General features: G+C 73.4%; 54 protein-coding genes and 1 riboswitch (2 of these 55 cut by a window edge). Of the genes, 18 read left to right on the top strand and 36 right to left on the bottom strand.

Annotation, left to right across the window (positions count from 1 at the left end):
* Nucleotides 1–231, top strand: the 3' portion of a protein-coding gene (locus tag AB0F89_RS14870) for a hypothetical protein (RefSeq protein ID WP_367136512.1). It extends 69 nt beyond the left edge of the window; 231 of the gene's 300 nt are visible here — the last part of the coding sequence; its start codon lies beyond the left edge, outside the window; the stop codon is at nt 229–231.
* Complete coding sequence (locus tag AB0F89_RS14865; RefSeq protein ID WP_367136510.1) at nt 231–500, top strand: hypothetical protein; 270 nt, start codon at nt 231–233, stop codon at nt 498–500. Before AB0F89_RS14870 ends, AB0F89_RS14865 begins: the two co-directional genes overlap by 1 nt.
* Here AB0F89_RS14865 and cobA read toward each other — a convergent pair.
* From cobA to AB0F89_RS14825, 8 genes are all read right to left on the bottom strand, one after another.
* Nucleotides 445–1662 carry a uroporphyrinogen-III C-methyltransferase gene (gene cobA, locus AB0F89_RS14860; RefSeq protein ID WP_367136509.1) on the bottom strand — a complete coding sequence of 406 codons (1218 nt, stop codon included), beginning with the start codon at nt 1660–1662 and terminating at the stop codon, nt 445–447. The two genes, AB0F89_RS14865 and cobA, sit on opposite strands and share 56 nt — an antisense overlap.
* A 105-nt stretch (nt 1663–1767) precedes the next feature.
* Nucleotides 1768–2556, bottom strand: coding sequence for a trypsin-like serine protease (locus AB0F89_RS14855; RefSeq protein WP_367136507.1), 789 nt, complete (start codon nt 2554–2556; stop codon nt 1768–1770).
* A 101-nt stretch (nt 2557–2657) separates the two neighbouring features.
* Complete coding sequence (locus tag AB0F89_RS14850; protein ID WP_367136505.1) at nt 2658–3920, bottom strand: cobalamin biosynthesis protein; 1263 nt, start codon at nt 3918–3920, stop codon at nt 2658–2660.
* The gene (locus AB0F89_RS14845; RefSeq protein WP_367136503.1) at nt 3917–4759 is read right to left on the bottom strand and encodes a precorrin-6Y C5,15-methyltransferase (decarboxylating) subunit CbiT; all 843 of its coding nucleotides are present in this window, start codon (nt 4757–4759) and stop codon (nt 3917–3919) included. Before AB0F89_RS14845 ends, AB0F89_RS14850 begins: the two co-directional genes overlap by 4 nt.
* Before the next feature lies 1 nt (nt 4760).
* Nucleotides 4761–5834, bottom strand: coding sequence for a cobalt-precorrin-4/precorrin-4 C(11)-methyltransferase (locus AB0F89_RS14840; protein WP_367136502.1), 1074 nt, complete (start codon nt 5832–5834; stop codon nt 4761–4763).
* 65 nt (nt 5835–5899) lie between these two features.
* Nucleotides 5900–7273, bottom strand: a complete 1374-nt coding sequence (locus AB0F89_RS14835; protein WP_367136500.1) for a cobyrinate a,c-diamide synthase — start codon at nt 7271–7273, stop codon at nt 5900–5902.
* Entirely contained in the window at nt 7270–7884 is a 615-nt protein-coding gene (gene cobO / locus AB0F89_RS14830; RefSeq protein WP_367136499.1) for a cob(I)yrinic acid a,c-diamide adenosyltransferase, read from the bottom strand. The genes AB0F89_RS14835 and cobO overlap by 4 nt, the downstream gene beginning before the upstream one ends.
* Nucleotides 7885–7936: 52 nt before the next feature.
* On the bottom strand, nt 7937–9922 hold the full coding sequence (locus AB0F89_RS14825) for a putative cobaltochelatase (RefSeq protein WP_367136498.1): 1986 nt from the start codon (nt 9920–9922) through the stop codon (nt 7937–7939).
* 56 nt (nt 9923–9978) lie between these two features.
* Nucleotides 9979–10075: riboswitch (cobalamin riboswitch) on the bottom strand.
* A gap of 292 nt (nt 10076–10367) precedes the next feature.
* On the opposite strand from AB0F89_RS14825, the gene AB0F89_RS14820 reads away from it, so the two are divergent.
* Nucleotides 10368–11267, top strand: coding sequence for a zinc-binding alcohol dehydrogenase family protein (locus AB0F89_RS14820; protein WP_367136496.1), 900 nt, complete (start codon nt 10368–10370; stop codon nt 11265–11267).
* On the opposite strand, the gene AB0F89_RS14815 is transcribed toward AB0F89_RS14820, so the two are convergent.
* Nucleotides 11187–12419, bottom strand: a complete 1233-nt coding sequence (locus tag AB0F89_RS14815) for a cytochrome P450 (RefSeq protein ID WP_367136494.1) — start codon at nt 12417–12419, stop codon at nt 11187–11189. The two genes, AB0F89_RS14820 and AB0F89_RS14815, sit on opposite strands and share 81 nt — an antisense overlap.
* A gap of 36 nt (nt 12420–12455) precedes the next feature.
* Here AB0F89_RS14815 and AB0F89_RS14810 point away from each other — a divergent pair, with 36 nt between their 5' ends.
* Nucleotides 12456–13634, top strand: coding sequence for an 8-amino-7-oxononanoate synthase (locus AB0F89_RS14810; RefSeq protein ID WP_367136492.1), 1179 nt, complete (start codon nt 12456–12458; stop codon nt 13632–13634).
* Here the strand turns inward: AB0F89_RS14810 and AB0F89_RS14805 are convergent.
* The gene (locus AB0F89_RS14805; RefSeq protein ID WP_367136490.1) at nt 13588–14046 is read right to left on the bottom strand and encodes a GNAT family N-acetyltransferase; all 459 of its coding nucleotides are present in this window, start codon (nt 14044–14046) and stop codon (nt 13588–13590) included. The genes AB0F89_RS14810 and AB0F89_RS14805 overlap by 47 nt on opposite strands.
* Nucleotides 14047–14066: 20 nt before the next feature.
* Nucleotides 14067–14789: a trypsin-like serine protease gene (locus AB0F89_RS14800; RefSeq protein WP_367136488.1), complete on the bottom strand. Its 723-nt coding sequence runs from the start codon at nt 14787–14789 to the stop codon at nt 14067–14069.
* Between the two features lie 176 nt (nt 14790–14965).
* Between AB0F89_RS14800 and AB0F89_RS14795 the strand changes: the two genes are divergently transcribed.
* Complete coding sequence (locus tag AB0F89_RS14795) at nt 14966–15571, top strand: LysE family translocator (RefSeq protein ID WP_367136486.1); 606 nt, start codon at nt 14966–14968, stop codon at nt 15569–15571.
* 57 nt (nt 15572–15628) lie between these two features.
* On the opposite strand, the gene AB0F89_RS14790 is transcribed toward AB0F89_RS14795, so the two are convergent.
* Nucleotides 15629–16390 (bottom strand): trypsin-like serine protease, encoded by a 762-nt coding sequence (locus tag AB0F89_RS14790; protein WP_367136485.1) that lies wholly within the window; start codon nt 16388–16390, stop codon nt 15629–15631.
* Nucleotides 16391–16462: 72 nt separating this feature from the next.
* Nucleotides 16463–17485, bottom strand: a complete 1023-nt coding sequence (locus tag AB0F89_RS14785) for a M48 family metallopeptidase (protein ID WP_367136483.1) — start codon at nt 17483–17485, stop codon at nt 16463–16465.
* 70 nt (nt 17486–17555) lie between these two features.
* Between AB0F89_RS14785 and AB0F89_RS14780 the strand changes: the two genes are divergently transcribed.
* Nucleotides 17556–18488, top strand: coding sequence for an alpha/beta hydrolase (locus AB0F89_RS14780; RefSeq protein WP_367136481.1), 933 nt, complete (start codon nt 17556–17558; stop codon nt 18486–18488).
* Between the two features lie 3 nt (nt 18489–18491).
* Here AB0F89_RS14780 and AB0F89_RS14775 read toward each other — a convergent pair whose 3' ends face one another.
* Nucleotides 18492–20405 (bottom strand): patatin, encoded by a 1914-nt coding sequence (locus AB0F89_RS14775; RefSeq protein WP_367136479.1) that lies wholly within the window; start codon nt 20403–20405, stop codon nt 18492–18494.
* Between the two features lie 339 nt (nt 20406–20744).
* On the opposite strand from AB0F89_RS14775, the gene AB0F89_RS14770 reads away from it, so the two are divergent.
* Nucleotides 20745–21380, top strand: coding sequence for a hypothetical protein (locus AB0F89_RS14770; protein ID WP_367136478.1), 636 nt, complete (start codon nt 20745–20747; stop codon nt 21378–21380).
* Here the strand turns inward: AB0F89_RS14770 and AB0F89_RS14765 are convergent.
* A complete protein-coding gene (locus tag AB0F89_RS14765; RefSeq protein WP_367136476.1) occupies nt 21367–22026 on the bottom strand; it encodes a CatB-related O-acetyltransferase in 660 nt (219 codons plus the stop codon). The two genes, AB0F89_RS14770 and AB0F89_RS14765, sit on opposite strands and share 14 nt — an antisense overlap.
* Before the next feature lie 74 nt (nt 22027–22100).
* Between AB0F89_RS14765 and AB0F89_RS14760 the strand changes: the two genes are divergently transcribed.
* Complete coding sequence (locus AB0F89_RS14760) at nt 22101–22682, top strand: TetR/AcrR family transcriptional regulator (RefSeq protein ID WP_367136474.1); 582 nt, start codon at nt 22101–22103, stop codon at nt 22680–22682.
* A gap of 25 nt (nt 22683–22707) precedes the next feature.
* Here AB0F89_RS14760 and AB0F89_RS14755 read toward each other — a convergent pair whose 3' ends face one another.
* On the bottom strand, nt 22708–23508 hold the full coding sequence (locus tag AB0F89_RS14755) for an SAM-dependent methyltransferase (protein ID WP_367136472.1): 801 nt from the start codon (nt 23506–23508) through the stop codon (nt 22708–22710).
* A 153-nt stretch (nt 23509–23661) separates the two neighbouring features.
* Here AB0F89_RS14755 and lon point away from each other — a divergent pair, with 153 nt between their 5' ends.
* Nucleotides 23662–26016, top strand: a complete 2355-nt coding sequence (lon, locus tag AB0F89_RS14750) for an endopeptidase La (RefSeq protein WP_367136470.1) — start codon at nt 23662–23664, stop codon at nt 26014–26016.
* 353 nt (nt 26017–26369) lie between these two features.
* On the opposite strand, the gene AB0F89_RS14745 is transcribed toward lon, so the two are convergent.
* Nucleotides 26370–28049, bottom strand: coding sequence for a PstS family phosphate ABC transporter substrate-binding protein (locus AB0F89_RS14745; protein ID WP_367136468.1), 1680 nt, complete (start codon nt 28047–28049; stop codon nt 26370–26372).
* Nucleotides 28050–28249: 200 nt separating this feature from the next.
* Here AB0F89_RS14745 and AB0F89_RS14740 point away from each other — a divergent pair, with 200 nt between their 5' ends.
* On the top strand, nt 28250–28777 hold the full coding sequence (locus tag AB0F89_RS14740; protein ID WP_367136466.1) for a YbhB/YbcL family Raf kinase inhibitor-like protein: 528 nt from the start codon (nt 28250–28252) through the stop codon (nt 28775–28777).
* Between the two features lie 38 nt (nt 28778–28815).
* Nucleotides 28816–30192 carry a mycothione reductase gene (locus AB0F89_RS14735; RefSeq protein WP_367136464.1) on the top strand — a complete coding sequence of 459 codons (1377 nt, stop codon included), beginning with the start codon at nt 28816–28818 and terminating at the stop codon, nt 30190–30192.
* 159 nt (nt 30193–30351) lie between these two features.
* Here the strand turns inward: AB0F89_RS14735 and AB0F89_RS14730 are convergent, their stop codons facing one another.
* The gene (locus tag AB0F89_RS14730) at nt 30352–31491 is read right to left on the bottom strand and encodes an MFS transporter (protein WP_367136462.1); all 1140 of its coding nucleotides are present in this window, start codon (nt 31489–31491) and stop codon (nt 30352–30354) included.
* Between the two features lie 203 nt (nt 31492–31694).
* On the opposite strand from AB0F89_RS14730, the gene AB0F89_RS14725 reads away from it, so the two are divergent.
* Nucleotides 31695–32366, top strand: a complete 672-nt coding sequence (locus tag AB0F89_RS14725) for a FadR/GntR family transcriptional regulator (protein ID WP_367136460.1) — start codon at nt 31695–31697, stop codon at nt 32364–32366.
* 216 nt (nt 32367–32582) lie between these two features.
* Here AB0F89_RS14725 and AB0F89_RS14720 read toward each other — a convergent pair whose 3' ends face one another.
* Nucleotides 32583–33539, bottom strand: a complete 957-nt coding sequence (locus AB0F89_RS14720; RefSeq protein ID WP_367136458.1) for a LysR family transcriptional regulator — start codon at nt 33537–33539, stop codon at nt 32583–32585.
* Between the two features lie 73 nt (nt 33540–33612).
* On the opposite strand from AB0F89_RS14720, the gene AB0F89_RS14715 reads away from it, so the two are divergent.
* A complete protein-coding gene (locus tag AB0F89_RS14715) occupies nt 33613–34518 on the top strand; it encodes an EamA family transporter (RefSeq protein WP_367136456.1) in 906 nt (301 codons plus the stop codon).
* On the top strand, nt 34519–35487 hold the full coding sequence (locus AB0F89_RS14710) for a pentapeptide repeat-containing protein (protein WP_367136454.1): 969 nt from the start codon (nt 34519–34521) through the stop codon (nt 35485–35487). It begins immediately after the preceding gene.
* 424 nt (nt 35488–35911) lie between these two features.
* Here AB0F89_RS14710 and AB0F89_RS14705 read toward each other — a convergent pair whose 3' ends face one another.
* Nucleotides 35912–37435 (bottom strand): cobyric acid synthase, encoded by a 1524-nt coding sequence (locus tag AB0F89_RS14705; RefSeq protein WP_367136452.1) that lies wholly within the window; start codon nt 37433–37435, stop codon nt 35912–35914.
* A 42-nt stretch (nt 37436–37477) separates the two neighbouring features.
* Here AB0F89_RS14705 and AB0F89_RS14700 point away from each other — a divergent pair, with 42 nt between their 5' ends.
* Nucleotides 37478–38176: an alpha/beta fold hydrolase gene (locus AB0F89_RS14700; protein ID WP_367136450.1), complete on the top strand. Its 699-nt coding sequence runs from the start codon at nt 37478–37480 to the stop codon at nt 38174–38176.
* On the opposite strand, the gene map is transcribed toward AB0F89_RS14700, so the two are convergent.
* The 8 genes from map to dxr form a co-directional block, all read right to left on the bottom strand.
* Nucleotides 38163–39020, bottom strand: a complete 858-nt coding sequence (gene map, locus AB0F89_RS14695; protein WP_367136448.1) for a type I methionyl aminopeptidase — start codon at nt 39018–39020, stop codon at nt 38163–38165. The two genes, AB0F89_RS14700 and map, sit on opposite strands and share 14 nt — an antisense overlap.
* A 48-nt stretch (nt 39021–39068) precedes the next feature.
* Entirely contained in the window at nt 39069–39476 is a 408-nt protein-coding gene (locus AB0F89_RS14690) for a type II toxin-antitoxin system VapC family toxin (RefSeq protein WP_367136446.1), read from the bottom strand.
* The gene (locus tag AB0F89_RS14685) at nt 39473–39748 is read right to left on the bottom strand and encodes a type II toxin-antitoxin system Phd/YefM family antitoxin (RefSeq protein WP_367136444.1); all 276 of its coding nucleotides are present in this window, start codon (nt 39746–39748) and stop codon (nt 39473–39475) included. The genes AB0F89_RS14690 and AB0F89_RS14685 overlap by 4 nt, the downstream gene beginning before the upstream one ends.
* Before the next feature lie 33 nt (nt 39749–39781).
* Nucleotides 39782–41593 (bottom strand): penicillin-binding transpeptidase domain-containing protein, encoded by a 1812-nt coding sequence (locus AB0F89_RS14680; protein WP_367136442.1) that lies wholly within the window; start codon nt 41591–41593, stop codon nt 39782–39784.
* A 68-nt stretch (nt 41594–41661) separates the two neighbouring features.
* Entirely contained in the window at nt 41662–42516 is an 855-nt protein-coding gene (locus tag AB0F89_RS14675) for a GNAT family N-acetyltransferase (protein WP_367136440.1), read from the bottom strand.
* A 50-nt stretch (nt 42517–42566) separates the two neighbouring features.
* Nucleotides 42567–43724, bottom strand: coding sequence for a flavodoxin-dependent (E)-4-hydroxy-3-methylbut-2-enyl-diphosphate synthase (ispG, locus tag AB0F89_RS14670; RefSeq protein ID WP_367136438.1), 1158 nt, complete (start codon nt 43722–43724; stop codon nt 42567–42569).
* A gap of 22 nt (nt 43725–43746) precedes the next feature.
* A complete protein-coding gene (locus AB0F89_RS14665) occupies nt 43747–44943 on the bottom strand; it encodes an RIP metalloprotease (RefSeq protein WP_367136437.1) in 1197 nt (398 codons plus the stop codon).
* Between the two features lies 1 nt (nt 44944).
* Entirely contained in the window at nt 44945–46165 is a 1221-nt protein-coding gene (dxr, locus tag AB0F89_RS14660) for a 1-deoxy-D-xylulose-5-phosphate reductoisomerase (RefSeq protein WP_367136435.1), read from the bottom strand.
* 155 nt (nt 46166–46320) lie between these two features.
* Here dxr and AB0F89_RS14655 point away from each other — a divergent pair, with 155 nt between their 5' ends.
* Entirely contained in the window at nt 46321–46596 is a 276-nt protein-coding gene (locus AB0F89_RS14655; protein WP_141981159.1) for a GlsB/YeaQ/YmgE family stress response membrane protein, read from the top strand.
* A gap of 112 nt (nt 46597–46708) precedes the next feature.
* Here AB0F89_RS14655 and AB0F89_RS14650 read toward each other — a convergent pair whose 3' ends face one another.
* Genes AB0F89_RS14650 through AB0F89_RS14625 form a run of 6 tightly spaced genes read right to left on the bottom strand, consistent with a single transcriptional unit; the run spans nt 46709 to nt 53011 of the window.
* Complete coding sequence (locus AB0F89_RS14650; RefSeq protein WP_367136433.1) at nt 46709–47359, bottom strand: response regulator; 651 nt, start codon at nt 47357–47359, stop codon at nt 46709–46711.
* A gap of 3 nt (nt 47360–47362) precedes the next feature.
* Nucleotides 47363–49012 carry a sensor histidine kinase gene (locus AB0F89_RS14645; RefSeq protein ID WP_367136431.1) on the bottom strand — a complete coding sequence of 550 codons (1650 nt, stop codon included), beginning with the start codon at nt 49010–49012 and terminating at the stop codon, nt 47363–47365.
* Between the two features lie 40 nt (nt 49013–49052).
* The gene (locus AB0F89_RS14640; protein ID WP_367136429.1) at nt 49053–49868 is read right to left on the bottom strand and encodes an ABC transporter permease; all 816 of its coding nucleotides are present in this window, start codon (nt 49866–49868) and stop codon (nt 49053–49055) included.
* Nucleotides 49865–50707 carry an ABC transporter permease gene (locus tag AB0F89_RS14635; protein ID WP_367136427.1) on the bottom strand — a complete coding sequence of 281 codons (843 nt, stop codon included), beginning with the start codon at nt 50705–50707 and terminating at the stop codon, nt 49865–49867. The genes AB0F89_RS14640 and AB0F89_RS14635 overlap by 4 nt, the downstream gene beginning before the upstream one ends.
* Nucleotides 50707–51858 carry a spermidine/putrescine ABC transporter substrate-binding protein gene (locus AB0F89_RS14630; protein WP_367136425.1) on the bottom strand — a complete coding sequence of 384 codons (1152 nt, stop codon included), beginning with the start codon at nt 51856–51858 and terminating at the stop codon, nt 50707–50709. Before AB0F89_RS14630 ends, AB0F89_RS14635 begins: the two co-directional genes overlap by 1 nt.
* Entirely contained in the window at nt 51851–53011 is a 1161-nt protein-coding gene (locus tag AB0F89_RS14625; RefSeq protein WP_367136423.1) for an ABC transporter ATP-binding protein, read from the bottom strand. The genes AB0F89_RS14630 and AB0F89_RS14625 overlap by 8 nt, the downstream gene beginning before the upstream one ends.
* Before the next feature lie 168 nt (nt 53012–53179).
* Between AB0F89_RS14625 and AB0F89_RS14620 the strand changes: the two genes are divergently transcribed.
* Nucleotides 53180–53437, top strand: coding sequence for a DUF2631 domain-containing protein (locus AB0F89_RS14620; protein ID WP_367136421.1), 258 nt, complete (start codon nt 53180–53182; stop codon nt 53435–53437).
* Between the two features lie 6 nt (nt 53438–53443).
* Here AB0F89_RS14620 and AB0F89_RS14615 read toward each other — a convergent pair whose 3' ends face one another.
* Nucleotides 53444–54796, bottom strand: coding sequence for a serine/threonine-protein kinase (locus AB0F89_RS14615; RefSeq protein ID WP_367136419.1), 1353 nt, complete (start codon nt 54794–54796; stop codon nt 53444–53446).
* 29 nt (nt 54797–54825) lie between these two features.
* Nucleotides 54826–55932 carry a 23S rRNA (adenine(2503)-C(2))-methyltransferase RlmN gene (gene rlmN / locus AB0F89_RS14610; RefSeq protein WP_367136417.1) on the bottom strand — a complete coding sequence of 369 codons (1107 nt, stop codon included), beginning with the start codon at nt 55930–55932 and terminating at the stop codon, nt 54826–54828.
* Between the two features lie 154 nt (nt 55933–56086).
* Between rlmN and AB0F89_RS14605 the strand changes: the two genes are divergently transcribed.
* On the top strand, nt 56087–56237 hold the start of the coding sequence (locus AB0F89_RS14605; RefSeq protein WP_367136415.1) for a PadR family transcriptional regulator. Its footprint extends 497 nt past the window's final position; the window shows 151 of its 648 coding nt (coding positions 1–151); its start codon is at nt 56087–56089; the stop codon falls past the right edge of the window.

Raw genomic sequence — 56237 nt, 5'->3', positions numbered from 1 at the left:
AGCCTGTCGTGGATGTTGTCCTTGCCGCACAAGGGGAAGCGGTGGACGTCCGGCACCGCGACGTTCATCGCGGTCATCATGTTCGTGGAGGTCGGGCTGATCGCCGTCCAGGCGGGCCGGGGCATGTTCACCCACTACAACACCTCCGACGACCCGCTGAACCGGTTCACGCAGGTCACGTTCGGCACTGCGATCCCGGCCGTGTTCCTGGCGAACACGGCCTGCAGGTGATGATCCTGCTGGTCCTGGGGCTGATCGCGCTCGGCCTGGCCGAACGGGTCCGCACCCGCCTGGTCGCCGTGGCCGCGCTCGGCCACACCGGGCTGTTCGGGCTGCTGGTGTGGCAGGCGCTGCGCGGTGAGCCGCTGGTCCACCCCGGCGGCACGACGGTGGCCGCCCTGGCCGGGCTCGTCGTGGTCGTGGCCGCCGGGGCGGTGGTCGCGCTCAGGAGCGGAAGGGCAGTTCCCCGGCCAGCGCGGCAACCGGTCCCGCGACGATGATCGCGGGCGGGCGGATGCCGTGCTCGGCGATGTCGGCGGCCAGCGAGGCCAGCGTGGACCGCACCACCTTCTGCGTCCGGGTGCTGCCCTCCTGGATCACCGACACCGGCGTGCCGCCCGGGCGGCCCGCCATCAGGGCGTCCGCGAACGCCGCCGCCCGCTCCACCCCCATCAGGATCACGACCGTGCCGCTCAACCGCGCCAGCGCCGACCAGTCGACCAGCGACCGCGGGTCGTCCGGCGCGACGTGCCCGGACACGACCACCACCTCGTGCGCGACGCCGCGGTGCGTCACCGGCACGTCGGCCAGCGCCGGCACGCCGAACGCGCTGGTCACCCCCGGCACGACGGTGACCGGCACGCCTGCCTCGGCGCACGCGACCAGCTCCTCGAAACCCCGCCCGAACACGTACGGGTCGCCGCCCTTGAGGCGCACCACGAACCGGCCGGCCTTCGCGTGCTCGACCAGCGTGGTGTTGATGAAGTCCTGCGTCGCCGCCCGGCCGTACGGGATCTTCGCCGCGTCCACCACCTCGACGTGCGGCGGCAGCTCGTCCAGCAGCTCGCGCGGCGCGAGCCGGTCGGCCACCACGACGTCCGCCCTGGCCAGCAGCCGGCGACCGCGCACGGTGATCAGGTCCGGGTCGCCGGGACCGCCGCCGACGAGCGCCACCCCGGCCGGCTGGTCGTGGTGGTCGGCGGTGGAACCGTCGCGCAACGCCGAGAGCAGGCCGTCCCGCACGCTCGCCGAGCGGCGGTGCTGCCCGCCCGCGAGGACGCCCAGCAGCAGGCCGTCGTGCTCGCCGACCGCCGGCGTCACCGCGGTGCCCTTCACCGCCACGTCGGCGCGCACGCAGAACACGCGGCGCTCCTCGGCGTCCGCCGCGACCTTGGCGTTCACCTCGGTCGAGGAGGTGCAGGCCAGCACGTACCAGGCGCCGTCCAGGTCGCCGTCGGCGTACTCCCTGGCCTGCCACGCGGCCTCGCCGCCGTCGACGATCCCCTGGACCGACGGCGTCACCTCGGGCGAGATCACCTCGACCCTGGCGCCCGCCGCGACCAGCCTGGGCAGCCTGCGCTGCGCGACCGTGCCGCCGCCGACGACGACGACCCGCCGGCCGGTCAGGTCCAGGCCCACGAGGTAGTGCTGTTCACCGTGCATGGGTAGAAGCATCCACACCGGACATGTCCTGTCCAACACGGGTGCTCCACATCACGGCGCGGACCCGCGACCGGGGAGAGCCCGGCCGCGAGCCCGCGCGGGTGACTACAGCTGCGCGGTGATCACCGAGTAGTACGACGCGATCCGCGCGTACACGCCGGGGTAACCGGCGAGGGCGCAGCCGCGGCCGAACGAGGTGGCGCCGATGAGCTTGCCGCCCGCCACCAGCGGACCGCCCGAGTCGCCCTGGCAGGTGTCGGTGCCGCCCTGCGGGTAGCCCGCGCACACCATCGACGTGTTGCTGTAGTTGGAGTACGCCGTGCGGCAGGTCGCGTCGGACGTCACCGGCACGGTCGCGCCGAGCAGGTACCGCGACGCCGAGCCGCCCGAGGACGTGGTGCCCCAGCCGTAGATGCGCGCGCTCGTGTTGGCCGCGTACAGGGCGGTGTCGGACGGAGTGGCCAGCGGCAGGTAGGTGGAGTTGATGCTGGTGCCCAGGGTCAGCACCGCGACGTCGTAGCCGGAGCTGGCGGTCCGGTAGCTGGGGTGCACCCAGATGGAGCTCACCGTGGCCACGGTGCCCGCCGTGCTCTGCTTGTCGTCACGGCCGTGCACCACGCGGGTGCTGGACGCGCTGCGACCGCTCACGCAGTGCGCGGCGGTCACCACCTTGTTGGCCTTGACCAGCGTGCCGCCGCAGAACTGGCCGCCGGTGCTGGTGGCCAGGTAGACCACCCACGGGTAGGTGCTGGTCGACACGCGGGAGCCGCCGACGATGAACGGCGACACACCGGTGTCGGACGTCTCGGCCGACGCGGGCGCGACGGTCATCAGGCCGATCGCGGCCACGGCGGCGGCCAGCGCGGTGATCAGGCGATGCAGGGTTTTCGCCATGTCGGTCCTCTCAGTGCAGGGACGCCCCTGTTCCGGGCGCACCTCCAGCTAGGACCAAGACGGCGGCAGCGACAACCGCCTTTCGACGGTCCCTGACGACTTCACAGTTGACGAGTGACGCCTGTCACACGAACGACATCCGCCCGAATCGGCCCCGCAACGACCGGTCCCGCGCCCGCGTCCACGAACGCCACCGCCGCGCCCTCCTCGGCCAACCGCACCGCGCCGTCGGCCCGCACCCGCGTGCCCGGCCGCAGCAGGTGCCGCACCTGCGCCACGCACTCCTCGCTGCCCACCACGACCGACGCCCGCCGCAGCTCCGCCTCGGCCCGCGGCGTCCGCTCGTCCGCGCCGCCGGGGCCCAGGCCCACCAGCGCCAACCGGCCGCGCGGCAGCACCCGGGCGGCGGCGACGGTCACCCCGTCGCCCTTCACCTTCTCCGCCGCGATCTCCACCCGACCGCCGCCGGACAGCTCCGCCGCGCCGCGCAGCGCCGCCGCCTCGGCCACGCTCGGGATGCCGATGGCCAGCTCCGCCGGGTTCGGCACCGGGATCACCGCCAGCTCCTCGCCCGGGTAGGCCAGCAGCGGCGCGGTGGTCGAGTCGTGCCAGAAGCCCCAGTCCTCCAGGGCGTCCGCGATGCCCTGCTCGGCGACCTTGCGGTCCAGCGTGGCGAAGGCCCGGACGGCCCGCAGGTCCAGCCCGCGCTGCTCCTCCAGCCGCGCCAGCGCCGCCGACACCGCCGCCGCCGACACGCCCGTGCCCGACCCGACGCCCACGACCAGCGTGCGCGGCACGACCCGCACCACGTGGTCGTCCACCGGGCCCTTCGGCACCCGGTCGTCCACCAGCACCGTCCACGCCGCCCCGTGACCCGCGCCGACCACCACGTTGTCCGGCAGCGCGGGCAGCGGGAACCCCAGCGGGTTGGCCAGCGCCACCGGCTCGCCGAGCCGCACCGCCTCGCCGCACCCGGCCAGGTCGCCCCCCACGGTGGCGTCCAGCAGCTCCACCAGCTCGTCCAGCGGCGAGTCCACCGCGGCGGAGGTGGTCACGGCCTGCGCGCCGAGCACGTCGGCGATCCGCCCCGCGAGCGCGTCCGAGCCGCCCAGCAGCGCCACAGCGAACCCGCCGTCCACGCACACCACGCCCGGATCGGCGCGCTCGTCGCGCAGCAGCGGCGCGACCAGCCGCACGGTCGCCCCCGTGCCCAGGAAGAACACCGCCGAGCCCAGCCGCGGCCACAGCGCGCGCAACGCGGGGCCGATCGGCCCGTCCGGCACCACCGCGTCCGGCCCGAGGAACCCGGCCAGCTCGACCGCGGCCCGCCGCCCCCGCTCGCCGGCGGCGAACACCCCGATCACGCCTTCTTCACCCCCCACAGCACGGTCACCGGGTTGGTGGCCAGCAACGTGCCGCCGGTCAGCCGGGCGGCGGCCACCTGGCTGCCCTCGACCTGGTAACCGGCCTCCAGCAGGGCGTCCCGCGCGGGCAGCACGCGGTCCAGGTCGGGGGTCGCCACCACGACCCGCCGGGCGCCGGACCGCGCGGACCGCCGCACCACCTCCGCGCCGCCACCACCGACGAACACCGCGTCCGGCCGGGGCAGCTCGCCCGCGTCGTCCAGGGCCGCCTCGACCACCCGCACGTCCACGCCGTGCGCGGAGGCGTTGGCGATGATCCGCACGCACTGCACGGGGTCGCGTTCCACCGCGACCACCGCCGCGCCCAGCCGCGCGCACTCGACGCCGATCGCGCCCGGACCCGCGCCGACGTCCCACACCAGCACGCCGGGGCGCGGGGCGAGCCTGGCCAGCACCAGCGCCCGCACCTCGGCCACCGCGACCATGCCGTCGCGGTGCGCGAAGTCGTCGTCCGGCAGCGCCCAGCCCTCGCCCGCGGGCGCGAAGCCCTGCTCCGCCAGGCACAGGACCGGGACCGGCTCGGGCCACGGCCGCGCCACCGCGTCCGCCGGGTCCACAGTGGACACACCGGCGGCGGAGGGCACCACCAGCGACCGCCGCCACCCGGCCAGCCCGCTCGCCAGCTCCGCCGGGTCGGCGCCGGAGACGACGACGGCGGGCCGCGCCCGGCACACGTTCACCGCGTGGCGCGGGCCCAGCGCCGCCGCGTCCACGACGGCGACCTCGTCCCAGGAACGACCGGCGTCGGTGACGAACCGGTGCAGCGCGACGACGTCCACGTCAGTTCACGCGCTTGTTCTTCTTGGCCCGCGGGCGCGGCGTCGTGCTCGCCTGCACCGTCGTGGGCTTGCGCTTCGCGGCGGCGGCGACCACCGGCTTGGGCTTGGGCCCGGCCTCCTCGGCCTCCGGGGTCGCGGCGGCCGGGGCCTCGTCCACGACCAGCTCCAGCAGCGGCAGGCCGACCGGCTCGGCCTTCGGCTTCGCCTGACCGGACCGCTTGGTGCGCGCCGTCTCCTGCCAGTCGTGCACCGCCGACCACGCCGCCGCCGACGGCGACTCGCCCGCCTGCGGCGCCGCCGGCCGGCTCGCGCGCTTGGACCACTTCGACGGCCGCACCCGGCGCACCGGCTCGTCGCCGTCGACCACCGCGGCCCGGCGGCGCGGCGCCGGCGGCGCGAGCACCTTGCCGACCAGGAACAGCGTGGTGCGGTAGAGCTTGTGCTCCTTGACGCACGCCTCCAGCTCGCCCAGCGTGGTCTGCGCGACCGTCTCGTCGGGCAGGGAAACCTTGTAGGCCACCACGACCGGCGTGTCGTCGGGGTAGCCGCCGGCGCGCAGCCGCTCGACCAGCAGGCCGGCGCGCGCGCCCGACGCGGAGATCGCCATCGTGGTGCCGTGCGCGGCGAACTCGTCCACGTGCTCGGCGGTCTCGGGCCCGACCAGCAGCACCGACTGCGCGACGTCCGAAGTGGTCAGCTCGCGGCCGACGGCCGCCGCCGCCGCGGACACCTGCGACACGCCCGGCACGACCTCGGTCTCCAGGCCGAGCCTGCGGCAGGCGTCCTGCTGCTCGCTCAGGCCGCCCCACAGGGTCGGGTCGCCCGCGTGCAGCCGCACCACCTTCAGCTTGGCCGCCGACGCCCGCCGGTACAGCTCCACCACCTCGGGCTCGGCCACCCGGGAGAAGTCGACCAGCTCGGCGTCCGCGCGGGCGTGCTCGCGCACGCACTCGACCTCGACCGCGCTCGGCGCCCACAGCACGACGTCGGCCTCGGCTATCCGCTTCGCGCCGCGCACGGTGATGAGATCGGCGGCGCCCGGACCGGCGCCCACGAAGGAGACCCGACCAGTCATCACAACTGCTCCCCACGACGTGTTCGGCTTGGTGGGCAAGGACCGTACCGCGCGGACGCGATCCACTATCGAGTGGCCTCGGAGCGCGCGGACTCGCTCGCGCAGGCCCGCACGAAGCGGGTCACGGCCCCCGGCGCGGACGCCGGGTGGGTGTGCAGGTACGACGCGTGGACCCGGCCGAGCACGAAGCCCTCGGCGACCGGGCGCAGGTCGTGGCCGCGCCACTGCCAGGCCGGTTTCGCGCCGTGCGGCACGCTCAGCGCGGTGCGGTGGAACTCGTGGCCGGTGATCCGCGCGCCCGCGCGGGCCAGCACCGAGTCCCGCGGCGCGACGGCGTCGCGGTAGCCGAGGGTGAGCCGGGACGTCATCGCGCCGTCGGCGTCGACCACGCCGCACATCGGCGCGCCGTCCAGGGACTTCGCCAGGTACAGCAGGCCGCCGCACTCGGCGTGCACCGGCGCGCCGGCGCGGGCCAGCGCGGTGACGGCGGCGCGCAGCCCCTCGTTGGCCGACAGCTCGGCCGCGTGCTGCTCGGGGAAACCGCCGGGCAGCACCAGGCCGGCCGTGCCGGTGGGCAGGTCCTCGTCGCGCAGCGGGTCGACCACGACGACGTCCGCGCCCGCCGCGGCCAGCAGCTCGACCTGTTCGGCGTAGCCGAACGTGAACGCCGCGCCGCCCGCCACCGCGACCGTCGGCGCGCCGGCGACCGGTTCGACCTCGGCGCGCGGGTCCCACGGCTGCACGGCCATCGCGGGCGCCTCGGCGGCCAGGGCGCGGACCGCGGCCAGGTCGACGTGCCGGGCGACGGCGTCGGCGATGGCGTCCACGGCGGCGGTGGCGGCCGGTCCGTGCTCGGCCGCGGTGACCAGGCCGAGGTGGCGGGACGGCAGCGCGAACCGGTCGTCGCGCGGCAGCACGCCCACCACCTCCAGCCCGACCTCCGCGCACGCGCCGCGCAGCACCTGCTCGTGCCGGGCCGAGCCGACCTGGTTGAGCACCACGCCGCCGAGCCGCACGGTCGGGTCGTAGCCGCGGAACCCGTGCAGCAGGGCGGCGAGGCTGCGGCTCTGGCCGCGCGCGTCGACCACGAACAGCACGGGCGCGGACAGCAGCTTGGCGACGTGCGCGGTGGACCCGATGCCCTCGGTGTCCACCCGGCCGTCGAACAGGCCCATCACGCCTTCCACCACGGCCAGGTCGCAGCCGCGCGCGCCGTGCGCGAACAGGCTCGCCACCCGGTGCTCGCCGACCATGACCGGGTCGAGGTTGCGGCCCGGCCGGCCGGTGGCCACCGAGTGGTAGCCGGGGTCGATGTAGTCCGGGCCGACCTTGAACGGCGCGACCCGGTCGCCCGCGCGGCGCAGCGCGGCCATCAGGCCGGTCGCCACGGTGGTCTTGCCGCTGCCCGACGCGGGCGCGGCGACCACCAGCCGGTTCACCACTCGATCCCCTTCTGCCCCTTCTGACCCGCGTCCATGGGGTGCTTGACCTTGGTCATCTCCACCACCAGGTCGGCGGCGTCGACCAGTGTGGCGGGAGCGTGCCGGCCGGTGATGACGACGTGCTGGTGCCCGGGCCGGTTCTTCAGGGTGTCGACGACTTCGGCCACGTCGACCCAGCCCCAGTGCAGCGGGTAGGTGAACTCGTCGAGCACGTACAGGCCGTGCCGCCCGGCCGCCAGCCGGCGGGCGATCTCCTGCCAGCCCTCGCGGGCGGCGGCGGCGTGGTCGTCCTCGCTGCCCTGCTTGCGGGTCCAGGACCAGCCCTCGCCCATCTTGTGCCACTCGACCGGACCTCCCTCGCCGGTCTGCTCGTGCAGCCTGCCGAGGGCGCGGAACGCCGACTCCTCGCCGACCTTCCACCTGGCCGACTTCACGAACTGGAACACGCCGATGGACCAGCCCTGGTTCCAGCCGCGCAGGGCCAGGCCGAAGGCGGCGGTGGACTTGCCCTTCATCTCGCCGGTGTGCAGCACGACCAGCGGTCGGTTGCGGCGCTGCCTGGTGGTGAGGCCGTCGGCGGGCACGACGGACGGTTGACCTTGGGGCACTTTCGACGCTCCTACGCGACTCGGGTGGTGGTGGGGTGGGCCGGTCGTGCCGTCACGCGGCCCGCGCGGCGCGCACGACGCCGGCGACCTGGTCCGCGGACAGCTCCTCCAGGCGCAGGCACGCCGCCCCGAGAGCACCTGCCACCGCGGCGGCCAGGCCGAGCCGGATCGGGCCGTGCTCGCAGTCGACCACGACGGACGCCACGCCGTCGGCGGCCACCAGCCCGGCCGCGCGCAACGCGTCCCGCAGCGGGTCGCCGCCGGTGCCCGCGGCCGTCGCGCGGCCGTCGGTGAGCAGCACCAGCAGCGGCCGGCGGCGGGGGTCGCGGACCCGTTCCACCTCCAGCACGCGGCGGGCCCGCAGCAGGCCGTCCGCCAGCGGGGTCCGGCCGCCGGTGCGCAGCGCGCGCAGCCTGGCCGCCGCCGCGTCCACCGAGTTCGTCGGCGGCAGGGCGACCCGGGCCTCCCGGCCGCGGAACGTCACCACGCCGACCTTGTCGCGCCGCTGGTAGGCGTCGCGGAGCAGGGAGATCACCGCGCCGCTGACCGCCGACATCCGCTGCCGGGCGGCCATCGAGCCGGACGCGTCGACCACGAACAGCACGAGGTTGCCCTCCTTGCCCTCGCGGACCGACAGCCGCAGGTCCGCGCCGCGCAGCTCCAGGCCGGGGCCCCGCCTGCCGCGGGCGGTCTGGTGCGGCGCGGCGGCGGCGAGCGTGCCGAGGAGGTGCAGCCCGGTTCCGTCCACAGTGGACGAGCGGACCACCCGGCCGGTGCGGGCCCGGGCGCGGGAGCGCTTGCCCGGCGCGCCCTCGCCGACGCCCGGTACCTGCAGCAGCCGGGCGCGGAACGCGGGCGCGGGGGCGTGCGACCGCTCGGCCGAGCCGCCGCCCCGACCGTCCGGAGTGGACTCCGACGGCTCGTCGGGCGGGACCGAGCCGCCACCGTCCGGGCCGCCGCCGTCGTCGGGACCACCGTCGTCCGGGCCGCCGTCGTCGGGTCCTTCGGGGTCGTCCGGGGGTTCCTGGGCGGCGTCGGCGCCCTGCTGGAGGGCGTCGTTCAGCTGCTCCTCCTCCAGGCCCGGCTCGTCGAACGGGTCGCGGCGCTTGCGGTGCGGCAGCGCCAGCCGCACGGCCGCCTCCACGTCCTCCTCCGCCACCTCGGCCGCGCCGCGCCAGGCGGCGTGCGCGGTCGCCGTGCGGGCCACCACGAGGTCCGCCCGCATCCCGTCCACCTCGAACGCGGCGCAGATGCCCGCGATGCGGCGCAGCTCCGCGTCCGGCAGCAGCACGCCGGGCAGCCGGTCGCGGGCCGCGACGATCCGGCGGGCCAGCTCGGCGTCCGCCTCGGCCCAGCGGGCGGCGAACCCGTCGGGGTCGGCCTCGTAGGCCAGCCGCCGCCGCACCACCTCGGCCCGGGTCGGCACGTCCCGCGCGGCGCGGACCGCGACCGCGAGGCCGAAGCGGTCCAGCAGCTGCGGGCGCAGCTCGCCCTCCTCCGGGTTCATCGTGCCCACCAGGAGGAACGACGCGGCGTGCGACACGGACACGCCCTCGCGCTCGACGTGCGCGCGACCCATGGCGGCGGCGTCGAGCAGCAGGTCGACCAGGTGGTCGTGCAGGAGGTTGACCTCGTCCACGTACAGCACGCCCCGGTGCGCGGCGGCGAGCAGGCCGGGCTGGTAGGCGCGGACGCCCTCGGTCAGCGCGCGCTCCAGGTCCAGCGAGCCGATCAACCGGTCCTCGGTCGCGCCGACCGGCAGCTCCACCAGCCGCGCCGGGCGCCGTTGCGAGCCCTGGTCGTGCGGGCCGTCGGGGCAGTCGGCCGGCGCCGCCGGGTCGCAGCCGAACCGGCAGCCCGGCGCCACGTCCAGCTCGGGGAGCAGCGCGGCGAGGGCGCGCACCACGGTCGACTTCGCGGTGCCCTTCTCACCTCGCACCAGCACCCCGCCGATAGCGGGGTGCACGGCGTTGAGCAACAGGGCCGTGCGGAGGTCGTCGTGGCCGACGACAGCGGAAAAGGGGAAACGCGCGCCCATGCGGCGGTGTCCTTCCTCGGGTGTCCACGCCCGTGTCCGGTCGATGAGTCGGGGGTCGAGTTCCTGACTCCCGGCTCCTCGGTCCGGTCACAGTGGCGGGACCGTGCCGGATTCGCACCGGCTTCCTCGCGCACCCCCTCTACAGCCTGGGCATCGTCGCACTTCGCCCGGCGGGCTCCAAGTCCCCGGCCGGCGCCTCGCGGGCGAGGGAGATCACACCCGCCCGTGCCCGAAGCACGCCCGGACACCCGCTCCGGCGCGGCGACCAGCGGCAGCGCGGCCAGCACGTGGTCGAACAGGGCGCCCGCGAACGTGACCACCCTCTCGTCCACCACGGCCCGGCGGACCCTCTTCGGCCGGCGCTTGACAGGAGCGGGCCGGCAGTCCGTTGTGGTAGCCGACGGAAGAACGGACCACTGGTCCATTCAGGTTGCGAGGAGGCTCGGTGCGCGCGGTGCGGTTCCACGAGTTCGGTCCGGCGGACGTGCTCGGCGTCGAAGAGGTGCCCGACCCGGTCGCCGGACCCGGTCAGGTGCTGGTCCGCGTCACGGCGATCGGGCTGAACTACGGCGAGACGGTCATCCGGTCGGGCAAGGCCGGCGGGGTCGTGCCCTGGCTCGACCTCACGCCCGGCGCGCTCGGCGGCGAGGTGGTCGGCGTGACCGCCGACGGCAGGCGGCTGATCGGGTTCGCGCAGGGCCAGGGCTACGCCGAGCAGGCCCTGCTGCCCGAGGACGCGCTCCAGGTGCCCGACGGCGTCACCGACCACGAGGCGCTGGCGCTGCACATGCAGGGCGCGACGGCGGTGGCCGCGATGGGCGCGGCCCGGCTCGTCGCCGGTGAGCGGGTGCTGGTCGAGGCGGCGGCCGGCGGCGTCGGCAGCCTGCTGGTCCAGCTGGCGGCCCGGGAGGGCGCGACGGTGGTGGCCGCCGCGCGGGGCGCGGAGAAGCTGGCGCTGGCCCGCGAACTGGGCGCGCACGAGGTCGTCGACTACGGCGAGCCGGACTGGCCCACCCGGGTCGAGCCGGTGGACGTGGCGCTGTCCTCGGTCGGCGGCGCGGTCGGGCGGCAGTCGTTCGAGCTGCTGCGCGACGGCGTCGGCCGGTTCGTCGTGTACGGCTTCGCCAGCGGCGAGCTGGTGGACGTGGGCGCGGCCGACGTGTTCCGCAAGGGCGTCGCCCTGGTCGGCTTCGGCAACCCCATGACGCCGGACAACACCCGACGCGCCTTCGACCTCGACGTGCGCCCGGTGCTCGGCGAGGCGCTACCGCTGGCCGACGCCGTCCGCGCCCACGAACTGCTGGAGAGCCGCGCCACCACCGGCAAGCTCGTCCTGGTCCCCTAGCTCGACCGGGACGGCCAGCGGCGCGCGGAACGACAGCAGGCCCAGCATCGGCGGCGGTCCGGTCGAGGCCAGGCGCAGGTCCGGGAACCGCCGCGCGGTCTCCCGCAGCACCACCTCCGCCTCCAGCCTGGCCAGGCCCGCGCCGAGGCAGAAGTGCCTGCCGTGGCCGAACGCCAGGTGCTTGCGGGCGTTCGGCCTGGCCGGGCAGAACCGCTCGGGGTCGGCGAAGACCTCCGGGTCCGAGCCGCTGCCCGCGAGCATCAGCAGCAGCGGGGCGCCCGCCGGGACGGCCACCCCCGAGAGGGTGACCGGCTCGGCGGCGACCCGCCGCCACGTGCTCACCGGCGGGTCGCGCCGCAGCACCTCCTCCACGCACGCGGCGGCCATGCCCGGCTCGTCGAGCCGGGACCACAGGTCGCCGTGCCGCAGCACCGCGTGGAACGCCGAGCACAGCAGCTGCGTCGTCGTCTCCTGGCCCGCGATCAGCAGGAAGTAGCAGAGGCCGGCCGCGTCCCGGACCGGCACGCCCTGCGCCCGCAGCGCGCCGAACAGGTCGTCGCCGGCCGGGTCGGCGGCCTTGACCCGGGCGGTCAGCCACCGGTGGAACCCGGCCGCCGGGCGGGCCAGCTCGTGCTGCCGCGCCACCGTCACGTCACCCCAGAACAGCTCCAACGACGCCGTGCTCCACGCCTTGAGCGCGTCGACGTCGACGTCCCGGATGCCCATGACCTCCAGCAGCACGACCGCGGGCAGGTCGCGGGCCAGCACCGGGTGCAGGTCGACCCGCCCGGACAGGCCGGCCAGCCGGGCGGCGACCAGCTCGGCGATCCGCGGCCCCATCGCCGCGACCCGCGCCGGGGTGAGGAACCCGGCCACCAGCCGGCGCAGGGCGGCGTGCGTGCCGGTGCCGTTGTTGGCCAGCGTCGGCGGCAGCGAGAACCCGGCCCTGGCCAGCTCCCGCAGCACCGGCCCCGGCATGCCGACCACCGCGGTCAGCGCGTTGTCCGGCCGGAAGCGGACCGGGTCGGCCAGCACCGCGCGCACGTCGTGGTAGCGGCTGACCAGCCACAACCCGGTGCGCTCGTCCCGGTGGACCGGCGCGTCCTCGCGCAGCGAGCGCAGGTCGGCAGGCTCCGGCTGGAAGAGGTCCACGCCGGCACCGTAGCGGCCGGATGCGACACTGCCGGCGTGAGCGTGCGCACAGGTGACTCGGTGTTCGACTGGATCGACACGCGGGCCGAGGCCCGCGCGAAGGCCGGTCTGGCCCGCCGGGTCCGACCGCGCCCGGCCGACTCGACGAACCTCGACCTGGCCTCCAACGACTACCTCGGCCTGGCCCGCGACAAGCGGGTGACCGGCGCCGCCGCGGCGGCCTCGCTGCGCTGGGGCGCCGGTTCGACCGGCTCGCGGCTGGTCACCGGCTCCACCGAGCTGCACACCGAGCTGGAGTACGAGCTGGCGAACTTCTGCGGCGCGCAGTCGGCGCTGGTGTTCTCCTCGGGCTACGCGGCGAACCTCGGCGCGCTGACCGCGTTGACCGGACCCGGCACGGCGATCGTCGCCGACCAGCACATCCACGCCTCGCTGATCGACGGCACCAGGTTGTCCAAGGCGGACGTCGTGGTCGCCGGGCACTGCGACGTCGACCAGGTCACGCACGCCCTGGCCACCCGAGGCAAGAGGCGCGCGCTGGTGGTGACCGACTCGGTGTTCTCCGTGGACGGCGACCTCGCGCCGCTGGCCGAACTGGCCGCGGCCTGCCGCGAGCACGACGCCGCGCTGGTCGTGGACGACGCGCACGGCCTCGGCGTGCTCGGTGACGGCGGTCGCGGCGCGGTGCACGCGGCGGGCCTGGCCAAGGCGCCCGACGTGGTGACCACGGTGACGCTGTCCAAGTCGCTCGGCGCGCAGGGCGGCGCGGTGCTCGGCCCGAGCCGGGTGATCAAGCACCTGGTCGACACCGCGCGCACGTTCATCTTCGACACCGGGCTCGCGCCGGCCAGCGCGGCGGCGTCGCTGGCCGCGCTGAAGGTGCTGCGCGAGGAGCCGGAACGGCCCGCGCGGGCGCTGGAGGTCGCCCAGGAGCTCGCGTTCCGGCTGAAGGAGAAGGGCCTGCGGGTCAGCGCCCCGACGGCGGCCGTCGTGTCCGTGCAGGCGCCCTCGCCCGAGGCCGCGTTCGACTGGGCCGAGGCGTGCCGCGCCCAGGGCGTCGTCGTCGGCTGCTTCCGGCCTCCGTCGGTGCCCGACCGGATCTCCCGGCTCCGCCTGACCGCCCGCGCCGACCTGACCGGGGGCGACGTCGAGCGCGCCGTGCGGGTGATCACGGAGACCGGCGCATCCGCAGGTGCGGTATCCCGTCCTCGATGAACTCCGCGCCCTGCGGCCGGAAGCCGAACGACGCGTAGAAGTCGGCCACGTAGGTCTGCGCGTCCAGCACGCACTCCGCCGTCCCGACCTCGGCCAGCGCCGCCTCCACCAACCGCCGGCTGCACCCCAGGCCGCGGGCGGCGCGGGCGGTGCAGACCCGGCCGATGCGGAACCCGCCGCCCGGCTCCTCCAGCAGCCGCAGGTAGGCCAGGGGCGTGGCCGAGCCGTCGGCCGCCAGCCAGAAGTGCCGGGTGCCCGGCTCCAGGTCGCGCCCGTCCAGTTCCGGGTAGGGGCAGTTCTGCTCCACCACGAACACGTCGACGCGCAGCTTGAGCACGGCGTAGAGCTGGGCGGACGTCAGGTCCGACGACCACTGCCGGCGCAACGTCGCCGGGTACTGGGGTGAGCGCACCCCGCTTTGGTACCACAGTCTCAGATTTGGTCCCGGTACCGGCTCAGCCGCGTGTAGACGCCGGGCTGACCGGGGCGCGCGCAGCCGCGGCCGTACGACACGACGCCGACCAGCTCGCCCGCCACCGTGAGCGGCCCGCCGGAGTCGCCCTCGCAGGCGTCCTTGCCGCCCTCCGGGTAGCCCGCGCACAGCATCCCGCCCGGCCGGTAGTCCGGCACGGCCGCCGCGCACTCGGCGTCGGCGCGGATCGGCAGGTCGACCTCGCGCAGCCGCCCGCTCGGCGCGCTCAGCTCGCCGGTCCGGCCCCAGCCGTAGACCCGGGCCAGGCCGGACGTGGCGTCGGCGACCCGGATCGGCTGGTACGGCAGCGGCGCGGCGAGGGTGAGGGTGGCCACGTCGTCGCCGGTGGACACGCCGGTGAACGCGGGGTGCCGCCATACCGCGACCACGTCGGCCGTCCGGCCGGTCTTGGCCCGCAGGTCGGTCCGGCCGGCGACCACCACCAGGTCGGCCGGTCCCCGGTCCCGCTTGCCGAGCGCGGTCCGCTCGACCGTGCAGTGCGCGGCGGTGACGACCTTGTCCGGCGCGATCAGCGCGCCGCCGCAGAAGAAGTTGCCCGCCGCGTCGAACAGCGCCACCGCCCACGGTGTCGCGGGCGCCTCCCGGCCGCCCACGATCGCGTCCGCGGGCAGCGCGGACAGGACCAGCACGAGAACCGCGAAGACCGGAGCGCTGATGCGCATGGAGCACCCCTCTACGACAAGTGGTCGAGCGGACACCGACCGTAGCGGACCGGTCACATCGGCCGCACCGGGGGATGGAAACCGGAAAATCTGTTGTTAGTATGCAAGCTGACCGAAGATTCGACGGTAAGTGAGACAGATCACGACGATCTGTCCGGATCATGAGGGAGGTTTCCATGCACCTGGACTTCACCCAGCTGCCGGCGTTCCTGATCGCCTGCGCGGTGGTCGTGCTGACCCCCGGCGTGGACGCCTTCCTGCTGCTGCGCACCTCGGTGCGGTCCGGCACGCGGGCCGGGCTGCTGGCGCTGGCGGGCATCCACACCGCGGCGTTCGTCCAGGTGGCCCTGGTGATCTCGGGCCTGGGCGTGGTGATCGCCCGCTACCCCGCCGTGCTGACCGGTCTGCGCTGGATCGGCGCGGCCTACCTGCTGTACCTGGCGGTGACGATCACCCGCGGCCTGCTGCGGCGGACGGGCGGCGAGGTGGCGGCGGTCGCGCCCCGGCCGTTCCGGCAGGGCTTCCTGACCAACATCACCAACCCGAAGATGCTGCTGTTCTCCCTGGCGTTCCTGCCGCAGTTCATCGGCACGGGCGACCCGGCGTTCCAGCTCGGCGTGCTCGCCGCCGTGTTCCTCGGGCTGGCCGCGCTGTGGGAGCTGACCATCGTGGTGGCCGCGGCGCGGGTGGCCGGGTCGCTGCGCCGCCCCGGCGTGACCACGGCGCTGGACGCGGTGTGCGCGGCGGTGTTCCTGACCATGTCGGTCGGGCTCGTGCTCTGACGCCCTCCCGGTCCGGCGTGCGGACCCCCGCGGCCCGGGGGTCCGCACGCCGCCAGGTCAGGCGACCACCTGCTCCTCGATCGCGTCGGCGTAGGCGGCGATCTTCGAGTAGACGCCCGGCCGGTCCTCCCGGGCGCAACCCTCACCCCACGAGGTGACGCCGATCAGCTTCCCGCCGGCCACGAACGGGCCGCCCGAGTCGCCCTGGCAGGTGTCCACGCCACCCTCCGGGTAGCCGGCGCACGTCATCTCGTCCGGGTCGTACTGGAGGTACGCGCGGCGGCAGTCGGCGTCCGCCACCACCGGCACGGTCGCGGCCAGCAGGTAGCGCGACGCCGACCCCTGCTCGCTGGTCCGGCCCCAGCCGAACACCCGGCCCTCCGTGCCCGCCTCGTACAGCGCCCGGTCGGACTCGTGGGCGAGCGGCAGCGGCTCCTGCTCCACCCCGTCGCGCAGCGTCAGCACCGCGACGTCCGCGCCCTGGTCCGCCGTCACGTAGTCCGGGTGGATCCAGATGTCGTCCAGCCGCACGACCCGGCCCGCGCTGCTCCGGCGGTCCTCCCGACCCACCACGACCCTGGTGTTGCGCGGCGTCCGGGCCACGGCGCAGTGCGCGGCCGTGACGACCTTGGTCGGCGCCACCAGCGTGCCGCCGCAGAACTGGTTGCCGCCGCTGTCGGTCAGGTACACCACCCACGGGTGCTCCTCGATCGACACCCGGTCGCCACCGACCACCCGGACGTCCACCACGCGCTCGTCCGCCGCGGCCGCGCCCGGGAGAGCCATCATCAAAGTCATCAACAACGCGGCGAGCCGCATCGGCCCCTCCTCCTGATCGAGTCCACCAGGAGGAGGTTAGCCAGAACGGCGGACCGCGCTCGGCCAAGCGGACTAGTTCGACCCGGTGAACTTGGAGCGCACCTTGCCCGCCGCGCCGGACAGCGCGTCGCCGAGCTCGTTGAACACCTTCATCAGCGGGTCCTCGGACTGGGCCGCCGAATCCTTGTACGACCGGGCCGCCGACTTGATGTCCTCGGTGAACGAGCTGGTCGGCCGGTCGTCCTCGCGCCGCTGGTACTCGCCGGTCAGGATCGCGCGGTACTCCTCGCTCGCCGCCCACCTCTGCAGCTCGGCGGCGCGCACCACGGCCATCGGGTGGGTCAGCGGCCACGTCCGGATCAGCTTGAGCACGCTGTCGCGCACGTCCTCGACCTGCTCGTACTCCTTGGCCTGCTTCAGGAACTCGGCCGTGTCGACCTGGCTGAGGTCCATGCCGCCCGCCATGGCCACGTGCACCCGCAGCGCGGCGGCCGGGTCCTGCACGCACAGCAGGCCGGCGCGGTCGCAGGACAGCTCGGTCTTGCGGTACCACTCGCGCAGCGCGGCGATGATCGCGGTGATCGCCCAGTAGCCGCCCGGCATCCAGCCCAGGCCGTACTGCAGCTGCATGAGCCGCTGCAGGATCGTCTGGTACAGCGCGTGACCGGACAGCACGTGCCCCATCTCGTGCCCGACGGCGAACCGCAGCCCGTCGGCGTCCAGCAGCTCCACCAGGCCGGTGGTCAGCACGATGAACGGCTTGTCGATGCCCAGCGTCATCGCGTTGGGCACCGGGTCGCGCTTGACGAACAGCTCCGGCACCGGGTCGACGTCCAGCGTCGCCGCCACCTCCGACCGGATCCGGTCCAGCTCCGGGTACTGCTTCGGGCCGACCCTGATGCTCGACGCCAGGTAACCCAACCGCTCACCGCGCTCGGTGAACGCCCCCGCCACCGCCTGCAGCACCGGGCCGATGCCCGGCACCGCGCGCAAGACCGCCAACGCCCCCCGGTCGACCGGGTGCTCGTACGTCCGCGGGCTGATGCCGGGGAAGCGCACGCGCGTGCTCGACCGCTCGATCTCCTCGCTGCTCATGCTTTACACAGTGCCACGACCCGCACCCCGGCTATCCCCGATCGGACGAATCGGAGTGCACACTGACCGGGTGAACTCAGACGTGCTCGGCGCCGACTACGAGACCCGCGCGCTGCCCCTGGGCGGCGGTGACGCGACCGCCACCCTGGTCCGCCGCCAGGCGCGGCCCGCGATCCGCGGCGCGGTGCTGTACGTGCACGGGTTCGCCGACTACTTCTTCCAGCGGCACGTCGCCGAGCACTTCACCGCGCGCGGCTTCGACTTCTACGCCATCGACCTGCGCGCCTACGGCCGGTCGCTGCGACCGGGCCAGGTGGCCAACTTCGTGACCGACCTGGCCGAGCACTTCGAGGAGATCGACGCGGCGGCCCGGGTGATCCGCGAGGAGGACGGCCACCGGAGCCTCGTGGTGGTGGGCCACTCGACCGGCGGCCTCATCACCAGCCTGTGGGCGCACGAGCGGCGCTCGGACGACGTGCTGGACGCGCTGGTGCTCAACAGCCCGTGGCTGGACCTGGCCGAGCCGTGGCTGCTGCGCACGGTCGGCACGGCCCTGGTGCGCGGGGTCGGCCGGTTCGCGCCGCGGCTGGTGCTCAAGCCCGGCCTCGGCCCGGTGTACGGCGAGAGCATCCACCGCGACCACCACGGCGAGTGGGACTTCGACACGACGTGGAAGCCGATCGAGGCGTTCCCGGTGCACGCCGGGTGGCTGCGCGCGGTCCGCCGCGGCCACGCCCGGCTGCACCGCGGGCTGGACGTGCGCGTGCCCGTGCTGCTGCTGCGGTCGGGGCGCAGCCACCTGCGCGCCAAGGCGTGGTCGCCGGAGGCTATGACCGCGGACACCGTGCTGGACGTGGAGCACATGCGGCAGTGGGGCCCGAAGATCGGCGAGCGGGTGTCGATCGTGAACGTCGAGGGCGGGATGCACGACCTGTTCCTGTCCGCCGAGCCGGTGCGCAGGCGCGCGCTGGCCGAGGTGGACGAGTTCCTGGACCAGGTCTGACGCTCACTCCGGCGGCGTGAGCCGCAGGTCGGGGTCGACGGGCGGTTCGCCGTCCAGCGGCCCGTCGGGCACCGCGCCCAGGGCGTCCAGGGTCAGGCCGACCTCGCGCGCGTGCGGGTCCGTGCCGGTCGGCGCGGTGGCGAACCAGCCGTGCAGGTCCGCCGGGATCGGGTAGCGGGCGGTCAGGTCGCGGTACAAGTCGCCGCGCTGGTCGGCCTGCTCGGCGAGCTGCCGGTACTCGCGCATCGCCAGCCGCATCCGGATCCAGCGGTAGCGGTCGGTCTTCACGCCGCCGTCCTCGGTGAACCTGGTGCGCAGCGCGCGTCCGGCCTCCGCGCCCCGCTCGGCCAGGGCGCGGATCGTCTCCGGGCGCATGAACAGGTTCGTGCCGCCTTCCAGCGCGCCGATCCGGACGTGCGCGATGCGACCGCGGTAGCCGGGCAGCGCGGACTGCGTGGTGTCCCGCCAGCCGAGCATCGTGTCCAGGATCGCCGACGCGAACTGCCGCACCAGCCCGATGCCCCGCCACGGCGCGCCGCCGGTGGAGGCGTCCTGCTCGGGCAGCCACACGTCCCGGTCGTCGCCCGGCGGGTACGACTGCAGGCTCAGGCCGAACGTCGGCCAGCGCGGCAGCAGGTTGTCGAAGAAGTGGATGGGGAAGTTGCTGGTGATGCCGCCGTCGGAGAACCAGTGCACGCGCGGTTCGGGTTCGGCGCGCACCAGCGGCACGGCGGCGATCAGGCCGGGCAGCGGCATGCTCATCCGCACGGCCAGCGCGACCGGCAGGTTCTTCGGCAGCACGCGCACGGCCTCGTCCGGGTGCAGCGGGCAGCGGTGCGCCGCGGCGTCGTCGCCGAGCTTGTCGACGGTGCGCCGCGGCAGCACCTTCGCCAGGCACGCGCGGCAGTACAGCCACGCGTCGGCAGGCTCCGTGAACGGCAGCCGGTAGGGGCGGCCCTCGGACAGGTCCGTCGTCATCAGGACCAGGTTCGTGGTCAGGTCGGCGAAGGTCAGGTCCACGACGCCGGACAGGTCGTCCAGCCGGTCGGCGACCCAGTCGCTCAGCGGCGGCACGCCGGTCGGGGCGGGCACGCCGCAGCGCCGGTCCCAGAAGTCCGGCCGGAACGACCCGGTGCCCGGCACGAGTCCGAAGTGGATGGAGGTGGCCATCCGGTCGAGGAACCGCTTGGCGCCCAGGCCGTAGATGAGGACGACCGCGCTGACCAGCGCGAACCCGAGCACCACCCACCACACGGCGGCGGTGGCGGCGCTCGCCAGGCTCTCGGCCGTCCACCGGGCGCCGAGCGCCACCGGGACCAGCGGGACGACCAGGAGCAGGGCGGTGCCGACGCGGCGCAGCCAGGCGTCGCCGCCCGCCGGCAGGACGCGCAGCACGATCGCCGACACCCCGACCACGGTCAGGACGATGACCGCGACCAGCACCCACGTCGGCGTGGAGCCCCACTCGATCGAGTGAAACCAGAGCGTTGGCCCGACGAACCACAGCGCCAGCGCCAACGCCAGGAACAGCCGTGACCGCCACCCGATCGCGCTGATCAGGGCCAGCAGCAGGCACAGGAGCGGACTGCGGCCGGTGGAGTCGCGGCGCTGCATCGACGCCGCCACGACCCGGTACAGCTTGCGGGTGTCCTCGCTGGGCTGGAACAGCTGCGCCATCCGCCAGCCGGGTGCGGCGAACCAGTCGACGACGTCGGCGAGCTTGTCGAAACCGCCCTGGTCGCGCCCCTTCTCGGCGGCGGCCGTGAACGCGGCCCCGATCGCGCCCGCCGAAGCGCCGCCCAGCGACCGGAACCGGTAGTGCCGGGCCAGCTCGACCACCGCCAACGGGTACACGACCCCGCTCGTCGCGCCGCCGCGCATGGTCAGGTCGCAGTACCGGTTGAAGTCCTCGGCCATGAGCCATGGTCCCCCAGCGCCCGGCGGCCTGGCGCTAGGCCGACCGGCTGGTCAACGGCGCTTCACCTCCGTTGCCACCCATCAGGATTTAACTCGTTCGGGTGAACGTCGCCCACCGTCCATAACGCTCCGTACTCGCGTTTCGAAGAACAGTGCGTCCGGATTCTCCCGGTGGCACAGCGATGAATGCAGGGCAGTTCCATGGATCACCTACCGATCAATCCCCCGACTGCTGGCCCGACCCCTCCACACCCACCTGGGCAATGGGGCGCCCCACCCGTTCCGCCCGAGCCGGAGAAGGCTCCGAAGTGGCCGGTCGTCGGCGCGGTCCTCGTCCTCGTGGCAGTCGCCGCCGCGTTCGGGTGGAATAGCGGCCGGATCGTCGCGGGGACGGCCCGACCCGCGCCCGCGGCCTCCACCTCGACGTCCACCACAGCCAAGGTCACCACCACCACCGCTCCTCCCCCGCCCTCGGTGTTCACCGGCGTCGGTGACGACGTGATCGCGGTGGACCGCCCAGCCGGCTTCAAGGTCGTGAGGTTCGAGTGCCCGGCCTGCACCGGCAACACGGTGCTGAAGAGCGACGGCTTCGAATCATTGCTGGTGAACGAGATCGGCGCCTACAGCGGGACCCGGTGGATGGACATCCGCGACGGCAGTCGCACCTCGACGTTGACGGTCAAAGCGACGGGCTCCTGGACGATCACGGTCGGTGAGCACGACCTCCTCGACACCGCTCGGGGCCCGATGTCCGGGACCGGGGACGCGGTGTTGTTCTTCACGGGCTCCAGCAAGAAGGCGAGGATCACCAACACCGGTGAGAGCAACTTCGTCGTGCACGCGGTCGAGTTGGCGGAGGGCCGGGTCGAACTCCTGGTGAACCACATCGGCGGCTACGAGGGAACGGTGCTCCTGTCCGGTCCGGCGGTCATCCAAGTCATGTCCGGCGGCGATTGGACGATCACCCCGTCCTGAGGTCAACCCCGCGGGACCGCGCGATCCGCTCGATCTCGGCGGGTGTGCCGGACATGACGGCGCGGACGTGCTCGGTGATCAGCTCGACCGGCCAGTCCCACCACCTGGCGCGCAGCAGCCGTGCCACGTCCTCGTCGGAGAACCGCCGCTTCACCGCGCGACCGGGGTTGCCGCCCACGACCGCGTAAGGCGGCACGTCGGACGTCACCACCGCGCCGGCCGCGATGATCGCGCCGTCGCCGATCGTCACGCCCGGCATCACCAGCGCGTTGTAGCCGAACCACACGTCGTTGCCGACCACCGTGTCGCCGCGCGTCTCCATTCCGGTGATCAGGTCCATCGTCCGCTCGCCCCACGTGCCGCCGAAGATCGTGAACGGGAACGTGGACACGCCGGTGGTGAGGTGGTTCGCCCCGGCCATGATGAACCTGGTGCCGGTGGCCAGCGCGCAGAACTTCCCGATCACCAGCTTCTCGGCGCCGTACCCGTAGAGGACGTTGCGGGTCTCGAACTCCAGCGCGTGCTCCGGGTCGTCGTAGTAGGTGTACTCGCCGACCTCGATGATCGGCGAGGTCACCAGCGGCTTCAGCTGGACCACGCGGTCGGTGTGCGGCAGCGGGTGCAGGACGGTGGGGTCGGGGATCAAAGGCAGAACTCCTAACGCAACTCGTGTTGCATTAGAGTGGCACGGACATACCACTAACGCAACTGGAGTTGCACATGACCTCACGGCCAGGCGGTCGCTCGGCCCGCGTCCGGACCGCCGTCCTCGAAGCGGTGCTGGTCGAGCTGACCGAGCGCGGCTACCTCAGCCTGACGGTCGAGAACGTCGCCGACCGCGCCGGCGTGCACAAGACCACCGTCTACCGCCGCTGGGGCACGGTCGACGCGCTGATCGCCGACACCCTCGACCACACCCGCGAGCACGAGTGGCCGGTGCCCGACACCGGCACTGTCGAGGGCGACCTGATCGCCATCGCCACCGAGGTCGCGGACGCGTTCGCCGACCCCGCCCGTCGATCCGTGCCGGTCGCGGTCGTCGCCGCCGCCCTCCAGTCCGGCCGCGCGGCGGAGGCCAAGGCGCGGTTCTACGCCGCCCGGCAGGCCGAGGCGGCCCGGGTCGTCACCCGCGCCGTCGAGCGCGGCGAGCTGCCGCCCCAGGCCGACCCCGTCGAGCTGATCCGCCTCACCTGCGCGCCGCTGTACCACCGGATCTTCGTCACCGGCGAGCCGGTCGACCGCGCCATCGCCGAGCGCTCCGCCCGCGCCGCCCTCGCCGCCGCCCGCGCGGGCCTGCTGTGACCACGCCGCCGAGCACCCGCGACGGTCAGACCTTCCGACCGACCCCCGCGTACGCGCTGATGTAGGCGTCGTCGGAATCCGGCCGCCACTCCGACAGCGGCACGATGCCCGGCTCCACGACCTCCAGGCCGGTGAAGAAGGCGGCGATCTCCTCGCCCGTGCGGAGCACCAACGGGCTGTCGGTGCGCCGGTAGATGGCGTTCACCTGCTCACCGCTCTCCTGGCCCTCCTGCGACACGCCGTCCCAGCTGGCGTGCGAGACGGCCAGGTAGCTGCCCGGCGCCAGCGCGTCCCGGTACCGGGCGATCGCCAGGTGCGGCTCGTCCTCGTCCGGGACGAAGTGCAGCACGGCGGCCATCAGCAGGCCGATGGGCCGGTCGAAGTCGAGCATCGACCGGACCTCCTCGTCGTCCAGCACCGAGTCCGGGTCGCGCAGGTCCGCCTGGATCGCCATGGCCATCGGGTTGTCGGCCAGCAACGCCGTGCTGTGCGCCACCGCCACCGGCTCCACGTCGGCGTACACGACCCGGGCGGCGGGGTTCGTCTGCTGGGCGATCTCGTGCACGTTGCCGACCGTCGGGATGCCCGAACCCAGGTCGAGGAACTGGTCGATGCCCTGCGACAGCAGGTACCGCACCGCCCGCCGCAGGAACGAGCGGTTGGCCCTGGCCGCCCCGGACATGCCGGGGAAGATCTGCTCGACCGACTTCGCCGCTTCGCGGTCGACCGCGAAGTTGTGCGAACCGCCCAGGTAGTAGTCGTACATCCGGGCCGCGCTCGGCCGGTCCAGGTCGACCGAGGACGGGACCCAGCTCGCCTGCTCCATGCGCACATCTCCTCGCCTGTAGACCGCGTGATCGTCGCGGCGCCGCAAACCGGGCACAACCCCCGAATGGACGCTCGCTCTGGGCGAACACCTACCGGAAACAATCCCGGGCTCATCTTGGTTGAGCCAGTCAGACTCAACTTTGGAGGGATCATGGGCGAGACGTTGGCGCTGCCGGTGCTGCCGCTGGACGACGTGGTCGTGCTGCCGGGCATGGTCGTCCCGATCCGGATCAGCGGCTCGGACGCCACCGCCGAGGCCCGCGCCGCGATCGAGGCCGCGACGGCCGCCGGCGGTCAGTCGAAGGTGCTGCTGGTGCCCCGGCTCGACGGCAAGTACGCGAAGGTCGGCACGCTGGCGCTGATCGAACAGGTCGGCCGGCTCTCCGGCGGCGAACGCGCCGCCGTCGTGCGCGGCACCGAGCGGGTCCGCATCGGCACCGGCACCACCGGCCCCGGCGCGGCGCTCTGGGTGGAGGCGACCGTGGCCGACGAGCCACCGGTCGACGACCGCACCCGCGAACTGGCCCGCGAGTACCGCGCGCTGGTGACCACGATCCTCCAGCAGCGCGGCGCGTGGCAGGTGGTCGACTCGGTGCAGCAGGTGGACGACCCGTCCGCGCTCGCCGACCTGGCCGGCTACGCCTCGTACCTCAGCGACGAGCAGAAGGTCTGGCTGCTGGAGACCAGCGACGTCACCGAGCGGCTGGAGAAGCTGCTCGGCTGGGGTCGCGAGCACCTGACCGAGCTGGACGTGGCCGAGACGATCCGCAAGGACGTCAAGGAGGGCGTGGAGAAGCAGCAGCGGGAGTTCCTGCTGCGCCAGCAGCTCGCCGCCATCCGCAAGGAGCTGGCCGAGCTGGACGGCAAGCCCGCCACCGAGGAGCAGGACTACCGCGCCCGCGTCGAGGGCGCCGACCTGCCCGAGACCGTGCGCAAGGCCGCCCTGGCCGAGGTCGACAAGCTGGAACGCACCGCCGAGCAGTCCCCCGAGGTCGGCTGGATCCGCACGTGGCTCGACACCGTCCTCGAACTGCCGTGGAACGAGCGCACCGAGGACTCCTACGACATCACCGGCGCCCGTGCCGTCCTCGACGCCGACCACGCGGGCCTGGCCGACGTCAAGGAGCGCATCACCGAGTACCTGGCCGTCCGCCGCCGTCGTGCGGACCGGGGTCTCGGCGTGGTGGGCGGCCGCCGTTCCGGCGCGGTCCTGGCCCTGGTCGGCCCTCCCGGCGTCGGCAAGACGTCCCTGGGCGAATCGGTCGCCAAGGCCATGGGCCGCAAGTTCGTCCGCGTCGCCCTGGGCGGCATCCGCGACGAGGCCGAGATCCGCGGCCACCGCCGCACCTACGTCGGCGCCCTGCCGGGCCGCATCGTCCGCGCCATCAACGAGGCGGGCTCGATGAACCCGGTCGTCCTCCTGGACGAGATCGACAAGGTGGGCTCCGACTACCGGGGCGACCCGACCGCCGCACTCCTGGAAGTCCTCGACCCGGCCCAGAACCACACGTTCCGCGACCACTACCTGGAGGTGGAGCTGGACCTGTCCGACGTGGTCTTCCTCGCCACCGCCAACGTCCTCGACTCCATCCCCGGCCCCCTCCTGGACCGCATGGAACTCGTCCAGCTGGACGGCTACACCGAGGACGAGAAGGTCACCATCGCCCGGGACCACCTCCTCCCCCGCCAGGTCGAACGCGCCGGCCTGACCCCGGAGGACGTCACGATCACCGAACCGTCACTGCGCAAGCTCGCGGGCGAGTACACCCGCGAAGCGGGCGTGCGCCAACTGGAACGCTCCCTGGCCCGCATCCTGCGCAAGGTGACGGCCCGCGTCGCCCTGGACCAGACCACCCTCCCGACCACCATCGACACCCCCGACCTGCGCACCTACCTGGGCAAGCCCAAGCACACCCCGGAATCCGCCGAGCGCACAGCCGTCCCCGGCGTCGCCACGGGCCTGGCGGTCACCGGCGCGGGCGGGGACGTGCTCTTCGTCGAAGCTTCGCTCGCCCCGAAGGACACCGGCGCCCCCGGCGTCACCCTCACCGGCCAACTGGGCGACGTGATGAAGGAATCCGCCCAGATCGCCCTGTCCTACCTGCGCTCCCACGACGCCCGCGCCGAAGCCCTGGCCAACCGCGGCGTCCACGTCCACGTCCCCGCCGGCGCCGTGCCGAAGGACGGCCCGTCAGCCGGCGTCACCATGACCACCGCCCTCGCCTCCCTGCTCTCCAACCGCCCGGTGCGCTCCGACGTCGCCATGACCGGCGAGGTCTCCCTGACCGGCCGAGTCCTCCCGATCGGCGGCGTCAAGCAGAAGCTCCTGGCCGCCCACCGAGCCGGCATCACCACCGTCCTGCTCCCCCAGCGCAACGAACCGGACCTGGACGACGTCCCGGACTCCGTCCTGGCCGAACTGACCGTCCACCTGGTCTCCGACATCCAAGAAGTCCTGACCCACGCCCTGGAACCCACCACCAACACCACCGCAACCGCCGCCTGACAAAACTCCGCACATCGGACCCGCAACGCCCCGCAGAGGCTTGATTTGACATGGGTTCGGGTGCCATAGGCTGGACGAAGCCGGCAGGCCCGGCGGGACGCTCTTCCCCGCCGGGCCTGCCGGCTTTGGCCTGCACAGGGTGCCCGTAAGGGCCCCATGTCAAATCAAGCCGGACTCTCCCCGACCCCTGACCTCGAACCTGAACGTAGAACTCGCGGTCCCTGAACGTTCGACTCGCGGCACGCCAACGTTCGACTCGCGCACCCTGAGCGTTGAATTCACCCATCCCCAACGTAGGACTCTCGCGCTCTGAACGTAGGACTCTCGCGTTCTGAAGGTAGGACACGCGGGGGTTAGCGGAGGTTGCAGAGGGGGAGGGGGGTGCCGTCGGCGGTGGTGCAGGGCAGGTAGCCGGCGTCCTTCATCCGGACCCGGGCGTCCGCGTGCCCCCGCACGTAGGCCAGGAACCGGCCTTCCGCGGACCCCGCCTCCGGCTCCGCCCGCGTGTACAGGTACTCGACCGTCCAGAACGGGTACCCGGCCTCCACCCCCACCGCCGCGTCGAACACCTTGCCGTCCAACGACAACGCCACCAACGCCTCCGTCTTCCGCGCCTCCGCCACCGAGGGCGCGTCCGCGTACCCGATCGCACCCTCCACCGCGCCGATCTCCCGCACCACGTCGGCGTTCTCGTCCCGCTCGCACCGGATGACCGGCGCGTCCGGCGCGCGATCCCTGTTCCGGCAGTCGTTGGAGGACAACGCGCTCTCGCCCACCCCCAGCACCCGCCGCTCGAACAGCTCCCGCGTGCCCGACTCGCCACCCCGCCCCACGATCCGGATCGGCAGCGGCGCACCCCCGCGCAACTGGCTCCAGTCCGTGTAGACCCCCGCCCAGATCCCGCGCAGCTGCTCGACCGTGACCGTGTCCAGCCCCACCGACCCGTGCACCACCACGTGGTAGACCACGATCGCCAACTGCTGGGCGTGAACGCCCTCCACCTCCTGCTTGCCGTCCGACAGCGCGATCAGACCCGCCTCCCCGCCGGCGACCTCGCGCACGCCCTGGATGCTCCCGGTCGCGGACGTCGTGACGTCCACGTCCCGGCACACCTCCTCGTACTTCTGCGCGATGGCGGCCATGGTCGGCATGAACACGCTCGACCCCTCCACCCGCAACGCGCCCGGAGCACAGGCCACCGTCGCGTCGCCCGAACCCGGCGACCACGCCAGCACCAGCACCAGCACGGCCGCCAGCAACGCCGCCAGCCCACCGGTGAGCCGTGCCAGCGTCAGCCCCCGCTTCGGGCGTTCGTCGTGCACGATCCCGGCCCCGCCGAGGCTGCCGACGACCCGCACGTCCTTGCCCAGCTCCCCGTCCGGGTTGTCGTCCGGTTCGCGCAGGACCACCAGCAGCTTGAACTTCTGCTTGCGCCGCAGCGCCAACCGCTCCAGCCGCACCCCGTGCCAGACCGGCTCGCCGGGCGGTTCCGCGGGCACCGCCAACCCGCCCCACCGGGCGACCCGCTGCGCCATCCGCTCCCGCACGGTCAGCAGCGACGCCCGCGCGCCCGGACCGGCGCCCTTCCCGCCTTCCCCGCCCCCTCCACCTTCCCCACCTTCTCCGCCCTCCCCGAAGAACTGGAGGCTCCGCCGGACCAGCGCCTTCGTCTCCTCCGACCCCGCCTCCGACACCCGCGCGTTCCACACCACCCGGTCGCCGAAGGTGAACGTCAGCGGCTCGTCGAAGTCCCCGCCCTCGATGTCGTAGCTGCCGGTGTTGCGGATGCGGACGACCACGATGCTCATCCGGTCCAACACCCGCACCAGCTCGCGCAGCTGCGGCGAGTTCGTCTCGGCGCCGTCGTGCAGCTGCTCCGGCCCGAGGCCGATCTTCGAGTTGTAGAGCACCCGGAACCCGACCCGCTTGCGGCGCACGAAGAGCCGGTCGATGACCGGCGTGGCGAACAGCAGCCCGATGGCGAGCAGCACCGGCCCGGGGCCGCCGAGGAAGTCCAACGCGGATCGCAGCACCTGCACACCGAATTCTCGATCGGCCGACTCCGCGCGACCCCGCCGAGCCCCGGACGTTCACCACGACTTCACGCCTCGGCAAACCCCTCCACCCCCTCCCTTCCCGATCACCCACCCCCGCTCAGCCCTCACTGCACGCACGTCACCCCAGCGATAGGGTCGTCCAGGTCAGGCCCGCAAGATCACGTGTGGAGGTCCCGATGAGCATCGAGCGCCCCGTCGCTCCCGACCCCTACTCGCTGCTGCCGCAGGTGGCGTCGTTCACCGTCGGCTCGACCGACGTCGAGGACGGCCAGGCGCTCCCCGAGGCCCAGGTCTTCGAGGGCGGCAACACCTCGCCCCAGCTGAGCTGGTCCGGTTTCCCGGAGGGGACCAAGAGCTTCGTGGTGACGTGCTTCGACCCGGACGCGCCCACCCCGTCCGGTTTCTGGCACTGGGTCGCGGTGAACATCCCGGCGTCCGTCACCTCCCTCGACACCGGCGCGGGCGCCTCGGACGACACGCTGCCCGCCGGCGCGTTCCACGTGCGCAGCGACTTCGGCGCCCGCGCGTTCGGCGGCGCCGCCCCGCCGCCCGGCGACCAGGTGCACCGCTACTACTTCGTCGTGCACGCGGTGGACGTCGAGGAGCTGGACGTCGACGGCGACGCCTCGCCCGCCGTGGTCAGCTTCAACCTGGCCTTCCACACCCTGGCCCGCGCGGTCCTCACCCCCACCTACGCCCACTGACGGGAACAAGCACCTCACCCGATGGGTTGCAGCACGACGTGAGGCACTTCGACCTGGTCATCATCGGCACCGGTTCCGGCAACTCGATCGCGGACGAGCGGTTCGCCGGTTGGAAGATCGCGATCGTGGAGAAGGGCGTCTTCGGCGGCACGTGCCTGAACGTCGGGTGCATCCCCACGAAGATGTTCGTGCACACCGCCGACGTCGCCGCCGCACCCTCCTCGGGCGCGCGGCTGGGCGTGGACGCCCACCTGGACGGCGTGCGGTGGACCGACGTGCGCGACCGGATCTTCGGCCGGATCGACCCCATCTCCGCGGGCGGCCGCCACTGGCGGGCCGAGGAGAACGCGAACGTCACCGTCTACGAGGGCACGGCCCGGTTCACCGGTCCGAAGACCCTCGACACCGGCACCGGCGAGGTGATCACCGCCGACCGGTTCGTGATCGCCGCCGGCAGCCGCCCCGTGCTGCCCGACGTGGCCGACCTGGAGTCGGTCGGCTACCACACCAGCGACACGGTCATGCGGCTCGACGCCCTGCCCCCTCGCCTCACCATCCTGGGCAGCGGCTTCGTGGCGGCCGAGTTCGCGCACGTGTTCTCGTCGTTCGGCGTGGCGGTGACCGTGGTCGGGCGGTCGGACCTGCTCCTGCGGCACGAGGACCGCGAGGTCGCGACCCGGTTCACCGAGGTCGCGTCGCAGAAGTGGGACGTGCGGCTGCGGCGCAAGGCGGTGCGGGCCGAGCGGGTCGACGGCGTCGTGCGGCTGCACCTGGAGGGCCCGGACGGCGCGGAGGTGGTCGAGTCCGAGGAGCTGCTGGTCGCGGTCGGCCGGACGCCGAACTCCGACCTGCTGGACCTGGCCGCCACCGGCGTCGAGCTGCACCCGGACGGCCGCGTGGTCGTGGACGAGCACCAGCGCACGTCTGTCGAGGGCGTCTACGCGCTGGGCGACGTCAGCTCGGAGTACCAGCTCAAGCACGTGGCCAACCACGAGGCGCGGGTCGTGCAGCACAACCTGCTGCACCCGGACGAGCCGATCGCCTCGGACCACCGGTTCGTGCCGGCGGCGGTGTTCTCGTCGCCGCAGGTGGCGTCGGTCGGGCTGACCGAGGAGCAGGCCGTCGAGCGCGGTGTCCGGTACGTGGCGGCGTCGCAGGCCTACGCGTCCATCGCGTACGGCTGGGCGATGGAGGACACGACCGGGTTCGCGAAGGTCCTGGCCGACCCGACCACGGGCCGGATCCTCGGCGCGCACGTGCTCGGGCCGCAGGCGTCGACGGTGATCCAGCCGGTCATCCAGGCGATGAGCTTCGGCCTGGACGCGGGGACGATGGCGCGCGGCCAGTACTGGATCCACCCGGCGATGCCGGAGGTCATCGAGAACGCGCTGCTCAACCTGCCCCTGGAGCACTGAGCGGGAGCACTGGACGGAGCACCGGACGGGGTCTCGGCGGGAGACCCGGCCAACCCCTCGCGCGGCCGGGTCTCCCGCCGTTCGTATCCGTAACCGACACATCGCACCGGCGCCACGAGTCGTTAACACCCAAACCGGCTCGGATCGGCCCGGACCGGTTCACACCGTCCGAGGGCGTCCCGCGACCCACCCGAGCGCGGTCAGCACGACCAGCAACCCGACCAGGACCAGCATCGACACCGTCCAGCCGCCCGTCGCGCCGCGCAGCACGCCGAACGCGAACGGCCCGGAGGCCGAGATCAGGTAGCCGATGCTCTGCGCCATCGCGGACAGCCGCGCCGTGTCCGCCCCGGACGACGTGCGCAGCGAGATCATCACCAGCGCGAGCGGGAAGATGCCCATGCCGACGCCGATCAGCACGACCCACAGGCCGGGCGCGGCGGCGGGCGCCAGCGCGAGCCCCAGCACGCCCAGCACCGACAGCGCGCCCAGCACCAGCACCAGCCCCGACTGGCTGGGCCGCCGGGCCGCCAGCGGCGGGACGATCAGGCTCACCGGCACGCCGAGCACCATCGTGATGGCCAGCAGCAGCCCGGCCGTCGTGCGGTCCACCCCGGCGTCGCCGAGGATCTGCGGCAGCCAGCCCATGACCGTGTAGGCCAGCAGCGACTGCAGGCCGAAGAACACCGTGATCACCCAGGCCAGCGGGCTGCGGAACAGCGACCGCCCGGCAGCCGCCGGACGCGGGCCCGGCCGGGTGACCGACAGCCCGTGCCGCGCACCGGCCAGCCACACCACCAGCGCGGCCAGCGACAGGAACGCCCAGGCGCCGACGGCCAGTCGCCACGAGCCGAACGCCGACTCCAGACCGGGCGTGAACGCCGCCCCGGCCGCCGCGCCCGCCGCCAGGGCGGCCGTGTACACGCCGGTCACCAGGCCGACCCGGTCGGGGAACGAGTCCTTCACGACCACCGGGATCAGCACGTTGCACACCGCGATGCCCGCGCACGCGATGAACGTGCCGCCGAGCACCGCCGCCGGGCCGTCCACCACCCGCAGCACCAAGCCGACCGTGAGCACCAGCAACGACAGCGCGACAGCGCGCGCCACGCCGAGGCGACGACCCAGCCAGGGCGCGAGGAAGGCGGCGAAGCCGAAGCACAGCGTGGGCACCGCGGTCAGCAAGCTCGTCCACGCGGTCGAGACGCCGAGCGAGGCGCGGACGTCGCCGAGCACGGAGGCCAGGCTGGTGACGGCGGGGCGCAGGTTGGCCGCGGCCAGCGCTACGCCGATCGCCAACAGGGTGCTGCCGACCAGGGCAACTTGGCGGTTCCGGCGGGCCTCACCGGCAGCGGTGCGGCCAGGATGGTCGGCGACCGTCGCACTCGCACCGCGTTCGGTGGCAGTGTTGGCGTTCGACGGTGACCGATCTGGCCGGGTCTGCTGGATTGGCACCGGCCCACTATCGCAGACATGGGATGTTCGGATGAAAGGATGACGCTGTGCCGTTGGCCACTACTCGGCGGGCCGGGCTCGTCGACCAGGTGATCGACCAGATGAGGGGGGCGATCGCCGCCGGTGAGTGGCCGGTCGGCCGCCGCATCCCGCCCGAACCGGAGCTGGTCACCGCCCTGGGTGTCGGTCGCAACACCGTGCGGGAAGCGGTGCGCGCGTTGTCCCACGCGGGCCTGCTGGAGGTGCGCCAGGGGGACGGCACGTTCGTCCGGGCGACCAGCGAGCTGTCCGGCGCGGTCCGCCGGATGTGCGGCAGCGAGCTGCGCGACGTCCTGCAGGTGCGCCGGACGCTGGAGGTGGAGGGCGCCCGGCTGGCCGCGTCCCACCGCACCGACGAGGAGCTGCGCAGGCTGGAGGGGCTGCTGACCGAGCGGGACGAGGCGCTGGCCGCCAAGGACTGGGCGCGGCTGGTGGAGCGGGACACCGCCTTCCACGTGCTGCTCGTCCAGTGCTCGCACAACACCCTGCTGGCCGAGCTGTACCAGGGGCTCACCGAGGCGGTGCGGGCCAGCATCACGGCCACCGTGGAGACCGACCACGAGGACGACCACGTGTCGCACGCCGGGCTGCTCGACGCGGTCCGCGACCGCGACGCCGCCCGGGCCGCCGCCGAGGCGGGGGGCTTCCTGGAGGACCTGCTGGAGCGGCACAAGGACTGACCGGGCGAGTGGGACGGCGGGACGGCGGGACTGACGGGCCGACAGGACGAGCGGGGCGGGCGGGGACCTCCCACGGCGGCGGATTTCCACGGGAGGCCCCCTTGGTGGAGGGCTCGGAAGAACCCTCGGGCTCCGGACGACACGCCGGAGCGACCCCAGGACCCACCCCGATACTCGTCGCGACCGGGCGAACCGCAACGGTGGGATGCCCGATCGTTACCCAACCTCACGACCAGCTTGACCAACCGGCGTCGCGCCCGCGACCCGGGCCACCTCGCGCCGGTCCCAGCAGTCCCGCAACGCCGCCACCGTCGCCGTGACGGCGGGCCGCCGCGTCGCCTGCGTGCGCCACACCGCGAACACCCGCCGCGTCGGCGTCGGCCGGAACGGCACCGCGCGCACCGAGTCCGGCAGCGCGCCGCGCCCCAGCCTCGGCAGCAGCGCCACCCCGATCCCCTTGGCCAGCAGCACCAGCTGCGTCTCGTACTCGGCGATCCGGTAGGCCAGGTCGGGCTCCATGCCCGCGCCGCGGAAGGTGTTGACCAGCCAGTCGTGGCAGATCGTGCCCTCGGGCTGGCAGATCCACCGCTCCCCCGCCAGGTCCTCCGGCACGACCGACTCCCGCCCGGCCAGCGGGTGGCCGGCGGGCAGCAGCACGTCGGCCACGTCCTCGCCCAACCGCACCCGGGACACCGGGTCGGGCACGGCCAGCGGCGCGTTCACCCAGTCGTGCGTGACGGCCAGGTCCAGCTCGCCGCGCGCCACCGCCTCCAGGCAGTCCGGCGGGTCCAGCTCGACCAGCCGCACGTCCAGCTGCGGGTGGTGCTCGGCCAGCCGCACGAGCGCCGCGGGCAGCAGGCCGCGGGCGGCGGTGGCGAACGCGCCGACCCGCAGCTCGCCGACGGCCGCGCCGCGCTGCTCCTCCAACGCCACCTCGGCGTGCTCGACCAGCGCCAGCACCTGCCCGGCGGTGGCCGACAGCAGGTGCGCCGCGTCGGTCAGCACGACGCCGCGCCCCCGGCGTTCCAGCAGCGTGGTGCGGGTCTCCCGCTCCAGCTTGGCGATCTGCTGCGACACCGCCGACGGCGTGTAGCCCAACGCCGTGGCCGCCGCGCCGACCGAGCCGTGCTGCGCCACCGCGTGCAGGGCGCGAAGTCGCCCGAGGTCCAACATGTAGCGATCCTAAACCCAAGTGTTCACAACTCATCGCTGGTCCTAAACAGTGCGGCCGCCGAGACTCGGTGCCGTGAAACCACGTCACGTCGCCGTCGCGGTGCTCGTCGCCACCATCTGGGGCGTCAACTTCGTCGTCATCAAGGTGGGGCTGCGCGACTTCCCGCCGCTGTTCTTCTCGGCGCTGAGGTTCCTGGCCGCCGCCGTGCCCGCGCTGTGGTTCGTCGGCCGGCCCAAGGTGGCGTGGAAGTGGGTCGCCGCGGTGGCGCTGGCGCTCGGCGTGGTCAAGTTCGGGCTGGTGTTCGTCGGGATGGCCGCCGGGATGCCCGCCGGGTTGTCGTCCCTCGTGCTGCAGAGCCAGGTGTTCTTCACCGTCCTGTTCGCCGCCGTGCTGCTGCGCGAACGGCCGCGGCCCGTGCAGCTGCTGGGGATGGGCGTGGCGGCGGCCGGGATCGTGGTGATCGCCGTCGACTACGGCGTGAGCAGCCCGATCTCGGCGTTCCTGCTGGTGGTGCTCGGCGCGGTGGCGTGGGGGCTGGCGAACGTCGCCACCCGCTACGCCCGGCCGCCGGACCCGATCAACTTCATCGTGTGGGTCAGCGCGCTGGCCGTGCTGCCGCTGCTGGGGCTGTCGCTGGTGTTCGAGGGGCCGGCCGCGGACCTGGCCGCGCTGCGCGGGCTGAGCTGGACCGGCGTCGGCGCGATCCTGTTCATCGCCTGGGTGTCGACGCTGCTCGGGTTCGGCCTGTGGAACCTGCTGCTGCGGACGTACGAGGCGAGCGCCGTAGTGCCGTTCGCGCTGCTGGTGCCGGTGGCCGGGATGCTGTCGGGCTGGCTGCTGCTGGACGAGGCCGTCACCGCGGTCCGGCTCGGCGCGGCGGCGCTCGTGATCGTCGGCATGGCGGCGACCACCGTGAAGCCGCGCGGCGACCGTCCCGGGGCGCCCGTGGAGAGCCGGTCCTTCCACCGTGTCCGGTGATTGACGGCCCGGCCGCGGGTCGGTCTGCTGTACGTCGTGGAGCACCGCGTGCTGTCGGCCAGGACGATCGTGCTCTGGGCCGTCGGGCTGGCCGTCCTGGCGTCGGCGTCCGTCGTGGTCCTGCTGCTGACCCTCGGGTCGGGTGACCCGCGCGACGGGGTGCGGCTGGACGTCGTCCGCACCGCCTCCGGCATCGTGCTCGGCACCGGCGGCGCGGCGGCGCTGCTGCTGACCGCCCGCCGCCAGCGGTACACCGAGCTGGACCTGGCGCAGAAGGACCACGACGCGACCGAGCGCCGCGTCACCGAGCTGTACGGCAAGGCCGCCGACCAGCTCGGCAGCGACAAGGCGCCGGTGCGGCTGGCCGGGCTGTACGCGCTGGAGCGGTTGGCGCAGGACAACCCCGCCCACCGGCAGACCATCGTCAACCTGGTCTGCGCCTACCTGCGGATGCCGTTCACCCCGCCGCCGGAGGCGCGGGCCAGGACGCGGGTCGGGCCGCGCGACGCGCACCGGTTCCAGGAGCTGGAGGTGCGGCAGACCGCGACCGCGCTGCTCGCGTCCCACCTGCGCCCGGACCGGCCCGAGGCGTTCTGGGCGGACATCGCGCTCGACCTGTCCAACGCCACGCTGGTGAAGCCGACGCTGACGCACGCGCGGATCAGGTCGGCGTCGTTCGCGGGCACCACGTTCTTCGGGCAGGCGACGTTCCGCGGCACCGAGGTCACCGGCGTCGCGGACTTCCGCGAGACGTGCTTCCGCGACCTGGCGGACTTCCGGCGGGTCCGGTTCGGCGACTCGGTGTTCCGGGGCGCGGTGTTCGAGGGCGGCACGGACTTCGGCGTGCACACCGAGGCGAAGCTGGCCGGCGCCCGCACCCGGACCGGTGAGGTGCGGCGGAAGTGGCCGGACGGGTGGCTGGAGCGGCCCGCCGAACCGGGCTGGGCCGTCCTCGCGTGCGACCGGTGACCGCCCGGCACGACGCGGTCGCGCCCGACCGGTGACCACCCGGCCCGGCGGCCACACCCGTTCGGCGGCCCGTCACCCCCGATCGGGTGACGTATCCCCCACGCCCCCACCGGTACTTTCACAGCAACAGACCGGAGTGGAGGTGTGACGTGTCGTTGAGCCTGGTCCGCGCGTCCTTCCACAACCCGACCGGTTGCTGATCGGCGCCGTCCACCACGACCCCGCCCGATCCCTCACCGCACGATCCCTCACCGCACGGTTTCCGACCGCACGGTTCCTCGACGACCCGACGTGAGTGGTTCGCCCCGGCTTGCCGGTCGGGCGACCACCCAGTCCGTCGCGGACCCGGTCGCCCGGACGCACCCCCGCCCACCGGTGGCGCACGCGTGACTTGCCGGTCACGCGCACCGCGGGTCCGGAGTCGTCAAGCGACAGGCGGAGCACCCGCGGGAGGGATGACGGGGAGCCCCGGCGGGGCGCCGCCCGCCAGCAACGCCCACACCGCGTCCGTGTCGAGGTGGTCGGCGACCAGGTCGCCGAGCAGGTCGAGCTGCGCGGTCCGCCGCCCGGCGAAGTCGACGTCCGGCGCGGGGGTGAACCCGTCCCGGCCCGCGTGGCCGGCGGCCCAGCGCAGGAGCGCGCGGCGGAACCCGTCGTTCTCCAGCAGCCCGTGCCAGTGCGTGCCGGCGACCCGGCCGCGCAGCGCGCCCTCGGGCGTGCCGTCGGGCAGGGTGACCAGGCCCTCCTCGGCGTTGCGGGTGACCACGCCGTGGTGGATCTCGTAACCGGTGACGGGTTCGCCGAACGCGCTGCCGCGCGGCCGGGACAGCGTCTTGTCCGGCGCGAACCGCACGTCCACGTCGAGCAGGCCGAGACCGGCCACCGCGCCCGCCCGCGACTCCACCTCGTCCTCGATCGCGCGGCCGAGCATCTGGAACCCGCCGCAGACGCCGAGCACCGGCCCGTCGTGCGCGGCGATCGCGTCGGCCAGGCCGGTGGCGCGCAGCCAGCGCAGGTCCTCCACCGTGGCCTTCGACCCGGGCAGCACCACGAGGTCCGCGTCGGCCAGCCGGGACGGCTCGGTGACGAACCGCACCGACACACCCGGTTCGCAGGCCAGCGCCTCCACGTCGGTGGCGTTGGAGATCCGCGGCAGCCGCACCACGGCCACCCGCAGCCACTGGTCGCCGCGCGGCGGCTCCGGGCGGCCGATCACGCCGTCCGCCGCGTAGGACAGCGAGTCCTCGGCGTCCAGCCACAGCTCCTCCCGCCACGGCAGCACGCCGAGCACGGGACGCCCGGTCAGCGCGCGCAGCTGCCGCAGGCCGGGTTCGAGCAGCGCCGGGTCGCCGCGGAACTTGTTCACCACGAACCCGCCCACCAGCGCCTGGTCGGCCGGGTCGAGCAGGGCCAGGGTGCCGAAGAGGTGCGCGAACACCCCGCCCCGGTCGATGTCGCCGACCACGAGCACCGGCAGGTCGGCGGCCCGCGCCAGGCCCATGTTCGCGATGTCGTTCGCCCTGAGGTTGATCTCGGCGGGCGACCCGGCGCCCTCGCAGACCACCACGTCGAAGTCGTCCCGCAGGCCGTCCAGGGTGGCCAGGACCGTGGTGAACAGCTCGGCCTTGCGCTCGCGGTAGGACAGCGCGGACACCTCGCCGACGGCCCGCCCCAGCACCACCACCTGCGAGCTGCGGTCGCCGCCCGGTTTGAGCAGCACCGGGTTGAACCGCACGCTCGGCTCCAGCCCGCACGCGGCGGCCTGCACGGCCTGCGCGCGGCCGATCTCGCCGCCGTCGGGCGTCACGACCGAGTTGTTGGACATGTTCTGCGCCTTGAACGGCGCGGTCTTCACACCGCGCCGGATGAGCCACCGGCACAGCCCGGCGGCCAGGACGCTCTTCCCCGCGTCCGACGTCGTGCCGGCCACCAGCAACGCACTGCGCACAATGTCCCCTCGTTGTCGGTCCCGGCTGACATCATCCACTCCATGGTCGACGCCCCCGCCACCGCAGTCCTGGTGCACAGCCCCTACCTCGGGCCGGCGAGCCTGCGCCCGCTCGCCGGAGCGCTGGCCCGGCTCGGCCACCCCGTCGCGCTGCCCGACCTGCGCGTCACGGTCAACGCCGCGCCCGTCCACCAGCGGCTGATCGGCGGGTTCGCGGACGCGGTGGAGGACGCCGCGGTGGAGGGCGAGCTGGTGCTCGTCGGGCACAGCGGCGCCGGTCCGCTGCTGCCCGCGTTCGCCGACGCGCTGGAGGTGCCCGTGCGCGGGCTGGTGTTCCTCGACGCCGACCTGCCCACGCCGGGGCGCAGCTGGCGCGACGACGCGCCCGCCGAGCGCATGGCGCACCTGAAGGCGATCTCGCGGGACGGGCTGATGCCGCGCTGGGACCGGTGGTTCGCGCCGGAGGCGCTGTCGGCGATGGTGCCGGACGTGCGGCTGCTGGAGGAGATCGTGGCCGAGGCGGCGGAGGTGCCGCTGGCGTTCCTCAAGGAGCCCCGGCCCACCGTGGCGTGGACCGGGCCGTGCTCGTACGTGCGGCTGAGCCCGGCCTACGAGGCCGCCGCGGCGGCGGCGCGCGAGCTGGGCTGGCCGGTGGTGGAGCTGGCGGGCCACCACCTCGGCGCCGTGACGTCGCCCGAGGAGGTGGCCGCCGCCGTCGTGCCGCTGCTCAGCAGACGGTGAGGATCTCCGCGCCGTCCGCGGTCACCACGATCGTGTGCTCGAACTGGGCGGTCCAGCTCTTGTCCCGGGTGGTGACCGTCCAGCCGTCGTCCCACAGGTCGTGCTCGATGCCGCCGAGGGTGATCATGGGCTCGATGGTGAACGTCATGCCCTCCTCGATGACCGTGGGCACGTGCGGCGCGTCGTAGTGCAGCACGACCAGGCCGCTGTGGAAGGTGCGGCCGATGCCGTGGCCGGTGAAGTCGCGCACCACGCCGTAGCCGAACCGGTTGGCGTAGGACTCGATGACGCGGCCGACCACGTTGAGCTGCCGGCCGGGCTTCACCGCCTTGATGGCGCGCATGGTGGCCTCGTGCGTGCGCTCGACCAGCAGGCGGGCCTCCTCGCTCACGTCGCCCGCGAGGAAGGTGGCGTTCGTGTCGCCGTGCACGCCGCCGATGTAGGCGGTGACGTCGACGTTGACGATGTCGCCGTCCTGGACCACGGTCGAGTCGGGGATGCCGTGGCAGATGACCTCGTTCAGCGAGGTGCAGCAGGACTTGGGGAAGCCGCGGTAGCCGAGCGTGGACGGGTAGGCGCCGTTGTCGCACAGGAACTCGTGCGCGACCGCGTCGATCTCGTCGGTGGTCACGCCGGGCACGATCACCTTGCCCGCCTCCTGCAGCGCCTGCGCCGCCAGCCGACCCGCGACGCGCATCGCCTCGACCACGTCGGGCGGCTGCACCCACGGATCGGTGTTGCGCTTGGGCTCGGGCCGGTCGACGTACTCGGGCCGCTCGATCTGGGCGGGCACCGGACGGCGCGGGGACAGCACACCTGGCTGGAGGACGGCACGCACGGACATGCCCCCCAGGTTACGGCTCAGCGCGAACGGCCATGCGCCGCGTGCCCGTTACGCGACCGGCTCGGCCGTTCCGGGCGAGGCGATCGGCAGCCCCATCTCATCGGCAGCCGTCAGGAGTCGCTTGTCGTAGGCGACGAAGGCGTCGAGGTCGCCGCGCAGCCGCATCGCCGACACCAGGTGGATCGCGTCCAGGGACTTGAGCGGGAGCGGCAACGCGCCCGCCGCGTCCAGGAGGTCCGTGGTCATGGGCAGTTGGTCGAGTTCCACCAGGATCGACGCGGCCTGCCGGATCGCCGCGTCGCCTTCGGCCCGCACGGCTCGAACCAGCTCGACCCGCGCGAGGGTGCTGGTGATCAGTCGGACGCCGACCCGGTCGTCCAACCACTCGCGCAGGGCGGACGTCTCGGCTTCCGCGCGCACGAGCTTCGCCAGCGCCGAGGTGTCGAGGTAGATCACCAGCGCTCGTCCTCGCGCATCTGCCGCAGCACCTCCGAGATCGGTGTGCCGGACGTCGCGGGCAGCGGCTCGGGCAAGCGCCGACCGCGACCCCGGAGCAGCTCACCGTTGGCGACGAGCTGGTCCCGCAGGCTCGACGCCTCGCCGCGCGGGGGACAGATCTCAGCGACCACGCGACCGTGGTCGGTGACCTCTATCCGTTCTCCGGCCTCGGCTCGCCGCACGTACTCACTCGTGTGGTGACGGAGTTCGCGAAGTCCGATCCGATCCATGTTTCACATGGTATCACATTGATCTTAGGCCGATCAGCCCAGCGCCGCCAGGAAGCGGGCGGAGGCGTCGACGGCCGGTGCGGAGCTGTTGGTGCCCAGGACCAGGGTCGCGAACGCCACCTCGCCCCGGTACCCGACGAACCAGCCGTGCGAGTTCGTGCCGTCGCCGAACTGCGCCGTCCCGGTCTTGCCGCGCACGTCCCCGTACGGCTTGAGCTGCGGCGCGGTGCCGGATTCGACCACCTCCCGCATCATCGCCCGCAGCGGCTCCAGCACGGCGGGCGCGGGTGGGGTCGGGGTGCGGTCCGCCTTCGTCTCCCGGCCCTTCAGCAGCGTCGGCACCGGCATCCGGCCGGTGGCGGCCGTCGCGGCCACCAGGGCCATCCCGAACGGGCTCGCCAGCACCTTGCCCTGGCCGAAGCCGTCCTCGGCCCGCTCGACCACGTCGGTGGCGGGCGGCACGGAGCCGGTGATCGTGGTGATGGCCGGGATCTCGAAGTCGACGCCGAGGCCGAAGCTCTCCGCCGCCCTGGTCAGCGCGTCCGGCTCCATCTCGGCCGCCAGCTGCGCGAACGTGGTGTTGCAGGAGAACGCGAACGCCGAGTGCAGCGGGATGGTGCCCTTGTCGAACTCGCGGTCGTTGGGCACGATCCGCCGACCGTCGATGACCGACTTGCCGGGGCACGGCAGCGGGCTGTCCGCGGTCGCCTGCCCGGACGTCAACGCCGCCGCGGCCGTGACCAGCTTGAACGTCGACCCCGGCGGGTAGCGGCCGGTCAGCGCCACCGCGCCCTCGGCGTCGGCGGGTCCGTTCTGCGCGACCGCCAGCAGCTCGCCGGTCGACGCGTCCAGCGCCACCAGCATCGCCGCTTGCGGCACCGGCTCCAGCGCGTCCTCGGCCGCCACCTGCACGGTCCGGCTCAACGCGGTCGAGATGGCCCGCGCGGGCTCGGGCGCCTGCTCGTGCAGCGTCTCCACCTCGTCGCCGGCCGCGTTCGCGGTGTAGACGCGCACCCCGGCCTGCCCGGCGATCTCCTCCTCCACCGCCTCGCGCACCGCCGGCAGCACCTGCGACCCGAACGTCCGCGACGGCGCGAGCAGGCTCATCCGGCTGGTGAACCGCACCCCGGGCAGCTCGTAGATCGCCGGCTTGACCGTCTGGTAGTCCGCGTCGCGCAGCGCGGCCACCTGGTAGACCTGCCCCTCGGCGGTGCGCGACACGCCGTCCACGATCGACAGCTGGGTGATCGCCGGGTCGATCGGCGTCAGCGCCGCGGCCAGCGCGCCCGCCACCGCGTTCAGGTCGCCCGCCTCCTTCGCGTCGAGCAGGACCGACACGACCTGCTCCGGCGCGAGCAGCGGCGTGCCCTCGCGGTCGAGCACCGGCGCCAGCTCGGGCCGCACCTCGGCCACGCCCAGCGTCTGCTGCGGCGCGAGCTTCGGGTGCACGACCGAGGGCGTCCAGTGCACCTTCCAGTCCTCGTCCCCGCGCCGCAGCTCGAACTCCGCCCGGTAGCTCCACGCGTGGTCGTGCCCGAGGTCCCAGTCCAGCTGCGCGGTCGCGTCGGCGCTGGTCGACTCGCCGGACGAGACCACCTGCTCGACCCTCGCGCCGAGCCCGGCGGGCTTGAGCACGTCCCGGACCTTGCCCAGCAGCTCGCGGGCGCCGTCCGGGTCGTCGGTCAGCCCGGCCGCGCCGTCGACGTCGCCCGCGGCGAACCTGGTCAGGAAGTCACCGGCGACCTGCTCGGGACCGGGCCGGGAGGAGAACAGGCCGCAGCCGCTGACGAGCAGCGGGACCACCCCGAGAAGGACCAGAGACAGGGCCGGCTTGCGCGCGATCACGGCGCGAGTATGCCGGGTGCGCCCGCGACGCCGGGGGCGGGTCGGGCCCGACCGCCGGCGCGCCGACGTCAGAACAGCACGGTCGCGTACTGGCCGACCTGGGAGAACCCGATCTTGCGGTACGCCGCCTTGGCCACGTCGTTGTAGGAGTTCACGTACAGCGACGCGGTCCGCCCCAGGCCCCTGACCAGGCGTTCGGCCACCGCCGCGGTGCCCGCCGCGCCGATGCCGCGGCCACGGCGGTCCGGCCGCACCCACACGCCCTGGATCTGGCCGACCTGCGCCGACATGGCCCCGATCTCGGCCTTGAACACCACGTCGCCGCCCTCGAACCGGGCGAACGCCCGCCCGGCCGCGATGAGCTCGGCCACCCGCGCCCGGTAGGACGCGCCACCGTCCTCGGCGCACGGGTCGACGCCGACCTCCTCGATGAACATGGCGATCGCGGCGGGCAGGTACCGGTCCAGCTCGTCCGGCCGCACCGGCCGCACCAGCGGGTCGAGCGGGATCGACGGCGCGCCGCCCAGCGCCATCAGCGGCTGGTCGGCGCGCACCTCGCGGGCGGGGCCCCAGTCGGGGGCCAGCTCGTCCCACAGGCCGAGCACCTGCTCGGCGGGCCCGACCAGCGAGGAGCACATCCGGCCCCGGCGGCGGGCCCGGTCGGCGAACCCCCGCAGCGCGGTCGCGTCGCCGCGCAGCGGGATGAGGTTCGGACCCGCGAAGCACAGCGCGTCGACCCGGCCGCCGCGCAGCGACCGCTGGTCGTACGCCCACACCTCGCCGCCGAGCCGCCACGGGTCCAGGCCCGCGACCTCGACCCGTGCGGCGACCATGCAGGACGCCACCGGGTCGGCCGCGAGCACGGCCATGACCTCGGTCAGGTCCCGCTCGTCGAGCAAGCGCGCGCCAGCCAACCTCAGCACGCCTTCAAGCCTGCCAGATGGACCCCGCTACCCGCGCGTCCGCCACCCGCTCAGCCGACCGTCACGACCGGCTCGCCGCCCTCGACGGACTCGCCCATCTCCTCGGCGATCCGCATGGCCTCCTCGATCAGGGTCTCCACGATCTGGTGCTCGGGGACGGTCTTGACGACCTTGCCCTTGACGAAGATCTGGCCCTTGCCGTTGCCCGACGCCACGCCCAGGTCCGCCTCGCGGGCCTCGCCCGGACCGTTCACCACGCAGCCCATCACCGCGACCCGCAGGGGCACCTCCATGCCCTCCAGACCGGCCGTGACCTGCTCGGCGAGCGTGTACACGTCGACCTGCGCGCGCCCGCACGACGGGCAGGACACGATCTCCAGCTTCCGCGGCCGCAGGTTGAGCGACTGCAGGATCTGGTGGCCGACCTTGACCTCCTCCACCGGCGGGGCCGACAGCGAGACCCGGATCGTGTCCCCGATGCCCTGCCGCAGCAGCGCGCCGAACGCGACGGCGGACTTGATCGTGCCCTGGAACGCCGGACCGGCCTCGGTCACGCCCAGGTGCAGCGGGTAGTCGCACTGCTCGGCCAGCAGCTCGTACGCCCGGACCATCACGACCGGGTCGTTGTGCTTGACCGAGATCTTCAGGTCGTGGAAGTCGTGCTCGGCGAACAGCGACGCCTCCCACAGCGCCGACTCGGCCAGCGCCTCCGGGGTCGCCTTGCCGTACTTGGCCAGCAGCCGCGGGTCCAGCGAACCCGCGTTCACGCCGATCCGGATGGGCGTCCCGCGGTCCCGGGCCGCCGCCGCGATCTCCCGCACCTTGTCGTCGAACTTCTTGATGTTGCCGGGGTTCACCCGCACCGCCGCGCACCCGGCCTCGATCGCCGCGAACACGTACTTCGGCTGGAAGTGGATGTCCGCGATCACCGGGATCTGCGACTTCTTCGCGATCGCCGCCAGCGCGTCGGCGTCGTCCTGCGACGGGCACGCCACCCGCACGATGTCGCAGCCGGCCGCGGTCAGCTCCGCGATCTGCTGCAACGTCGCGTTCACGTCCGCCGTCACGGTCGTCGTCATCGACTGCACCGACACCGGGAACTCGGAGCCGACCCCGACCGAGCCCACCATGAGCTGGCGGGTCTTGCGCCGTTCCGACAACACCGGAGGAGGCATCGCCGGCAGGCCGAGCATGACGCCGTCACTCATGAACTGGCACCTCTCACTGGGATCACTGGAAGAGCTTGATGGGGTTGACGATGTCCGCGGTGATCGTCAACAGCGTGACCGAGCCGCCGACGAAGATCACGAAGTAGGTCAGCGGCAGCAGCCGCAGGTAGTTGACCGGTGCGCCGTCGGGCAGGCCGCGCAGCTTCCGGATCCAGTTTCGCACCCGTTCGTACAGGTTGACGGCGATGTGACCACCGTCAAGCGGCAGCAGCGGCAGGAGGTTGAACACACCGACGAAGAAGTTCAGCCCCGCCAGCATCAGCCAGAACAGCTGCCACAGGCCGCGGTCGACCGCCTCGCCGCCGAGCCGGCTCGCGCCGACCACGCTGACCGGGCTGTCCACGTCGCGCTCGGCGCCGCCGATGGCCTCGATCACCGCCGGGATCTTCTTCGGGAAGTTGATCAGGCCGCGCCAGGTGTTCTCGAACATCGTGCCGGTGAACGCGGTCGCGCCGCCGATCGCGGTGAGCGGGTTGTACTCGAAGTTGCGCTGCTGGATGACGCCGATCGCGCCGATCTCGGTCTTGTAGCGGGTGCCGTCCTTGCGCTCCAGCTCGCGCTCGACCCGGGCGACGTCGGCGGTGAGGGTGATCTCCCGGTCGTCCCGGACCACCTTGAACTCGGTCCGACCGGACCGCTCGCGGGTCTTCTCCAGCACGTCGCCCCAGGTGGGGGTGGCCGCGCCCGCGACGGCGACGATCTCGTCACCGACCTGGAAGCCCGCGTCCCTGGCCGGCGAGGGCGCGCCGGGCGCGCAGTCGGCCTCGGTGCTGCTCTGCACGCAGGGGGCCACCTCGGCGACCAGCGCGCTGTCGCGCAGGTTCGGGATGCCCATGGTCCAGGCCATCATGTACAGGATGATGAAGCCCACGATGAAGTGGGTGATGGAGCCCGCGGACAGCACCACCACGCGCTTCCACGTCTTCTGCCGGTTGAACGCGCGGTGCTGGTCCTCCGGCGCGACCTCCTCCAGCGCGGTCATGCCGGTGATCTCGCAGAAGCCGCCCGCCGGGATCGCCTTGATGCCGTACTCGGTCTCGCCGCGGCGGAACGACCAGATGCGCGGTCCGAACCCGATGAAGTACCGGGTCACCTTCATCCCGAACATCTTCGCCGTGGCCAGGTGACCCAGCTCGTGCAGCGCGATCGAGATGCCGATGAGCAGGGCGAACAGCAGAATGCCCAAGAAGACCAGCACGTCAGTCCCTTCCAGACCCCACCGAAGTGGCCACGAGTTCCCGCGCCCGCGCCCGGGCCCAATGCTCCGCCGCGAGCACCTCGGCGACGTCGGACGGCTCGTGCGCCCAACCGTCCGCCTCCGCCAGCACCCGTTCCACAGTGTCCACGATGGAGGTGAACGACGCGCCGCCGTCGAGGAAGACCGCGACCGCCTCCTCGTTCGCCGCGTTGTAGACCGCCGGCAGGCAGCCCCCGCCGGAGCCCGCCTGCCTGGCCAGCCGAACCGCCGGGAACGTCTCGTCGTCCAGCGGCTCGAACGTCCACGCCGTCGCGGTGTCGAAAGTACACGCGGCGGCGGCGCCGGGGACGCGGTCGGGCCAGCCCAGGGCCAGCGCGATGGGCAGCCGCATGTCCGGCGGGCTGGCCTGGGCGAGGGTGGACCCGTCGGTGAAGGTGACCATCGAGTGGATGACGGACTGCGGGTGCACCACCACGTCGATGTGGTCGTAGGGCACGCCGAACAGCAGCTGCGCCTCGATCAGCTCCAGCCCCTTGTTGACCAGGGTGGCCGAGTTGACGGTGATGACCGGGCCCATGGACCACGTCGGGTGCGCCAGGGCGTCACGCGCGGTGACGTCGGCCAGCTCGGCGCGGGTGCGACCCCGGAACGGGCCGCCGGAGGCGGTCAGGACCAGCTTGGCGACCTCGTCGGCCCGGCCGCCGCGCAGGCACTGGGCCAGCGCGGAGTGCTCGGAGTCGACCGGCACGAGCTGGCCCGGCTTGGCCGCCTTGAGCACCAGCGGGCCGCCCGCGATCAGCGACTCCTTGTTGGCCAGGGCGAGCGTCGCGCCGGACTTGAGCGCGTGCAGCGTCGGCGCCAGGCCGATGGAGCCGGTGATGCCGTTGAGCACCACGTCGGCCGGGGTGGAGTCGACCAGGTCGGTCATCGCGGTGGGACCGGCCAGGATCCGCGGCAGCTTGAACGCCCCCTGCGGGTAGCCGCGCCGCTGGGCCTCGGCGTAGAGGGCGAGCGTGACGTCCTCGACGGCGGTGGCACGGGCCACGGCCACGGCCTGGACCCCGAACTCGACGGCCTGGGCGGCCAGGGCGGCGGGGTCCGCCCCGCCCGCGGCCAGCCCGACCACGGCGAAGCGGTCGCGGTTGGCGGCGATGACGTCGAGGGCCTGGGTGCCGATGGAGCCGGTGGAACCGAGGACCAGGACCGTGCGTGGTGTGCTCATCACGGTCCATTGTTGCCGAGCCGTCCTGATAGCCCGCACAGCGGTACTTCGATAACAGAACGGTAACTGGGGCGTGGACTCACCCGAACGTGGGCATTCCTCGATCAAGCGCCCGACGGATCCGCCCGTCGCGGCCTTCAGGAAGGAGAGCCCCCGTGGGCATCTTGGGTTGGATCGTCCTCGGCCTCATCGCGGGTGCCATCGCCAAGGCCATCATGCCTGGTCGCGACCCCGGCGGCATCATCATCACGATGCTCCTCGGCATCGTCGGCGCCATCATCGGCGGCTTTGTCGGCCGGGCCATCTTCGGCACCGACATCAACACGTTCTTCGACCTGAGCACCTGGCTGCTGGCCATCCTCGGCTCGCTGATCGTGCTCGGCATCTACCGCATGGTGACCGGCAACCGGGGCAACCGGGCCAGGGCATGACCTCGCGCTAGACCACTGAACCACTTGTGAGTGCCCCGTCGGGAAACCGACGGGGCACTCGCCTTTTCCGCGGCCCTCCGAAGCTCGGCCCTCCGAAGCTCGGCCCCCGCGCTCAGCCGGCCAGTCCCGCGTCCCTGGCCAGCAGCGCCGCCTGCACCCGGTTGGTGAGCCCCAGCTTGGCCAGCAGCCTGCTCACGTAGGTCTTCACGGTCGCCTCGCTCATGTGCAGCCGCTGCCCGACGTCGGCGTTGGACATGCCGAGCCCGAGCAGGGCCAGCACCTCGACCTCGCGCTCGGTCAGCCCCTCCACCTGCCGCATGGCCTGCTGCCGGCGCGGCTGACCCACCTGGGCCACCATCCCGACCACGCGACTCGTCACCATGGGTGACAAGTACGCCTCGCCCGAGTGAACCGCGCGCACGGCGCGCAACAACTCCTCCGGCGCCGAGTCCTTCAGCAGGAACCCCGCCGCCCCGTCGGACAGCGCCCGGACGATGTTGTCGTCCTCGCCGAACGTGGTGAGCATCACCACCCGCACCGAGGGCGCGACCGACTTCAGCTCGCGGGCGGCGGCCAGGCCGTCCAGCCGGGGCATCCGGATGTCGAGCACGGCGACGTCCACCCGCCGCTCCAGGGCGGCGCGCACGGCCTCGCGACCGTCACCGGCCTCGGCGACCAGCTCGATGTCTTCGGCGGTGCCGAGGATGGCCTTGATGCCCGCGCGCATCAGCGGCTCGTCGTCGGCGATGAGGACCCGGATCAACGCTCACATCCCCTGGAGGTGGGTTTTCTTCTCGACCAGCCTGCCGTCGGCGAAGCAGAACCGCACGATCTTGGTCGCGCCGGAGGAGTACGTCTGCCGGTCGGCCACCCGGTACACGCACCGCGAGCCGGCCGGCTCCGGCTCCGCGTCGGACCTCAGGTCGCCCAGCGGCGGCTCCGCGCCGCCCGGCAGCCTCGCCATCACCTCGGACTCGGCCTGGCCGACCGACACCGAGTCGTACAGCTCGTCGGACACCACCTTGGTGACGGGCTGCGACCCGATCCACGTGTAGCCGCCGACGACCACCATGACCACGATCCCGGCCAGCAGGATCGAACCGACGCCCGCCCACTTGCGGATGCCGGACGGCTTGGCGGGTCCTGTCGGCTCCAGGTCGGGCGGCACGTCGTCGGCCGGTTCGTCGCCCGCCGCGGCGGTGTCCTCGTACGGCAGCACGGCCGCGATCCGGAACCCGCCGGTCGGCAGCTCGCCGACGTGCAGCATCCCGCCCGCCAGCCGCACCCGCTCGCGCAGCCCGATCAGGCCGAACCCGGCGCTGCTCGGCAGCTTGGCCCGCGGCGGGTTGTTGCGCACCTCGACCACCAGCGCGTCCGGCTCGTACTTCACGGTGACCTGCACGCTCGCGCCCGGCGCGTGCTTGTTGGCGTTGGTCAGGCCCTCCTGGGCGATGCGGTACGCGGCGTGGCTGACCTTGGCGGGCAGCGGCACGGGTTGGCCGCCGCGGACCAGGCTGACCCGCACCCCGGCCCGGCGCGCGCCGTCGACCAGCTCGTCGATCGCCTCCACCGTGCGCCTGACCTGGTCCTCCTCCGGCTCCTCGTCGCGCCGCAGCACGCCGATGACGCCGCGCAGCTCCTCCATCGCGGTGAGGGCCGCGCTGCGCAGCACCTGCACCGCCTCGCGCTGGCTGTCGCCGAGGCCGTTGTCCAGCGACAGCGCGCCGGCGTGCACCGAGATGAGGCTGAGCCGGTGGCCGAGGCTGTCGTGCATGTCCTGGGCGATCCGGTTGCGCTCGCGCAACCGCACCTGGCGCGACACCATCCGGCGCTCGCGCACCACCCGCTCCTCGCGCTCCTGCAACGCCGCCACCAGCGCGTTCCGCTGCGCGGCGTACCGGCCGACCAGGAACGGCAGCACGATGACCATGCAGTAGACGGTCAGCATCACCCAGAAGCCGAACGCCCCGGACAGACCGGGGCTGGACACGCCCCACGCGACCATGTGCAGGGCGAACGAGAGGACGGCGGTGAGCAGCGAGCGCTGCCACGACGCGATCCGGTAGCCGGCGCCGTAGGACAGCATGACGACCATCGCGATGCCGCCGTGCTCGGTGCTGAAGACCACCCACGTGCCGATCAGCAGCGCCAGCGCCGGGAACAGCAGCCTGGACAGGAACAGCGCCACGTACCCGGCGCCGACCGCGGTCAGCAGCAGCCCGGACGCCCGCCAGTCACCCGTGATCCAGCCGGGGAACACGTCCAGGCCGAGCAGCACCAGGACGGCCAGCACCTCGCGGCCGGCGCGCAGCGGCGTGACCTGCCCGAGGCGTTCGGCGTGGGTGCGCAGGAACGCGGCGGGCGCCTCCCGGAGGTCCGGCAGGACGGGCCGGAACCGCTCAACGACAGACGTCACAGGGGCCCACGGTAGACAACCCGCGGGCCGCCGGCCGCGTTCATTGGTCTCGACCGCCCCCGACGAAAGTTGACGCCCGGCGGGCCCGCCACGCGACCACGAGCACACCCGCGACCAGCAGCGCCGCGCTCACGCCCACCATCAGCGTGGACAGGGCGACGATCTCCGGCGACACGCCGCGGCGGCCGGCCTGGGCGTAGACGAACACCGGCAGCGTGGTCGAGCCGACACCGGTCAGGTAGCTCGACGTCACCACGTCGTCGAACGACAGCAGGAACGCGAACGCGGCGCCGGCCGCCACCGCGGGCGCGACCAGCGGCAGCGTGATGGTCCGGAACGCCACGAGCGGGCTCGCGCCCAGGTCGGCGGCGGCCTCTTCGAGCCGGTGGTCCATGCCCGCGACCCTGGCCCGCACCACGACCACCACGAAGCTCAGCGAGAACGCCACGTGCGCGGCCAGCAGCGCGCCGAAGCCGAGCGGGATGCCCGCGAGCTTCACGCAGAACCCGAGCAGCGCCACGCCCAGCACCACCTCGGGCACCACCAGCGGCAGGCTCAGCAGCACCGTCCACGCGCCGCGGCCGGGGAACGCGCGGCGCAGGCCGAACGCGGCGAGCGTGCCGATGGCGGTGGCCACCACCGCGCTGGTCGCCGCCAGCCGCAGGCTCAGCCCGAGGGCGTCCAGCACCCGCTCGTCGCCGAACAGCTCGGCGTACCAGCGCACCGACAGCCCGGTCACCCGGCTCAGCGACCGCGAGTCGTTGAACGAGACCAGCGCCAGCCACAGGATCGGCGCGTAGAGGAACAGGAACACCAGCGCGGCGACCGCGCCCAGCGCCCACGGCCGGCGGCTCACAGCACGTCCTCGCCGCGCCTGCCGCGCAGCACCAGCACGACCACCACGAGCGCCAGCAGCAGCACCGCCATCGCCGACCCGAGCGGCCAGTTGTTGCCGCCGCGGAACTGGTCGTCGATGACGCTGCCGAACGTCGACTGGTCCACCCCGCCGAGCAGCCGGGGCGTCACGAAGTCGCCCGCCGCCGGCACGAAGACCAGCAGGGACCCCGCCAGCACGCCCGGGAACACGCCGGGCAGCACCACCCGCAGGAACGTCGACACCCGCCCGTGCCCCAGGTCGTGGGACGCCTCGACCAGCCGGTGGTCGAACCGCTCGCACGCCACGTACAGCGGCAGCACCATGAACGGCAGGAAGCCGTAGGTCAGCCCCAGCACCACCGCGCCGTCCGTCAGCAGGAACCCGCCCTCGCGGCCCAGCCCCACCGCGCCCAGCAGCCGGTTGACCAGGCCCTCGCCGTCCAGCAGCGCCTTCCACGCGTAGATCCGGGCCAGGTAGCTCGACCAGAACGGCACCAGCACCGCCACCAGCAGCGCCGTCCGGTGCCGCCCGCTGTGCCTGGCGATGAACCACGCCAGCGGGAAGCCCAGCAGCAGGCACAGCGCCGTGGTCGCGCCCGCGTACGCCAGCGTCCGGCCGAAGATCGGCAGGAACGCCGGGTCCAGCGCGGTCCGGTACGCCCGCGCCGTCCACGGCAGCACGGCCCGCGCCACGCCGGTGTCGCGGGTGGCGAAGCTGAACTGCACCACCAGCGCCAGCGGCGCGATCAGGAACAGGCCCAGCCACACACCGGTCGGCGCGAGCAGACCGGTGGCGACGAGCCACCGCGGTCGGGCCATCAGCCGGTCTTGACCCTGGTCCAGGCGTCGGCGTAGCGCGCCTCGACGTCCGCGCCGAGGTCCTTGGTGAACGGCAGCTTCGCCAGCTGGTCGGCCGGCGGGTACACCAGCGGGTCGTTCAGCAGCTCCGGGTCGACCAGCGGCAGGGCGGCCTCGTTGGGGCTGCCGTACCGGATGGCGTTGGCCAGCGCGGCCCCGACCTCGGGCTCCAGCACGTAGTCGATGAACTTGTGCGCGTTCTCCGCGTGCGGCGCGTCCTTGGGCACGCACAGCAGGTCCACGTAGGACAGGCCGCCCTCGGTCGGGATGGCGTAGGCCAGGTCGTCGTTGGCGTCCCGGGCCTGGAACGCGTCGCCGGAGTACGCCTGGGCCAGCGGCACCTGGCCGGAGCTCAGCGGCTCGATCACGTCGGAGGTGATCTGGCCGAGCTTCTTCTTCAGGCCCAGCAGCACCTCCACCGCCTCGGCGATGTGCTTGGCGTCGCTGGTGTTGGGGTCGTGGCCGAGCACCAGCAGGCCCAGCGCCAGGGCGTCGCGCGCCTCGTCCAGGATCGTGCTGCGGCCCTGCGCGGCGGCCAGGTCGAAGGCCGAGAACCCGGTCACCTCGCCCAGCTGCGACTTCGAGTACGCCAGGCCGGTGGTGCCCCACGCCCACGGCACCGAGTACGCGTTGCCGGGGTCGTAGTCGGCCTCGGTGAACCGGGTGGCCAGGTTCTCCAGGTTGGGCAGCAGGTCGTGGTCCAGCGGCGAGAGCAGCCCGGAGCGCAGGAACCGGCGCAGGAAGTTGTCGCTGGGCACGACGAGGTCGTAGCCCGCCGCGCCGGAGGCGATCTTGGCCTCCATCTCGTCGTTCGAGCTGAAGTTGTCGTAGGTGACCTCGATGCCCGAGTGCTCCCGGAAGCCGGACAGCGTGTCGGGCGCGATGTAGTCGGTCCAGTTGTAGAAGTTCAGCTTCGGCTCGGCCACCGCGTTGGTCGCCTTGGCCTTGGAGGTGGGCGCGCTGCCGGTGCCGGCGGGCGGCGCGTCGCCGACACCGCACGCACCGGTGGCGGCCAGCGCGAAGAACGCCGCCGAGCGCAGCATCGTCCGGCGGGTCACGCGGGGGTCGCCCAGGTCCCAGAGGCGGGCGATCCGCAGGTTCTGCTCAGTCATCAGCGCTCTCCAGCAACACGGTGAAGTCGGGGTCCCAGGCCATCCGCACGGGTTGTCCCGGCGAGCCGGCGTCGGCGACGCGGCGGGTGTTCTGGACGAACGCGACCAGTTCCGCGCCGCCCGGCACGTCCACCACGTACTGGGTGGACACGCCCGTGTACACGACGTCGCGCACGGTGCCGGTGAGCACGCACCAGCCGGTCGGCGGCTCGTCGGCGAGGTCGTGCAGGTGCACCTTCTCCGGGCGCACGGTCGCCGCGACGCGCTGCCCGTGGCGCACCGCGCGGCCGTTCAGCGGCGCCCTGAGGCCGGTGACGCCCGGCGCGCCCAGCACCGCCCAGCGACCGTCCACACCGGACACGTCGGCGTCCAGGATGTTGGAGGTGCCGATGAAACCGGCCACGAACCGGGTGGCCGGGCGCTCGTAGACGTCCTCCGGGTAGCCGACCTGCTCCAGCCGGCCCGCGTTCATCACCGCCACCCGGTGCGACAGCACCAGCGCCTCCTCCTGGTCGTGCGTCACGTAGAGGAACGTGGTGCCGACCTCGCGCTGGATGCGCATCAGCTCGATCTGCAACTCCTTGCGCAGCACCGCGTCCAGCGCGCCCAGAGGCTCGTCCAGCAGCAGCAGGCGGGGTCCGGCGGCGAGCGCGCGGGCGATCGCCACGCGCTGCTGCTGTCCGCCGGAGAGCTGCGCGGGCCGCCGCTTGGCGTACCGGTCGAGCCGGACCAGTTCCAGGTGCTCGCCGACGACCTTGCGCAGCTCCGCGCCGCGCACGCCCTTGCGCTTGACGCCGTAGGCGACGTTGTCCCACACCGACATGTGCGGGAACAGCGCGTACGACTGGAAGACGGTGTTCACGTCGCGCCGGTAGGGCGGCACGCCGACCACGTCCACGCCGTCCAGCTCGATCCGGCCCGCCGTGGGGTCGTCGAACCCGGCGACCATGCGCAGCAGCGTGGTCTTGCCGCAGCCGGACGGGCCGAGGACGGAGAAGAACTCGCCTTCGTGGACCCGCAACGTGACGTCGTCCACGGCGGTCTGGTCGGAGAAGCGCTTGGTGACGGCGTGCAGGCCCACCTCGACGGGCGCGAAGGTGTCCGGCATCCGGCCCTCGGCCGGGTGGAAGCCTCCTACCGGCTCTTCGGTCAACCTCTTCGCCTTCCCGGGTGGCTGAGAGCCTGGTGGGGGTGCGGAACGCGCACGAGGGCAGAGAGTAGACGTCACGGCGGTGCCGCGCACCTCACGTCCCGCCCGGCGCGCGCGTGTGCGACGATGACCACGTTGGTGAACGTGATCGGGCAGGAAGGTCGTGCGGCTGTGTCTTCGTCCTCTGAACTGGACAAGCGTCCGGCGGTCGACCCCCACGACGAGCCGTCGGCCGAGTGGGGTTGGCACGGCACCTTCCCGAAGGGCATCAAGATCGCCGGGTGGCTGTCCACGCTGTCCGTGTTCGCCCTGCTGATCGGCAACCACCACGGCCGCACCGAGGACCTGTGGGTCGTCCTGATCGGCGTCGGCATGGCCGCCCTGCTGATCTGGGACCAGGTCCGCAGCCGCACCTCCTGGCGCCGCTAGGCCCTATCAGGTCAGCACCCAGCCGAGCTGGAACTCGACCGCCTTGCCCTCGCAGGCCGGGTCGAGCGAGTCGAAGTGGTGGCCGCCCGCGTTGCAGCGGTAGAGCGGCGCGGACGCGGCGTCGGTCGGCGGCTTGGTGAAGATGTGCCCGAGCAGCCCGTACGCGGTCTGCCCCTCGCACACCGCCGACGGCGACGTCATCCGGTCGGTGCTGTTCTTGATCTCGCACGAGTACAGCGGCGTGGTGTCCGGCTCGGCGTTGATCACCAGCTTGCCCATCGGCCCCTCCGGCGCGAAGCCGGGTGGCGTGGCGAGCATGGTCGAGCCGCTGTGGTGCCGGCCCTCGGCGTTGCGGAACCGGGTCAGCGCGGTGGTCTGACGTGGCGGCTCGGTGGTGGTGGTGGTGGTGGTCGTCGTCGTCGTTGTCGTGGTGGTCGTCGTCGGCGGTGCGACCGCTTTGACGCTGGTGGTGGCCTGGACCGTGGTCGTGGTCGTCGGCGGCGCGGTGGCCGCGCGCCCCGGCTCGTCGTCCGGGACCAGCAGGAACGCGGTGGTCAACGCGACGGCCGTGACCGCGACGGCGACACCGGCCAACAGCGCGACCTTGGGCTTCCCGGGTCGGCCCACCCGCGGGATGACCACCGTTCGCGGTTCGACGGCGCGTTGGGCGAGGCGTTGGCGCGCTTGCGCGGCGGTGAGCCGGTTCGCGGGTGACTGCGCGAGCAGGCCCCTGATGACGTCCGCGAGCACACCCGTGCCGCGGTGGAACACCGGTTGCCCGTGCCGCGACGGCGAGCGCCCCTCGACGGCGTGGAACAGCGTCGCGCCGAGCGCCCAGAGGTCGGTGGCCGGCGAGGGCGGGCCGCCGGCGGACACCTCCGGCGCCACGTGCTCGCCGGTGACCGCCAGGCCGAAGTCGGCGAGCTTCGCCCGGCCGTCGGGCAGCACCAGGACGGCGCCGGGCCTGACGCCCCGGTGCACCACACCGGCCGCGTGCGCCGCCTCCAGCGCACCGAGCACTTCGACCCCGATGGCGGCGACCCGCTCGGCGGGCAGCGGCCCGTTGCGCACCAGGTCGGCCAACGTCGGCGCCTCGACCAACTCCGTGACCACGTGCACCGCGCCGTGCTCGACCACCGCGTCGTGCACCGCCACGACCGCGGGACTGCCGAGCCGCCCCACCACCCGCGCCTCGCGCAGCAGCCGATCCGCCTCACCCTTCGAGGCCGGCCTCGACTCCCTGACCACCACCCGCCGACCGACCACCGCGTCCTCGGCCAGCCACACCACCCCCGCGCCCCCGCGCCCGAGCTCCCGCACCACCCGATAACGGCCGGCGACCAGCCTGAACGCTTCCACGTCCCGGGACCTTTCAGGGGAGGAGGAGATCAGCCCTCGGCTGCCAGCTGACCGCAGGCGGCGGCGATTTCTTGGCCCCTGGTGTCGCGCACGGTGCACGCGACGCCCTGGTCGTTGACCCGGCGGACGAACTCGCGTTCCACCGGCTTCGGGGAGGCGTCCCACTTCGAGCCCGGGGTCGGGTTCAGCGGGATGACGTTGACGTGGACCAGTTGGCCCAGGTGCTTGCGCAGCAGCTTGCCCAGCAGGTCCGCGCGCCACGGCTGGTCGTTGATGTCGCGGATCAGGGCGTACTCGATCGACACCCGGCGGCCGGTGCGGTCGGCGTAACCGCGCGCCGCCTCCAGCACCTCGGCGACGTTCCAGCGCGTGTTGACCGGCACCAGCGTGTCGCGCAGCTCGTCGTCCGGCGTGTGCAGCGACACCGCCAGCCTGACCTGCAAGTTCTCCTCGGTCAGCTTCCGGATGGCAGGCACCAGGCCCACCGTGGACACGGTCACCGAGCGCTGCGAGATGCCCAACCCGTCCGGGGCCGGGTCGCAGATCCGGTGCACCGCCTCGACCACGCGCTTGTAGTTGGCCAGCGGCTCGCCCATGCCCATGAACACGATGTTCGACAGCCGGCCCGGCCCACCGGGCAGCTCGCCGTCGCGCATCGCCGCCGCGCCGCGCCGCACCTGGTCCACGATCTCCGCCGTGGACAGGTTCCGGGTCAGGCCGCCCTGGCCGGTGGCGCAGAACGGGCACGCCATGCCGCAGCCGGCCTGCGACGAGATGCACAGCGTCGCCCGGTCCGGGTACCGCATCAGGACGCTCTCGACCAGCGTGCCGTCGTGCGCGCGCAGCAACGTCTTGCGCGTCGTGCCGCCGTCGGCCTCGATGCTGCGCAGCTCGGTCCACAGCGGCGGCATCAGGTCGGCCACCAGGCGTTCCCGGGTGGTGGCGGGGATGTCGGTCATCACGTCGGGGTCGACGGTCAGCCGGCTGAAGTAGTGGTTCGACAGCTGCGCGGCGCGGAACGGCTTCTCACCGAGCGCGGTGACCGCCTCTCGACGCTGGTCGGCGGAGAGGTCGGCGAGGTGGCGCGGCGGCAGCCCGCGCTTGGGCGCGTCGAAGACGAGGGGGAGGGCAGTCATAGCGCCCTCCAGTGTCCCACGAGTGCGCACGGCTTGAGACCACACGGCCCGTGGTCGTGCACACGGCATCTGCGATCGGCATCACCGTTGCATCGCGATACGTTCCGATATATCGTAGACACATCGCAACCGATCGACATGAAGGAGCAAGACGATGCACTTCCACGCAGACAGGCACCACGGGCACAGGCACCACCGGGAGCACGGCTTCGGCGACCCTCGACGCGGGTTCGGCGGGGGCTTCGGTCGCGGCGGCCCCTTCCCCGGTCCCCCCGAGGACCCGCGGGGCTTCCCCGGCCACGGGC

The sequence above is a fragment of the Saccharothrix sp. HUAS TT1 genome (assembly GCF_040744945.1).
Taxonomy (GTDB): domain Bacteria; phylum Actinomycetota; class Actinomycetes; order Mycobacteriales; family Pseudonocardiaceae; genus Actinosynnema.
Note: the sequence above shows the minus strand (reverse complement) of the source record. Positions and strands in the feature narration are given on the sequence as shown.

What these genes read in the sequence shown, in the direction of transcription:
- AB0F89_RS14865 (WP_367136510.1), top strand. Translation starts at nt 231, where the DNA reads ATGATCCTGCTGGTCCTGGGGCTGATCGCGCTCGGCCTGGCCGAACGG.
- cobA (WP_367136509.1), bottom strand. Translation starts at nt 1,662, where the DNA reads ATGCACGGTGAACAGCACTACCTCGTGGGCCTGGACCTGACCGGCCGG.
- AB0F89_RS14855 (WP_367136507.1), bottom strand. Translation starts at nt 2,556, where the DNA reads ATGGCGAAAACCCTGCATCGCCTGATCACCGCGCTGGCCGCCGCCGTG.
- AB0F89_RS14840 (WP_367136502.1), bottom strand. Translation starts at nt 5,834, where the DNA reads ATGACTGGTCGGGTCTCCTTCGTGGGCGCCGGTCCGGGCGCCGCCGAT.
- AB0F89_RS14825 (WP_367136498.1), bottom strand. Translation starts at nt 9,922, where the DNA reads ATGGGCGCGCGTTTCCCCTTTTCCGCTGTCGTCGGCCACGACGACCTC.
- AB0F89_RS14800 (WP_367136488.1), bottom strand. Translation starts at nt 14,789, where the DNA reads ATGCGCATCAGCGCTCCGGTCTTCGCGGTTCTCGTGCTGGTCCTGTCC.
- AB0F89_RS14795 (WP_367136486.1), top strand. Translation starts at nt 14,966, where the DNA reads ATGCACCTGGACTTCACCCAGCTGCCGGCGTTCCTGATCGCCTGCGCG.
- AB0F89_RS14790 (WP_367136485.1), bottom strand. Translation starts at nt 16,390, where the DNA reads ATGCGGCTCGCCGCGTTGTTGATGACTTTGATGATGGCTCTCCCGGGC.
- AB0F89_RS14785 (WP_367136483.1), bottom strand. Translation starts at nt 17,485, where the DNA reads ATGAGCAGCGAGGAGATCGAGCGGTCGAGCACGCGCGTGCGCTTCCCC.
- AB0F89_RS14775 (WP_367136479.1), bottom strand. Translation starts at nt 20,405, where the DNA reads ATGGCCGAGGACTTCAACCGGTACTGCGACCTGACCATGCGCGGCGGC.
- AB0F89_RS14760 (WP_367136474.1), top strand. Translation starts at nt 22,101, where the DNA reads ATGACCTCACGGCCAGGCGGTCGCTCGGCCCGCGTCCGGACCGCCGTC.
- AB0F89_RS14755 (WP_367136472.1), bottom strand. Translation starts at nt 23,508, where the DNA reads ATGGAGCAGGCGAGCTGGGTCCCGTCCTCGGTCGACCTGGACCGGCCG.
- lon (WP_367136470.1), top strand. Translation starts at nt 23,662, where the DNA reads ATGGGCGAGACGTTGGCGCTGCCGGTGCTGCCGCTGGACGACGTGGTC.
- AB0F89_RS14740 (WP_367136466.1), top strand. Translation starts at nt 28,250, where the DNA reads ATGAGCATCGAGCGCCCCGTCGCTCCCGACCCCTACTCGCTGCTGCCG.
- AB0F89_RS14720 (WP_367136458.1), bottom strand. Translation starts at nt 33,539, where the DNA reads ATGTTGGACCTCGGGCGACTTCGCGCCCTGCACGCGGTGGCGCAGCAC.
- AB0F89_RS14700 (WP_367136450.1), top strand. Translation starts at nt 37,478, where the DNA reads ATGGTCGACGCCCCCGCCACCGCAGTCCTGGTGCACAGCCCCTACCTC.
- map (WP_367136448.1), bottom strand. Translation starts at nt 39,020, where the DNA reads ATGTCCGTGCGTGCCGTCCTCCAGCCAGGTGTGCTGTCCCCGCGCCGT.
- AB0F89_RS14685 (WP_367136444.1), bottom strand. Translation starts at nt 39,748, where the DNA reads ATGGATCGGATCGGACTTCGCGAACTCCGTCACCACACGAGTGAGTAC.
- ispG (WP_367136438.1), bottom strand. Translation starts at nt 43,724, where the DNA reads ATGAGTGACGGCGTCATGCTCGGCCTGCCGGCGATGCCTCCTCCGGTG.
- dxr (WP_367136435.1), bottom strand. Translation starts at nt 46,165, where the DNA reads ATGAGCACACCACGCACGGTCCTGGTCCTCGGTTCCACCGGCTCCATC.
- AB0F89_RS14635 (WP_367136427.1), bottom strand. Translation starts at nt 50,707, where the DNA reads ATGGCCCGACCGCGGTGGCTCGTCGCCACCGGTCTGCTCGCGCCGACC.
- AB0F89_RS14630 (WP_367136425.1), bottom strand. Translation starts at nt 51,858, where the DNA reads ATGACTGAGCAGAACCTGCGGATCGCCCGCCTCTGGGACCTGGGCGAC.
- rlmN (WP_367136417.1), bottom strand. Translation starts at nt 55,932, where the DNA reads ATGACTGCCCTCCCCCTCGTCTTCGACGCGCCCAAGCGCGGGCTGCCG.